Origin of the sequence: Vibrio sp. YT-18 (genome assembly GCF_033337345.1) — a bacterium.
In the GTDB taxonomy this organism is placed as follows: domain Bacteria; phylum Pseudomonadota; class Gammaproteobacteria; order Enterobacterales; family Vibrionaceae; genus Vibrio; species Vibrio alginolyticus.
Window position 1 is genome coordinate 1 of record NZ_JAWOQO010000024.1, and the last position, 57,386, is coordinate 57,386.

The 57,386-nt window shown below is 43.3% G+C and carries 43 protein-coding genes and 2 pseudogenes; 21 read left to right on the forward strand and 24 right to left on the reverse strand.

The features are described 5' to 3' along the window. From R7M72_RS21610 to R7M72_RS21625, 4 genes and pseudogenes are all read left to right on the forward strand, one after another. Positions 1-246: pseudogene (locus R7M72_RS21610) on the forward strand (toxin); the annotation flags it as partial. Next, on the forward strand, positions 246-389 hold the full coding sequence (locus R7M72_RS21615) for a hypothetical protein (RefSeq protein ID WP_080369130.1): 144 nt from the start codon (positions 246-248) through the stop codon (positions 387-389). The pseudogene R7M72_RS21610 and the gene R7M72_RS21615, both read left to right, overlap by 1 nt. 515 nt (positions 390-904) lie before the next feature. Beyond that, the gene (locus R7M72_RS21620; protein ID WP_318056321.1) at positions 905-1,723 is read left to right on the forward strand and encodes a hypothetical protein; all 819 of its coding nucleotides are present in this window, start codon (positions 905-907) and stop codon (positions 1,721-1,723) included. A gap of 11 nt (positions 1,724-1,734) precedes the next feature. After that, the gene (locus R7M72_RS21625; RefSeq protein WP_276393323.1) at positions 1,735-2,184 is read left to right on the forward strand and encodes a hypothetical protein; all 450 of its coding nucleotides are present in this window, start codon (positions 1,735-1,737) and stop codon (positions 2,182-2,184) included. A 33-nt stretch (positions 2,185-2,217) separates the two neighbouring features. Here R7M72_RS21625 and R7M72_RS21630 read toward each other — a convergent pair whose 3' ends face one another. The 4 genes from R7M72_RS21630 to matP form a co-directional block, all read right to left on the reverse strand. Continuing rightward, positions 2,218-2,583 (reverse strand): regulator, encoded by a 366-nt coding sequence (locus tag R7M72_RS21630; RefSeq protein ID WP_276393324.1) that lies wholly within the window; start codon positions 2,581-2,583, stop codon positions 2,218-2,220. A gap of 502 nt (positions 2,584-3,085) precedes the next feature. After that, positions 3,086-3,409 carry a hypothetical protein gene (locus tag R7M72_RS21635; RefSeq protein ID WP_017634287.1) on the reverse strand — a complete coding sequence of 108 codons (324 nt, stop codon included), beginning with the start codon at positions 3,407-3,409 and terminating at the stop codon, positions 3,086-3,088. 114 nt (positions 3,410-3,523) lie between these two features. After that, positions 3,524-3,835 (reverse strand): DUF3634 family protein, encoded by a 312-nt coding sequence (locus tag R7M72_RS21640; protein WP_017634286.1) that lies wholly within the window; start codon positions 3,833-3,835, stop codon positions 3,524-3,526. Positions 3,836-3,850: 15 nt separating this feature from the next. Then, positions 3,851-4,300 (reverse strand): macrodomain Ter protein MatP, encoded by a 450-nt coding sequence (gene matP / locus R7M72_RS21645; RefSeq protein ID WP_005396497.1) that lies wholly within the window; start codon positions 4,298-4,300, stop codon positions 3,851-3,853. Between the two features lie 210 nt (positions 4,301-4,510). On the opposite strand from matP, the gene R7M72_RS21650 reads away from it, so the two are divergent. Beyond that, positions 4,511-6,151: a Lon protease family protein gene (locus tag R7M72_RS21650; RefSeq protein ID WP_193837368.1), complete on the forward strand. Its 1,641-nt coding sequence runs from the start codon at positions 4,511-4,513 to the stop codon at positions 6,149-6,151. Positions 6,152-6,221: 70 nt separating this feature from the next. Then, complete coding sequence (gene fabA / locus R7M72_RS21655; protein ID WP_005390081.1) at positions 6,222-6,740, forward strand: bifunctional 3-hydroxydecanoyl-ACP dehydratase/trans-2-decenoyl-ACP isomerase; 519 nt, start codon at positions 6,222-6,224, stop codon at positions 6,738-6,740. 141 nt (positions 6,741-6,881) lie between these two features. Here fabA and rmf read toward each other — a convergent pair whose 3' ends face one another. The 14 genes from rmf to R7M72_RS21725 all read right to left on the reverse strand — a co-directional run bounded on the left by rmf (position 6,882) and on the right by R7M72_RS21725 (position 28,020). Beyond that, positions 6,882-7,055, reverse strand: coding sequence for a ribosome modulation factor (rmf, locus tag R7M72_RS21660; protein WP_005377453.1), 174 nt, complete (start codon positions 7,053-7,055; stop codon positions 6,882-6,884). A 181-nt stretch (positions 7,056-7,236) separates the two neighbouring features. Beyond that, entirely contained in the window at positions 7,237-8,970 is a 1,734-nt protein-coding gene (locus tag R7M72_RS21665) for a DUF3466 family protein (protein ID WP_054576879.1), read from the reverse strand. 7 nt (positions 8,971-8,977) lie between these two features. Then, entirely contained in the window at positions 8,978-10,897 is a 1,920-nt protein-coding gene (locus tag R7M72_RS21670) for an ABC transporter ATP-binding protein (RefSeq protein WP_005377449.1), read from the reverse strand. Next, on the reverse strand, positions 10,875-11,117 hold the full coding sequence (locus R7M72_RS21675) for a glutaredoxin family protein (RefSeq protein ID WP_017821808.1): 243 nt from the start codon (positions 11,115-11,117) through the stop codon (positions 10,875-10,877). Before R7M72_RS21675 ends, R7M72_RS21670 begins: the two co-directional genes overlap by 23 nt. A 21-nt stretch (positions 11,118-11,138) precedes the next feature. Further along, positions 11,139-13,259, reverse strand: coding sequence for a bifunctional 23S rRNA (guanine(2069)-N(7))-methyltransferase RlmK/23S rRNA (guanine(2445)-N(2))-methyltransferase RlmL (rlmKL, locus tag R7M72_RS21680; RefSeq protein WP_318056322.1), 2,121 nt, complete (start codon positions 13,257-13,259; stop codon positions 11,139-11,141). A gap of 486 nt (positions 13,260-13,745) precedes the next feature. Further along, positions 13,746-14,288, reverse strand: coding sequence for a cell division protein ZapC (locus R7M72_RS21685; protein WP_005377444.1), 543 nt, complete (start codon positions 14,286-14,288; stop codon positions 13,746-13,748). Between the two features lie 168 nt (positions 14,289-14,456). Then, a complete protein-coding gene (gene pyrD / locus R7M72_RS21690; RefSeq protein ID WP_182016349.1) occupies positions 14,457-15,467 on the reverse strand; it encodes a quinone-dependent dihydroorotate dehydrogenase in 1,011 nt (336 codons plus the stop codon). Between the two features lie 311 nt (positions 15,468-15,778). Next, on the reverse strand, positions 15,779-20,620 hold the full coding sequence (locus R7M72_RS21695) for an NAD-glutamate dehydrogenase (protein WP_042522994.1): 4,842 nt from the start codon (positions 20,618-20,620) through the stop codon (positions 15,779-15,781). 201 nt (positions 20,621-20,821) lie between these two features. After that, positions 20,822-21,040, reverse strand: a complete 219-nt coding sequence (locus R7M72_RS21700; protein ID WP_005377440.1) for a DUF2835 domain-containing protein — start codon at positions 21,038-21,040, stop codon at positions 20,822-20,824. A 65-nt stretch (positions 21,041-21,105) separates the two neighbouring features. Then, entirely contained in the window at positions 21,106-23,712 is a 2,607-nt protein-coding gene (gene pepN, locus R7M72_RS21705) for an aminopeptidase N (protein ID WP_053304490.1), read from the reverse strand. 226 nt (positions 23,713-23,938) lie between these two features. Beyond that, positions 23,939-24,604, reverse strand: coding sequence for a hypothetical protein (locus tag R7M72_RS21710; RefSeq protein ID WP_053304489.1), 666 nt, complete (start codon positions 24,602-24,604; stop codon positions 23,939-23,941). Between the two features lie 194 nt (positions 24,605-24,798). Then, the gene (gene prc, locus R7M72_RS21715) at positions 24,799-26,805 is read right to left on the reverse strand and encodes a carboxy terminal-processing peptidase (protein WP_017634279.1); all 2,007 of its coding nucleotides are present in this window, start codon (positions 26,803-26,805) and stop codon (positions 24,799-24,801) included. A 17-nt stretch (positions 26,806-26,822) separates the two neighbouring features. Beyond that, positions 26,823-27,449, reverse strand: coding sequence for an RNA chaperone ProQ (proQ, locus tag R7M72_RS21720; RefSeq protein ID WP_005377435.1), 627 nt, complete (start codon positions 27,447-27,449; stop codon positions 26,823-26,825). 97 nt (positions 27,450-27,546) lie between these two features. After that, positions 27,547-28,020: a GAF domain-containing protein gene (locus R7M72_RS21725; RefSeq protein ID WP_017634278.1), complete on the reverse strand. Its 474-nt coding sequence runs from the start codon at positions 28,018-28,020 to the stop codon at positions 27,547-27,549. Positions 28,021-28,112: 92 nt separating this feature from the next. Here R7M72_RS21725 and R7M72_RS21730 point away from each other — a divergent pair, with 92 nt between their 5' ends. The 4 genes from R7M72_RS21730 (at position 28,113) to rsmF (ending at position 35,412) form a co-directional block, all read left to right on the forward strand. Further along, positions 28,113-29,909 (forward strand): ABC transporter ATP-binding protein, encoded by a 1,797-nt coding sequence (locus tag R7M72_RS21730; RefSeq protein WP_033905326.1) that lies wholly within the window; start codon positions 28,113-28,115, stop codon positions 29,907-29,909. A gap of 24 nt (positions 29,910-29,933) precedes the next feature. Further along, positions 29,934-31,184 carry a paraquat-inducible protein A gene (locus R7M72_RS21735; protein WP_005377429.1) on the forward strand — a complete coding sequence of 417 codons (1,251 nt, stop codon included), beginning with the start codon at positions 29,934-29,936 and terminating at the stop codon, positions 31,182-31,184. Continuing rightward, entirely contained in the window at positions 31,177-33,825 is a 2,649-nt protein-coding gene (locus tag R7M72_RS21740; RefSeq protein WP_017634276.1) for an MlaD family protein, read from the forward strand. The genes R7M72_RS21735 and R7M72_RS21740 overlap by 8 nt, the downstream gene beginning before the upstream one ends. A 150-nt stretch (positions 33,826-33,975) precedes the next feature. Then, complete coding sequence (rsmF, locus tag R7M72_RS21745; protein ID WP_238967060.1) at positions 33,976-35,412, forward strand: 16S rRNA (cytosine(1407)-C(5))-methyltransferase RsmF; 1,437 nt, start codon at positions 33,976-33,978, stop codon at positions 35,410-35,412. A 283-nt stretch (positions 35,413-35,695) separates the two neighbouring features. On the opposite strand, the gene R7M72_RS21750 is transcribed toward rsmF, so the two are convergent. After that, positions 35,696-36,529, reverse strand: coding sequence for a S1 RNA-binding domain-containing protein (locus R7M72_RS21750; protein WP_054576876.1), 834 nt, complete (start codon positions 36,527-36,529; stop codon positions 35,696-35,698). 192 nt (positions 36,530-36,721) lie between these two features. Between R7M72_RS21750 and R7M72_RS21755 the strand changes: the two genes are divergently transcribed. Further along, positions 36,722-38,074 carry a hypothetical protein gene (locus R7M72_RS21755; protein WP_005377421.1) on the forward strand — a complete coding sequence of 451 codons (1,353 nt, stop codon included), beginning with the start codon at positions 36,722-36,724 and terminating at the stop codon, positions 38,072-38,074. 33 nt (positions 38,075-38,107) lie between these two features. On the opposite strand, the gene R7M72_RS21760 is transcribed toward R7M72_RS21755, so the two are convergent. Next, on the reverse strand, positions 38,108-38,605 hold the full coding sequence (locus tag R7M72_RS21760) for a DUF4442 domain-containing protein (RefSeq protein ID WP_005377418.1): 498 nt from the start codon (positions 38,603-38,605) through the stop codon (positions 38,108-38,110). 372 nt (positions 38,606-38,977) lie between these two features. On the opposite strand from R7M72_RS21760, the gene R7M72_RS21765 reads away from it, so the two are divergent. Both R7M72_RS21765 and R7M72_RS21770 read left to right on the forward strand, forming a co-directional pair. After that, entirely contained in the window at positions 38,978-40,036 is a 1,059-nt protein-coding gene (locus R7M72_RS21765; RefSeq protein ID WP_047102331.1) for a 3-deoxy-7-phosphoheptulonate synthase, read from the forward strand. A gap of 21 nt (positions 40,037-40,057) precedes the next feature. Beyond that, positions 40,058-40,540, forward strand: coding sequence for a YajQ family cyclic di-GMP-binding protein (locus tag R7M72_RS21770; protein WP_005377415.1), 483 nt, complete (start codon positions 40,058-40,060; stop codon positions 40,538-40,540). Between the two features lie 102 nt (positions 40,541-40,642). On the opposite strand, the gene R7M72_RS21775 is transcribed toward R7M72_RS21770, so the two are convergent. Next, on the reverse strand, positions 40,643-41,563 hold the full coding sequence (locus R7M72_RS21775; protein ID WP_033905330.1) for a bifunctional precorrin-2 dehydrogenase/sirohydrochlorin ferrochelatase: 921 nt from the start codon (positions 41,561-41,563) through the stop codon (positions 40,643-40,645). 460 nt (positions 41,564-42,023) lie between these two features. Here R7M72_RS21775 and R7M72_RS21780 point away from each other — a divergent pair, with 460 nt between their 5' ends. The 5 genes from R7M72_RS21780 to R7M72_RS21800 all read left to right on the forward strand — a co-directional run bounded on the left by R7M72_RS21780 (position 42,024) and on the right by R7M72_RS21800 (position 47,264). Continuing rightward, positions 42,024-43,052, forward strand: coding sequence for an amino acid ABC transporter substrate-binding protein (locus R7M72_RS21780; protein WP_005377403.1), 1,029 nt, complete (start codon positions 42,024-42,026; stop codon positions 43,050-43,052). A 217-nt stretch (positions 43,053-43,269) separates the two neighbouring features. After that, positions 43,270-44,475 carry an amino acid ABC transporter permease gene (locus R7M72_RS21785; protein WP_005377402.1) on the forward strand — a complete coding sequence of 402 codons (1,206 nt, stop codon included), beginning with the start codon at positions 43,270-43,272 and terminating at the stop codon, positions 44,473-44,475. A 1-nt stretch (position 44,476) separates the two neighbouring features. After that, complete coding sequence (locus R7M72_RS21790; RefSeq protein ID WP_005389988.1) at positions 44,477-45,574, forward strand: amino acid ABC transporter permease; 1,098 nt, start codon at positions 44,477-44,479, stop codon at positions 45,572-45,574. Positions 45,575-45,597: 23 nt separating this feature from the next. Continuing rightward, positions 45,598-46,347, forward strand: a complete 750-nt coding sequence (locus R7M72_RS21795) for an amino acid ABC transporter ATP-binding protein (protein ID WP_017634609.1) — start codon at positions 45,598-45,600, stop codon at positions 46,345-46,347. A gap of 248 nt (positions 46,348-46,595) precedes the next feature. Further along, positions 46,596-47,264 (forward strand): Bax inhibitor-1/YccA family protein, encoded by a 669-nt coding sequence (locus tag R7M72_RS21800; protein WP_017634610.1) that lies wholly within the window; start codon positions 46,596-46,598, stop codon positions 47,262-47,264. A gap of 76 nt (positions 47,265-47,340) precedes the next feature. On the opposite strand, the gene R7M72_RS21805 is transcribed toward R7M72_RS21800, so the two are convergent. Next, positions 47,341-47,715, reverse strand: a complete 375-nt coding sequence (locus R7M72_RS21805; protein WP_005377398.1) for a chromosome partitioning protein ParB — start codon at positions 47,713-47,715, stop codon at positions 47,341-47,343. 408 nt (positions 47,716-48,123) lie between these two features. On the opposite strand from R7M72_RS21805, the gene R7M72_RS21810 reads away from it, so the two are divergent. Next, on the forward strand, positions 48,124-48,453 hold the full coding sequence (locus R7M72_RS21810; protein WP_005377396.1) for a TusE/DsrC/DsvC family sulfur relay protein: 330 nt from the start codon (positions 48,124-48,126) through the stop codon (positions 48,451-48,453). Between the two features lie 2 nt (positions 48,454-48,455). Here R7M72_RS21810 and yccX read toward each other — a convergent pair whose 3' ends face one another. Beyond that, positions 48,456-48,728: an acylphosphatase gene (yccX, locus tag R7M72_RS21815; RefSeq protein ID WP_005377386.1), complete on the reverse strand. Its 273-nt coding sequence runs from the start codon at positions 48,726-48,728 to the stop codon at positions 48,456-48,458. A 90-nt stretch (positions 48,729-48,818) separates the two neighbouring features. Here yccX and R7M72_RS21820 point away from each other — a divergent pair, with 90 nt between their 5' ends. Then, a complete protein-coding gene (locus R7M72_RS21820; protein WP_203346145.1) occupies positions 48,819-50,222 on the forward strand; it encodes a methyl-accepting chemotaxis protein in 1,404 nt (467 codons plus the stop codon). Between the two features lie 160 nt (positions 50,223-50,382). After that, on the forward strand, positions 50,383-51,576 hold the full coding sequence (locus R7M72_RS21825) for a class I SAM-dependent methyltransferase (RefSeq protein WP_025766603.1): 1,194 nt from the start codon (positions 50,383-50,385) through the stop codon (positions 51,574-51,576). A 53-nt stretch (positions 51,577-51,629) separates the two neighbouring features. On the opposite strand, the pseudogene R7M72_RS21830 reads toward R7M72_RS21825, so the two are convergent. After that, positions 51,630-57,344 (reverse strand): annotated as a pseudogene (locus tag R7M72_RS21830) (Calx-beta domain-containing protein); the annotation flags it as partial. Positions 57,345-57,386: the final 42 nt, after the last annotated feature.

Here is a 57,386-nt window from a genome sequence, read left to right on the forward strand (position 1 = left end):
ACCTCGATACACGTCAACGTGCATTTTGAGGTTGTCACACCACGCGGTGTGACTTACCTCGATGACGGATTCCTAAATAAGTTGGGCGTCAAGATGGAATATCTGGACGATTGCCTCGTCCAGCTGTCTCGCGGCGCATCCAATTTCTATGTCACGTGTTCGCCGTATGAGCAATATGCACAACGGCAAGAGCAAGATATTGAACTCAAACCCGTTGGCGGTTTGTTTAGTGGAGACGAAACCTAATGAATGAATACGTAACGCATGGACAGCTCGTTGAAATCATCGAGTTGTTTGATCATCTCTCGATAGTGAATGCAGTCATAGTGGTGCTCGTGTATGACCTTTCCAGATACCTCCTAGGCAAACTGGTCGACTACTTCAATTAAAGGCAAGGTGCCAGCCCCGCAGGGATAAGGAGTTGCGGAGCGACGACGAGGCACCAAGCCGCCCACCTTAGCAAAACCTAGCCTCATCACTTAATCGGCGCGGTTAGCCGCCCAAAGCCACTTGGATGCTGCCGCCCTCCTTCCTGCTAGACCAGCCTCGCAGAGACTATCCACACCAAAGGCGCGTTAACCTACTGGAACGCTGCATACTCACAACATCAAAGCTTTGCGAGTGTCGAGCAATGCTTATTCTTCTTTTATGGGTTATCTCCGACGGACGCGCGGAGCAAGTGAGGACGGGCTAGGACGATTGCGCGACGTGCGGCGGGAGGTCAAACCCCCGAATCTGTATTACGGGGGTAAATTCCCACTCAGTGCTAGCTTTACACTCTGAAGTAGCTGTAATCTCCTAACTAATCTATCAAGCCTACAACTTTCGTTAGTCGTTGTTTTATAAATGCACCGATGTATGCTACAAATGTCATTTCAACTTCTATTGACAGTGGAGAGTTAGTTTGTATAAGTGCTATGATTTAGAGCTTACCGAGTTGGAAGATTTTTTTAAGCATATAGTTAAGCTAATGGATGACAAATATATTCAGTCTTTTAGCCAAGGTTATGATAGGAAGAAAAAGCATATTGAAAAATCTCTACATGACTTCTATTTAGGAGATGGAGTCCTTGATGGCTCTGCTCTAAAAGAAGCTTGGTTTCCGCAAATAGAGAAAACTCATATATTTCTCTCTCATTCTCATAAAGATAAAGATCTTGCTATACAAGTCGCCACAATACTTGAAAATATTTTAGGCCTAAATGTATTTATAGACTCTCTAGTTTGGGGGTATGCTGATGAATTGCTTAACGAAATTGATAACAAATATGCTCTAAATTCTGAGACCAATACTTATTCTTATGAGATAAGAAACCGCACAACAAGCAATATATATTTAATACTACAATCGTCATTAATGACAATGATAGACTCTGCTGAATGTTTATTCTTTTTAAATACTGAAAACACGGTAAAATCACTAGAAAATCAAGATGAAATTGAAACTCGCACAGCTTCTCCTTGGATTATGTCAGAATTGCAATTTAGCTCAATTGCACGCAGAAGGCTAAGCCCTTATGCGAATAGACAGAAAGGTATCCAATTAGTAAATAAAGCTCAGGATGTAGCCTCTGACATGAGTTTCCAGATATCACATAAATTACCGATAGATCACTTAAAGAAACTAAGCCTCCTTGATTGTTTTAAGTGGATGGAATCCTGCGAAAACAACAATAAAAAGGGTTATGAAGCTCTTACAGAACTATATGAAACTTATAATTGATGAGAAAATACATGAATAATTCTGAAATTAAGCATCTTGAGTTCATTCAAAATATCATAACCAGAATGAATTCTAATTCATTTCAAATTAAAAATTGGACTATTACTATATTAACAGCACTCTTGGCTTTATTTGGAAGTAGTAATAATAAGTTTTTCTTGTTTATAGCATTTTTCCCTTGTCTGCTTTTTTGGTTTCTTGACGCTTACTATTTGCAACAGGAAAGAATATTTAGAGGTATCTACAATGATGTTGCCAAGCTATCAGAATCACCAAAAACGCAACGACTTTTTGAGTTAAACACCTCTTTGTATAAAGGTGGCAACTATCATTATTTTAGTTCTTTTTTTTCAATTACTATCCTAAAGATATATCCACTTTTAATTACATTGGTTTTAACTTTGCATTTTGTGGTAGCAGGTAGTTTTCTCCCGCTATATCTGGACGTATTTTCTAAATGATGATAAGGCTCCCTATTAAGGAGCCTTTTTCTGTTACATCAACCCCTTCAATACACGAGCATATTTTAGAATTTTATGAGCGACTTCAATATCATTTGAAGCACCTAGCTCTAGTAAAGCAACCCCAATTAATACTTGCTGTGCAGTGACCAACTGTCCAGTTGGAAGCTCTAACCGGTCATGCCTCATTACGAAGTTTTCCCAATCTTCACAAGAGCTCAGTTCTCTGCCCTTATTCATCCTCATCAAGCGTTTGCACTCTGGCGGAATAGATTTCCCCTTATCCCATTCTTTGACCGTTCTCACAGTTTTCAAACAAAGTTTGGCAGCTTCTTCGACGGTCAAACCACATTCAAATTCACGAAAAATATAGTTTTTAGTCATTTCGTGATACTTCATTGAATTGTCCCTCAAAAGAGAGACATTTTATAGGATACGCATATGCAATCGCATTCAACATAAGCGCCCATAATGCGCACCAAGGGGTGGGGTCTCAAAGCAATAATGTCCGGTTTTAGCTACTTTAAAATGTCCTCCTAAGATTAACAACATTGTTTGCTTTTGAGGCTTTAACCGAGGTTCCTGTGGACTTGCAATCGCTAGTTTGGTTTGTGGTTATGCTTACGAAGCAAATCAAATCTCTTATTGAAAATTGATGCGCGCTTAGTCCTCGACTTACTTTACTGGTGTGTTCTTCCTTAAACACCTGAGAATCAATATATCTATGATGGTGACGGCCAACTCACTGAGTTCGCCATTCAATGTCATAACTACTTTAACGAACTCAAACGCGCTGCTGAGCAAAAAGCCTTTCATGCTCGTCTCGTACAACAGCAAAAATCAGCTAAACGCTCTACACGAACTCAGTTCACTCGCTCTTAATCAAGGCGTTCTGAAACATTTATAAGCCTGTGGTTATATGGAGGCGAATGTACTTTTCGGGGTATTTGTAACGATAGCGTTTTCCTTTCTTCAAGTTGGACTTAACGTACCTACACACTTTTTGGTCACCACTACTCGTTACTCTTTTTATTACTGCGTTTTTACTTTTGTGCTCCATTTCTATCATGACGTCACAATAACCTTGATAGTCATCAAACTTATTGTCTACTTTCTTTTGAAGCTTAGTCTTAATCTTTTTAGCCAACAGGTTCGTTTCTGAATCGTCAGCAAAAACTGAAGTACTTGCAAAGATCAGTATCATTAAAGTTACAACGTATCTCATCGTTTTGGTCCGTTTATGTTGTTGATTGTTCGATGATAAGTAATTTTTCTGTAGATACGAAAATGGGACGCCACATTGCGTCCCATTTAACATGATGAAGTAACTGATATGTAATTAAGCGCGCTTCTTGCCTTTGTTTGCTTTGAAGCCCTGATGCGGAAAAACGTTACGAATCCTCTGTTGAACTTTTTTGGGAACGCTTTTGGAAAAGCTTAAGCGCATTCCTGTCCGTTGGCTATACACCTTCATTTCACCAGTAAACGGGTTATGCTCACTAATATCCTGTAAGTTGTGTTTGAAAGAAGGAGGTAGATGCCCTTTTACGTTACTAATATGGCCATTATCGAACTTTACTTTTAACACCGGCCTATCGACTGCGATCAACCAAAAGATCACGATGGCTGCAATTAAGATTACATATAACATTTGGCACTCCCTATCCTAGCTAGATAGCAATTTACTCAAATCCTCTTTAATTGAGGTAACTTTTTGACTCGCTTTTTCACTTCTCGACGCTTCGGAAAGCAAATATTCAATTGCGTCAGATAACGTACAACCAAGTTCATTCGCTCTACTAGAAAGCTTTTCCCAAACTCGGTAATCTAAATCAATGGATTTCTTCTTTGTATGGACTTGCTCTGCATTGAAGTGACGTTTCCGTTTCGCTCGGATAGCCTGCTTGAGTTTATTATCTAACTCTTCTGACATGTGGTTTTCTATCCAAGCCAAGACAAGTGTAGGCTCGTGTTCAAGGCGTTTTAGTTCTGCGACCGCTGCATCTGCTTCGCTTGTATCAATATGTCGGGTAATCGCTTCACCATCTTTCCATTTTTTGATGAGATACTTCCATTTCCACCCACATTCTAGATTCTCAAGCTGCTGATATTTCATTTGTTCCGACCCATAAACATAACCTAGTGACAGCGTAACCCAGATGGTTTACTTGGGCAAATAAAACTCTTAGAAGTATCGATGTTGATCACTCATTTGTCTAAGTATTGTTCATTGAGAGTTGAATGCCGTGAGCAAACCAAATTGGTGCTAGGGTGTTATAGTCCGTTTCGTTATAATGTCGGCAAGATTGAATTACGATGAATTTTAATGAACCAACTTAATTGGCAAGACGTAACACCTTCACTTGAGCAGTACGAAGCACTTTTAAAGTCTGCACCTTCGTTACCAAAGAAGTCTTTTACTGAGCTCCAACCGAGAATGTCGGCAACGATATCTCGTTTTTCAAAAATTTCTGGATTGACGCGAGTACTACTCATTAACTGCGTAGATAATTCTGTCTATAGAGAGTTCATCAGTAAAGCTCTTCAGAGCCAGTCTAACGCTGCGATTGTTTTGTCGGAATCACTTGATGCCAAACGCTTATTTGACCGTTACAGTGTCGATTTAAGTGGTGATATTGCCTTCCAACCTGGCTTAATTTCACAGGCAGATAGCGGTTACTTAATTGTACCGGCTAATCTAATTTTGGCTAACCTAGGACTTTGGCCAAATATAAAGTCTGCAATTCAACAAAACCTTATCGAGCCACTGAACCTAAGCCCTACTCGTTTACCTACTTCAGTACCGCAAGCTAAAGCTTATGATGTAAAACTGATTGTAACAGGAGAAAGAAGTCAGTTAGCAGAGCTAGAATACATCGATGACGACTTCTGTTCTGGCTTTGCCATGTATACGGAAGTTGAAGAAGATATTCATCTGTCAGAGCAGAATTTGACAGATTACTTTGGTTTAGTGAACTGGATATGTTCTCAATATCAGCTGCCTCACTTAACTGAATGTGGTTTTAGAAGATTGTTGCTAGCCGGTATGAGATTTACTGAAGATCAACATTATCTGCCTTTAGGAGTAATGTGGCACTCTCAACTTCTAACGCTTGCCAGCCAGTTCAGTGATGGTCACGCATTAGATTACAAGTCGTTAGATAAAGCGATTGACGACAAGTATTACCGAGAATCTTACCTTCCTCAGCGTGCCGTGTACGATATTTTAGATGGACAAGTCATCATTGAGACAACTGGGGAACAAGTTGGTCAAATCAATGGCCTAACCGTTATTGATATGGCTGGGCACCCTGTCAGCTATGGTGAGCCTGCACGAATATCTTGTGTAATTCATTTTGGTGATGGCGATGTTTCCGATGTTGAGCGCAAAGCTGAACTTGGAGGCAATCTACATGCAAAAGGCATGATGATTATGCAAGCTTTCTTGAGCTCTGCTCTGAAACTGGATGAACCACTGCCTTACTCTGCCTCCATCGTATTTGAACAGTCTTATAGTGAAGTTGATGGTGACAGCGCATCTCTTGCAGAACTTTGTTGCTTGGTGAGTGCTTTATCTGAATCTCCAATTAATCAACAAGTTGCGGTTACAGGGGCTGTTGATCAGTTTGGTCGAGTGCAAGCCGTCGGTGGCTTGAACGAAAAAATTGAAGGTTTTTATCAGGTTTGTAAACATCAAGGTTTTACAGGAAATCAAGGTGTTGTGATGCCAAAATCAAACCTTAAACACCTTGCATTACATAAAGATGTAATAGAAAGCATTAAAAATGGTGATTTCCATATTTGGTCCGTTTCTACCGTAGATGAAGCTATTCCGATTGTAATGAATAAACCTTTTAGAGGTGAAGACGATAGCATTATTGGCAAAATAGCGGAACGTATTGAAAACTTTGAAAGACATGAGCATCCAGAAGGAATTGTGCAGCGCATCAAAAACTGGTTTGTCTAGTACTGATCGGAGTTGTTTAGCGTACACGTGTTCACTAAGATGCAGCTATCAAAAATTGGAGTAATTGATAATGCAAAACAAACGTGATTCTTATAACCGTGACGATCTACTTGCTTCTAGTCAAGGCGAACTGTTTGGGCCTGGTTACCCTCAGCTTCCTGCGCCAAACATGTTAATGATGGATCGTGTTACTAAAATGTCTGAGACTGAAGGCGATTTTGGTAAAGGTTTGATCTTGGCGGAATTGGATATTACTCCAGATTTGTGGTTCTTTGACTGCCACTTCCCTGGCGACCCTGTAATGCCGGGTTGTCTTGGCCTTGATGCGATGTGGCAACTTGTTGGTTTCTTCCTTGGCTGGGTTGGTGGCAAAGGAAAAGGTCGTGCTCTGGGTGTTGGCGAAGTGAAGTTTACAGGTCAGATCTTGCCAACAGCGAAAAAAGTGACGTACGAAATCCACATGAAACGCGTTGTAAACCGTAAACTTGTGATGGGTTTGGCTGACGGTCGTGTATGTGTAGACGGCAAAGAAATCTACGTAGCAAAAGATTTGAAAGTTGGCTTGTTCCAAGACACTTCAAGCTTCTAATCACGGTTTTAATTGATTTATTAAGGCTCCTATTTAGGAGCCTTTTTGTTATCGAGTGTTAACCTACTTCCCTATGTACCTATAATGTAGAAAAGGCTCCGTAGAGCCCTTTCGAATCCTTCTTTTTTGTATGTGGAGAGTTTATTTGTAGAGACCAGATTGTCTTTCATCTCTGGCATCACGCCAACCACCTAACCAATACGACCGAGCATCAACTTGTTGATATGGGCAAGCCTCTTGAGACCTTCCATTCAATCCAGCTTTGTAGCCTTGAGATTGAGCTCGTTCTAGGCGATCACGCTTTTGTCTCTTCATAGTTAATTCCTCATACAGGTCCATTTACTAACGTACAGCTGTTATTGTGAAACTTTGATGGAGTTTTTATGACTCCACTTATAAGAATCGATCAAAGTAGGCAATTTCTCAAGGCATAAAAAAAGCAGAGACTCAAATGTGTGAGCCTCTGCTTGATTTAAAAATTACTGACGATTTTTAACTATTTTCTACGGAACCCAAACAATCCAAGCATGGTCAAAGCTAACCAACCAAGGCCTGCACCTTGACGCTCTGTCGTCGTTGAGTCAATGCTTCGAGATACGATGTCGTCCTTAGTTGCGTCAGCAATAGGTACTAGTTTGACTGCTACAATTTGCTCTTCAGAGCTACATGTCGCATTGTTTGCTGTTGTACTATAACCACCTGCACATTTCATAGCAGTACCAGAGATCACACCTGCATCATTGATATCAGTTGCGTCGATAATACGGAACTGATTGTTTTGTTCAGAGTAATCACCGCCGTTAGTCAAACTGTCTAGGAACCAAGCTTTTCCATTGAATAATGTTGCAGCACGTTCACTAGTCTCGCCACCTACGCTATATGGATAGATAAAACCGCGCTTACGACGTGGCTTGCCATCGTCTTCACGAGTCGTTTCCGCATCAAGTTGCCCGACGATTTCATTGTAAGAGTTGATACCGCCCATCTTACCGCCCGCACCGCTAAAGAAAATGCCAGTAGTTGGGTAAAAAGCGCTAATAGAATCCTTACGAACATCATCTACGATAAAGAGACGATTCGGAGCAGAGCCCGTTGGCATTAAGTATCCGCCCGAACGTTTTGCTTCACCAATAGCAACAAAATTAGAGTTAACGTCGGTTAATCGTGAGTTTGTATGAACCGTATCATCACCCTCGCGCTGTCTAGCTCCTACAACAACTTTGTTTTTCCAAGTTGCGTTTTCAACGCTACCTTCGGCTTCTAGAGTTCCGACAAAAACAGTCGCATTCAGGTAGTTATCATCACTGTAAGTGTTGTAACCTACGCCATAGACCGTAGTTCCATCAGTGACAAGGTCACGCATGCTCCCTTGAGCTAACCTTTCTCCATCTTTAGATGTGCCACTAGGCCAAGCCAATTCACTGACGGTTCCGCTTTGATCCCAAATCGCTGCTTTTGATGTGTGGTGAGATCCATTGGTATTGCTTGCTGTTCGAGAAACACTGCCAACAGTAAAATTGCCGTCTGTGCTCCAAGCATGGCTTTGCACAACACTTGCGTCACCATCGCCAGTAAGAATATTTGGCTCTACTGGTGCAACTACGGTATTTCGTGTTTCTAATGTAGAAGTATTTTCTGTGCTAACTTTACTCTGATTACCGACAGCTGCACCACCCTCGGTAAGCTGGTTGATAACATTGTTATATTCATTTTTATAAGCAGCAGAATCTTCTTCTATGAACGCTAACGCATTAGAAGTAAAGTCTTTACTACGTTCTTTATTCCACGGCGTCCAGTTTACTGAAGCCCATGAGTCACAGGTGGAATAGCGAAGCTGGTTGTAACAGTAACGCTCAAAGTCTTTGAGTTCTTGGATGTAATAAAAGCCAGCGTCTAATCCGAATGGGATTTCTTCACGATAGCTGTTCCCATCCACGGCTTGTGTCGCTGAAATCGGCGTAGTGCGAGTTTCCATTGCAAGTTTAAACTGCTCTGGCGTGCAGTTTGCTGCTGCATCAAAGCAGCCTAAAGCGAAAGGTGAACCTGTTGAAGGATCTGTACCTGCATCGCCCTGTTGAATTGCAACCCCGTAAGCCGTTTGGTAGTCACCGTTTGAACCATGATCCTGAGGTGAAACCTCAACAACTTGATACAATGCCGCCTGTGCGTTCATTGTGGTACCAACCATCATTGCAATGGCGGTCAATTTGAATTTATTACTACAATTCATTGAATTCTTAACTATCCTGTTGCATTGCTTCGAGTTCTTCCCATCTCTCGAATGCGATTTCCAACTCCTGCTCTAGTGCAGCAAGCTGTTCCAATACCGGCTGAGTTTGCTCTACAGGTTTAGCAAAGAACTCTGGATCGTTCACTTGCTCCTGAAGGCTCTCGATATCCGACTCTAATTGTTCAAGTTTAGCTGGTAGAGCCTCTAATTCTCTTTGCAGCTTATACGATAACTTCTTCGAATTGTTCTTAGGTTGCGTAGTTTTGGGAGTTTCCTCAACCACTTTCTCTTTCTTCGTTGGTTTTTCAACCTGACTGCGCGAAGCAAGAACTTGGTCACGCTGCTGTTTAGCATCATGATAACCACCAACGAACTCTTCGATTATACCGTTACCCTCAAAAATCCAGCTGGTTGTTACTGTGTTGTCTACGAACTCACGGTCGTGACTCACTAACAATAATGTACCCTGATAATTGGCAAGCATTTCTTCTAAAAGTTCCAACGTTTCGATATCCAAATCGTTAGTTGGTTCATCAAGAATAAGTAAGTTGTTTGGTTTCAACAAGATACGGGCTAGCAATAATCGGTTTTTCTCACCACCGGAAAGTGCCTTAACCGGGGTTCTGGCGCGCTTAGGTGCAAATAAGAAGTCTTGGAGATAACTCAGCGCATGACGCTGACGTCCCCCAACCATTACTTCTTGTTTCCCATCCGCTAAGTTATCGATCACTGTCTTTTCTGGATCCAAAATCTCTCGGTACTGATCAAAGTACGCGACTTCTAATTTTGTTCCGCAGTGTAAACGACCAGACTGCGCTTCCAATTGCCCTAGTAGCAATTTAAGTACCGTACTCTTACCGCAGCCATTTGGTCCGATAAGTGCAATACGGTCACCACGCATGATGTTAAAGCTAAAGTCGTCGACAATTGTCTTGCCTTCGTAAGCAAAAGATACATTTTCTGCTTCAAATACAATCTTACCTGAACGAGAAGCATCATCGATGTTTAGGTTAACTTTACCTTGAACTTCACGACGGTCACGACGCTCTTCACGAAGTTTTTTAAGGGCTCGAACACGGCCTTCATTACGAGTACGACGTGCTTTAATGCCTTGACGAATCCACACTTCTTCCTGAGCTAGTTTCTTATCGAACTCAGCATTTTGCATTTCTTCGACGCGAAGCATTTCTTCTTTGTCATTCAAATACTGTTCGTAATTACCAGGGAAAGAAGCTAATTGACCGCGATCTAAGTCAACGATGCGTGTCGCCATCGACTTGATGAATGCACGGTCGTGAGAAATAAAGATGATCGAGCCTTTGAAGTCTTTTAAGAAGTTCTCTAACCATTCGATCGTTGTCACATCGAGATGGTTTGTTGGCTCATCAAGAAGCAATACATCAGGATCACAAACCAGCGCACGAGCTAAAGCAGCTTTACGTTGCCAGCCACCGGATAGATCGGTCAGTTTGGTTTCTGGGCTTAGTTTTAAAGCGCCAAGTACGTTCTTAACACGGTCATCAAAGCGCCAAGCGTTAGAATGATCAAGTTGCTCTTGAACTTTCGCCAAACGGTTAATGTTCTTCTCACTTGGGTCTTGAGCAACAAGATCGAGAAGATCGTGATAGATCTTCAATTGTTCGCCGATTTCAGCCAAACCGCCAGATACGTATTCGTAAACCGTACCCTCTTGATTGCGCGGTGGATCTTGTTCAAGCCGAGAAACTACTACGTCTTGAGTTATTTGAATCTTGCCATCATCCAACAAAATGTCGCCGGCAAGCACTTTCATTAACGTGGACTTACCTGCTCCGTTACGACCAACTAAACAAACGCGTTCGTTTTCTTGAAGAGCGAACTCCGCTTTGTCTAGCAATGGGTGGTCACCAAATGCAAGTTGTGCGTTATGAATGGTAAGTAATGCCATTATTATCCAACCAATGTGTGAGTTGTTCTAAGTCAAACGGCCAGTTCAACTCAGAATCTTGATATTTTAATACGGGTATTGTGACGCCGTAACGAGAAAATAGTACATCATCGAACGCAATATCGATGATATCTGTTTGCTCGGCCAAACCGACTTGGTCTACTAGAGCAAATGCCATCTCACAAAGATGGCATCCCTCCGTGCTATACAATATCAGCACGTATTAATCCTTTTGTTTATACTACGCGTGCGTTACTAGCCAACAGTTATGAATCTGTTTATTACGCGCAAAATCTAATGGTAACGTTTGAGAAGAAATATTCTGAGCCTTCAAACCCAATTCAGCGAGTGATTCTTCATCCATCTTGAAATGACGTTTGTTATTTGAAAATACGATTGTGCCTTCACTTCTCAGTAAACGTTTGAGGTTCTTCATTAGCTTAATGTGGTCACGTTGTACATCGAATGATGTTTCCATACGCTTAGAGTTAGAGAACGTAGGTGGGTCAATAAAGATCAAGTCGTACTCACCTTTTGCGTTTTCTAGCCATTGCAAACAGTCCGCTTGTTCATATTTATGTTGGCGCCCTACACAGCCATTAAGCTGCATATTGTCTTTCGCCCAATTCAAGTAGGTGTTTGACATATCGACAGTTGTAGTGGAACGCGCACCACCAACTGCAGCGTGCACTGTTGCACTACCAGTGTAAGCAAACAAGTTAAGGAAATCTTTACCCTGTGCCATTTCGCCAAGACGACGACGAGTGATCTTATGATCCAAGAACATGCCTGTGTCTAGGTAGTCATGAAGGTTCACGATCAGCTTCACACCGTACTCGTTTACTTCGAGCGTCTCTGATACCTGACCTAATTTTTGGTACTGGCTTCGACCTTTCTGCTTCTCACGAACTTTCAGTACAACTTTGTTCGCTTCGACACCGGTCACCTGAATCGTCGCACGGATAATGTCCGTTAGACGACGCTTGGCTTTTTCTTCAGGGATGTTCTTAGGTGCTGCGTACTCTTGAATCACAATTTGATCGCCGTACACGTCGATCGCTACGTTGTATTCTGGAAGGTCTGCATCGTAGATACGATAGCAGTCTAGTTTCTCTTTACGAGCCCACTTGCCAATCTTGCCAATGTTTTTCTTCAAACGGTTTGAGAAGTCTGGTGCGATTTGAACGTTAGTATCTGCACCTTTAACTTCATCAGCGCTGCGCTCGGCAATGCTGTAGTTCTTTTGGTGACACGGTAACGCACCGTTGTTCAATTTAAACTGTTTATCAGCGCGCATGCGAAGGCAACTCAAGAGCTCGTCTGAGCTAGAGAAGATAGATGCTTTACATCCGCCAAACTCAGATTTTAGCTGTCCACCGAATGCGGTATAGAGCGCAATCAGCCCCGGCTCAGTTCCTAGACGCTCACCGTAAGGTGGGTTTGAAACGATAACACCGTGTTCAAATCCTGCGGGACGAGTAATAGTTGCAGCATCACCTTGCGCAAACTCAATCAACTCTTCAACACCTGCTCTGCGGGCGTTTTCTTGAGCGACTTTTAATACTTTGGGGTCGTTATCGAATCCAAAAAACTTAGCGTCAACTTTCTTGACACCTCGTCTAGCTTGAACATTAGCCTCTGATTTAATCTCAGCCCAGGTCTCCGGTTCAAAGTCTTCCAAAACTTCGAAGCCCCATTGTTTGCGCTTAACGCCAGGTGCCATGTTGGCTGCCATCATTGCTGCTTCAATAAGCAAAGTACCAGAACCACACATTGGATCGAGTAATGGTTGATGCCCATCCCAGCCACAACGCATGATAATCGCAGAAGCAAGCGTTTCACGTAATGGCGCACGACCCGATTCTGGTCGATAACCACGCTGATGAAGACCACTACCTACCATGTCTACCCCAAGCAACGCTTTATCTTTATGCAAACGAACGTGAATACGAATATCTGGGCGTTCTTTGCTGATATTAGGACGTGGCAAGCCTTTGTTCTCAAAGCAATCTACGATGCCATCTTTGACCTTCATAGCCCCGTATTGGCTATTTCTAATCTCACGGTTTGTGCCGTTAAAGTCCACAACAAAGCGTTTAGAGCTATGAAATTGGTTAACCCAGTTAATAGTGGAAGTGGATAGATACAAGTCCATGTCGTTGTTACACGTGAACTCAGATAAAACACGTACAAATCGAGACGCTAAACGGCTCCACAAACAACAGCGATAAACCTGTTCGTTTGTCGCTTTAAATTTTACGCCTGCCTGTACTGGTTTCGCATTTTCAATGCCTAGTTTAGTCAGTTCTTCAACAAGCAAATTTTCCATGCCATTTGAAGTTACCGCGAGATATTGATTCATAGTGTTCTTTCGCTGATAAAAAATGGCTTCAATTATACCTGACTTTACGATCAATGCCTCGTTTTTAAAGGTATTTTGCCACCCGTTAGTTCAAATCATCACCACTCAAATGATCTAAAACTTTCAACATCTTTAGTTTGAATGTTTTTCATTCATGAACGTATTTTGTTTCCTTTAGAAGAAGTGAATACTTATTTACGCTCATTTTGGTATATACCAGCGAGGATTGATTGATGTAAATTACTTACAAATACCCTTTATAGGGGAATAAATAGGGTTGTTTTAGGCGCTAGGTTGCCTAATTAAAGGAGTAATCAAATTGAAATAAGTAAAATAAAAGTGACCAGCTTCATGTTTGCATGCATAGAAAACAAACAGTTTCATGGTATTTCGGATTGGAGTGTCAGAGGAAAGGACAAAAAAAATCGACCCAATAAGGTCGATTAAGGCAAACAAAGGAACGAAATAAAGAAAAATTAAACCGCTTTAACCCACCATTGCCATAGGGGTCATTGCAAAGAGGTGGTTTGCACAAGCCATGCGATCATGCATTACTTTAATCGGCTGCCCAAATTGAAGCGCCTTATTGCCATCAAGAACAAAGGCTTCTTGGTTAACATAAGCACATAAGCTCGATGTTTCGCCTGGTTCTAGAACGATGAACATACCATCAGAATATTGATTTGTGAGAAAGACCATGTCCCCTTCTTGAGGTTCATAATCAGAGGACTGTGCATCGAAGAACCAGCTCTTAGGCTGTACAGGTTTATGAAAACGCTTTGCAGCAACACAATACAGTGTTAATTCAGCTTGGCGATATTCACTGATATCGAGACAGCGAATGCGCTCATTAAACGTTTGAAATGCGCTGGCGTCATCAACGGTAAATTCACTGTTTGAGAAGGCACAGTTAACCAACAATTTTCGGGATAGATTGGTTTGGAAAATCATTTCCTCCCCCAGATCCAGCATTAAGCAAGCTTTTTGCTCGTCAAAATACCAATTCCATTTGTCGCTGGGTTTAAGCATTATTCCGTTCTCTCTTGACTAGTTAAATCAGTGGTAAAGAGGTAAGACGCTTAATTACCTACTCGTGATTTTTAAATTCTACAAACGAACGGATAAAAAAAAAGAGGAAACAAAGTCCTCTTTTTTATGTAACAGGTACTGATTTTTCAGTAGTTTTTGATGTATATGTTAAAGATTTTTAACAATATCACGTACGAGACCTGGGCCCTGGTAAATAAAGCCAGTGTAGACTTGAACAAGTTTAGCACCTGCCATGATCTTTTCTTTGGCTGCAACATAGGAATCTACACCACCAACACCGATAATTGGAAGTTTGTCTCCAAGCTCTTCATGAAGCTTACGTACGACCTCCGTAGAGCGTGATTGCACAGGGCGACCACTCAAGCCACCTGCCTCATTGGCGTGTTTCATCCCTTCTACGATCGTGCGATCCAAAGTTGTGTTAGTCGCGATCACACCATCTATATTGTTTTTCAATAAAGAATCGCAAATTTGGCAGATTTCATCGTCACTTAAATCTGGCGCAATCTTTAATGCTAACGGGACGTACTTGTTGTACTTCTCTGATAACTCCGCTTGTTTCGCCTTTAATTCGGAAAGCAGTTCATCAAGGGCTTCACCATATTGAAGTGAACGAAGGCCTGGAGTGTTTGGCGATGAGATGTTTACTGCAATATAGCCAGCATACTCATACACTTTTTCCATACAAATCAGGTAGTCCTCTGCCCCTTTCTCAATTGGCGTATCTTTATTTTTACCGATATTAATTCCGAGAACACAATTGAATTTTGCTCGTTTAACATTCTCGATCAAATTATCAACGCCTAGGTTATTAAAGCCCATGCGGTTGATGATCCCTTCTGCTTCCACTAAACGGAATAGGCGTGGTTTATCATTACCTGGTTGTGGTCGTGGCGTTACAGTGCCGACTTCGACAAAGCCAAAGCCCATGGCATCAAATGCTTCAATACATTCGCCGTTTTTATCTAAACCAGCCGCAAGACCAACAGGGTTACGGAATGTTAGACCCATACACTCAACTGGACGAGTTGGTAACTGTTGGCGGTAAAAGAGATCAAGTGGTGTGCCGTTAAAGCGTTGGAAGTTCTTGATTGCAAGATCATGTGCCTTCTCGGCATCGAGTTGGAAAAAGCCAGTTCTGGCTAGACGGTAAAGCATTGTGCCTCCGAAAGAAAAAAGCCCCGTATAAACGGGACAATATTATTTACCGTTTTTCATCGTAATTCAATGAAAATGAACGTAATAAGTAAAAACCTATATCTTTATAAGATTTTCAAATATAAAACAAACAATTACAATCAAGTTTCTGCGATAAAAATCGTAACTAACCGCTTAAAAGCAATCGATTTCACTCTGTTTTAATTTCAACTCAATGTGACAATGTAACTATTTTCGTTCCAAATGTGAATAATAGATAATAAAAAGCCCCGTTAAATAACGAGGCTTTTACTTATGACTTGATTATTCCACTACTCTTTCGATGAGCAGTTGAGGTTTAAAAGTACTAGCTCTCGAAGTGCTACAGAGAACTTAGCAAATTCGTGTACTGAGCCAACTTTGAACTCGTTTAAGATACTCTCCCAGCGGTGCAACGATTGCTCGTTAGTTTCAATCCAATCTTCTAACGCAGCCATCACGTCAAGCTCTTCGGTTGAGCAGCCACAAGTCAGTACCTGAGCGGTAAGTTGACGTTGTTGCCAGTCCAGATCTTCACGGAATGCCGCTCTTGCAAGTGCTTGCCAGTTGTTATCAACGGCTTGGCTATTAATTTGCTTCAAGAACCAATGCAACGATAAACGGTCACCCAAGTTAAAGTAGAGTTTCGATGCTTGCTCAACCGTTTTACCTGTTTCACTTGCTACTGATGAAATATCCAGTGCAGATTGTAAGCTTGATAATCGGGCAACTTGGTGAGCGAGTTTCTCTTCAACCCCTTTCTCTATCCAACCTTGAGCCAACTCATTGTGTTCTTCAACTTCAGACTCAACTAACATAGTGTCTAGGGTTTCAGTGATAACATTGACATCTTGCTTGTAGATAGCAATCAACTCACCGACCGTGCATTTGCCGCTACGGTTACGAAGCAACCAGCGTGCAATTCGACGCAGTGCTCGGCGCACGTAAAACATAATTTCGTATTGAGCTTGCGCTGTCGCAACGTTATCAAGTTTGCGAGTTTGCTTGAGGATTTCTTCTAAATCAAAGATTTCTCTAGCCGCACTGTAAGCGTTGGCAATATCGACAACACTTGCACCAGTTTCTTCTTGCAAACGAGTAACGAAGTTACAGCCCATTTCATTAACCATCTGGTTAGCCAATGCTGTAGCGATAATTTCAGCTCGCAGTGGGTGATTAACCATTTGATCTTTATAGTTACGTCGTAACGCACTTGGGAAATATTCAACAAGTTGTTTTGCATGGAATTCATCATTTGCGATTTCATCCGTAACAAGTTGCTGTTTAAGTACCATTTTACCGTAGGCAACTAACACTGATAGCTCAGGGCGAGTCAGACCTAGTCCCTGTTTTTCACGCTCGATTAGCGTTTCATCATCAGGAATGTATTCGAGAGCACGGTCCAAGTACCCTGCTTTCTCCATAGTGTGGATGAATCGAATTTGCTCCTTAACAATGCCAACACCTTGCTGTTCAGTAACAGAGATCGACTCCGACTGACGGTAAGCATCATCCAAGACAATTTCACCCACTTCGTCTTCCATAGACTCTAGAATTTGGTTACGTTGCTTAACCGTAAGATCGCCATTTGAAACCAGTCCATTGAGGAAGATCTTGATGTTGACTTCATTATCCGAACAGTCAACGCCACCTACGTTATCAACGAAGTCCGTGTTCACTCGACCGCCAGTTAGTGCGTATTCGATACGACCAAGCTGAGTCATACCCAAGTTACCACCTTCGCCAACCACTTTGGCTCTTAAGTCACGGCCGTCAATGCGCAGCATGTCGTTAGCACGGTCACCAACATCTGTATGAGTTTCTGTCGATGATTTAACGTAAGTGCCGATACCACCGTTCCAAAGAAGATCGACTTTCATTTTCAAGATCATCTTTATCAGATCGTTAGGCGCTAAAGATGCTTTCTTCGTACCTAACATTTTCTGAATTTCTGGCGTCAACTGGATCGATTTTGATCGACGAGAGAAGATGCCACCACCTTGAGAGATCAAGTCTTTGTTGTAATCTTCCCAGCTTGATCTTGGCAAATTAAACAAGCGGTTACGCTCTTCCCAGCTGCTGGCTGAATCTGGATTTGGATCAATAAAGATGTGCATGTGGTTAAACGCAGCTTGCAATCGAATATGCTTCGATAACAGCATACCGTTACCGAACACGTCACCTGCCATATCACCTACACCGATTGCAGTAAAATCAGTGGTCTGACAGTTGATGCCCATTTCACGGAAGTGACGTTTAACAGATTCCCAACCACCTTTTGCGGTGATTCCCATTGCTTTGTGATCGTAACCGTTTGAACCACCTGAAGCGAATGCGTCACCTAGCCAGAAGTTGTATTCTGCAGAAACAGAGTTTGCCAAATCTGAGAAGGTTGCTGTGCCTTTATCGGCAGCCACTACTAGATATGGGTCATCTTCATCGTGACGAACAACGTTTTGTGGTGGTACCACCTCTCCTTCAATGATGTTATCTGACACATCAAGCAGTGCACGGATAAAGCGTTTGTAACAACGCTGACCTTCCGCAAAAATTTCATCACGACTGGTGAGAGATGGCTGGCGTTTACAAACGAAGCCGCCTTTTGCACCCACTGGTACAATTACAGTGTTCTTAACCTGTTGCGCTTTCACTAAGCCAAGAATCTCCGTACGGAAGTCTTCTTGACGATCTGACCAACGCAAACCACCACGAGCCACTTTTCCACCACGAAGGTGAACACCTTCAATATCTGGTGCGTAAACAAAGATCTCGAATGCAGGTACAGGCTGCGGAATCTCAGGAATATCGCTTGGCTTCATTTTCAAAGATAACCAAGGCTTAGGCTGCTTATTCTCGTCTACTTGGTAGTAGTTGGTACGAAGCGTCGCCATGATCATTTCGATATAACGACGAATAATACGATCATCATCCAAGCTCTCTACACGATCCAACTGCTCTGTTAGCTTTTTAATTAGATCGTTTTGGCCTTTCTCGCTGCCTTTGTGTTTCGGATCAAATCGCTTGGTGAACAGCTTGACTAGACCTGTCGCTAAGTCTGGGTAGTGGCTTAGCGTGTCTTCGATGTACTGCTGACTGAATGGGAAGCCGACTTGGCGCATGTATCGTGCGTAAGCGCGAAGAATGGAAATCTCACGGCCAGATAAAGACGCACCTAATAACAATCGGTTGAAACCATCACTTTCAAGATTACCCGCCCAAATGGCAGCAAATGCTTGTTGGAAACGATCACGAGCTTCACGAAGGTCAACGGTTTTCTCGCTCTTATGCAGCATAGAGAAGTCAAGGATCCAGAAGGTCTGACCGTTGTTTTTCTCGATCTCATATGGCGATTCGCCAATCACACGCAAACCAAGGTTTTCCAACATCGGCATTACGTCAGAAAGGTGAATTGGTTCATCGCGATGATATAACTTTAAGCGGACAGCTTTGGAATCTGCTCCCTCTTCTTGAGGTCGGTAGAACAACATACCAAGTTTATTATCATCACTTAACGCTTCTAAGCGCTCGATATCTGCAACCGCAGAACCTGGCATCATGTCCTCTTTGTATGAGCGAGGGAACGCACTCATATATTCTTTTGAAAGAGGAAGGCCTTTACTTTCACCAAAGTTAGCAATGATGGATTCTTTTAGTCTGTCATCCCAAGAGGTAGAAACTTCCATTAGATTTTGCTCGATCTTTTTCACGTCTACGTCAATGTTGTTATTGTCTACACGAACAATGTAATGTGTTCTCGCTAGTGGGCTTTCTGAGAAGTACGTTGTAAATTCAACCTCTTGCTCGCAACCAAAGTACTGCTTAAGAATGCGTTGAGTTTGACGACGCAATTCTGTGTTGTAACGATCTTTAGTGACATAAACCATGCAACTGAAGAAACGACCAAATGGGTCTTTACGAACAAACAAACGCAGCAAGTCACGATCTTGCATTTGTACAACACCCATTCCCACCTCAAGCAGCTCTTCTTCATTAGCTTGAAGCAACTCGTCGCGTGGGTAGTTTTCTAAGATATTGTGCAATGCTTTGTATGAGTATGATCCGTGGCGGTATCCACTTGCTTCAAGGATACGGTCAACTTTTTCACGGATCAGAGGAATACTTTGTACCGCTTGGTTGTAAACGGCGGAGGTATATAAACCAGTAAAGCGATGCTCACCTATTACTTTACCGTTTTCATCAAACTTTTTAATACCGATGTAATCAGTATAAGCCGGACGGTGGATACGAGATGCTTTGTTACCTTTGGTGATGATCAGAGCGTATGGTTTTTTCGCTTCTAATCGCGCTGAATCTGATAATTCAGAGAGCTTGACGCTACGCACGCGCTTGTCATCAGCAAACAGACCTAGTCCTTTTTCTTTAGCAGGAACAAGTTCGGTATCACCATTGACCTCTTTTAAGTCATAATCTTTATAACCCATAAAGGTAAAGTTATGATCTTCTAGCCAACGAAGAAATGCGATCGTTTCATCCATACGATCAGTTTGGATAGAAACACGATCTTTATTTTTCTCAAGTTCATCAGTAACAAACTTAAGCTTATCAACCATCTGCTTCCAGTCATCAACGACTAAGCGAGTATCAGATAGAATTCTTAACAGCTCTTCTTTAAGCGCTTGCATCTCGTCTTTACTAGTAAGGCGGTCTACCTCTATGTGGAAAAGTGATTGAAGAACACCACCCTCACCGTTTACGTCTGTAACTTGGCCTTTTTTATCACGCTGAATCTGTGTTGGGTTATTCAACATTAGGTGACAAACAAGATCCAAACGTGCTAAAGCCATTTTGACTGAGTCCACTAAGAATGGACTATCTGGAACAACAATTTCTACGATTGTGTGTGTGGATTGCCAGCCTTGACGACTTACGGTCGGGTTAAATACTCGAACCGAAATCTCTTCTGGTTTTTTTTCATTGATATGGTGCCAAAGGCTAACGACAGCACCATAAAGGTCGGATTCGTTTCGCTGAATTAGATCATCATCAGCAATGTTACTGAATAAGTGTTGAGCAAGTTTAGTTACAAGCGTTTGGTGAGAAAGCTCGAGTTTGTCTTGAATCAGTTGGTAAACCTTTTCAAGCAGAACCGGCACTACATTTTCACGCGCGGTCATATTCACACTCCACATTAGAATTGTTGTTTTGTAGGGGGACTTAGTAGCTAGGTTGTTACCTTAGAAACTAAGCATAGGTAATGCATGTGCCCATTGTAAAAGCATAATTACAAATGTTTAACAACTAATCGTAGTGGTAAGAGGTGAAATGTCCGATTCTGTGACTAAGATTCCTATTTAACTCTCTGCAAATACAATACATCACAGAGTTTCTAACTTAAGAAACTTATTATTTTGGTCAGTTGTTAGTCTAAACTGGCCTCTAACGCCCAATTGACTAAGAAATGGTCTAAATCTCGCGGCGGGTAACTGCAAACGCAAACCGTTGTGTGTGACAACTTGAACAACACTTGCCGCACCAGAATAATGAGATAAAAACGTTTGATATGAAATGTTGAGATTGAAGTAGTAATAGTTCATGAAGTGAAAACTAAGTGACATAAACAAATAAGGTGGCCTTAATGACCACCCTATTGTGTTGTTTACTATTCGTCTAGTGCTTTAGTCACTTTTTCGAATAGATCTTTAGCAAGATTATCCATTGCTTTGAGCTTTTCAAGCTCTGCACGAATCATTGCTTGGCGAGCTTCATCGTATTTACGGAACTTAAGCAAAGGATCAATCATTCGAGAAGCTACTTGTGGGTTCGAATCATTTAGTTGGCGAAGAATTTCACCGGCAAACTGGTAACCTACACCGGATTTATCATGGAAACGTACAGGGTTCGCACTTAAGAACGAGCCAATTAAGCTGCGCGTACGGTTCGGATTTTTCAAACTAAATGCTTCGTGGTTCATGGTTGCTTTTACTTTTTCAAGAGCATCCTCTGCAGGATTGCTACCTTGCAGTGCAAACCACTTATCCATAACCAAACCATCGTGCTTCCATTTATCGCTGTAATCAGCCATAAGTGCTTCACGACACTCGAGCTGAGCGTTATTTGCAGCACTCATCGCAGCAATCGTATCTGTCATGTTATTTGCAGATGCGTACTGCGCGTTGACTAAATCATTACCTTTTTCCGTATGTGCAAGGTACTGAAGGCAACGGTTACGTAAAGCACGCTTGCCAATAGCAGCATGGTCGATCGTATACTCTGTTTGCTTAAGCGTGTGATAAGTCGCACTTAGCTCATCTTCTAACTCTTTGGAAAGTGACACTGTAATGCTGTTTAGCACTTTGTCTACGGCATCGATATCAATTTGCTGGTACCAACCAGTAATCTCATTGATTGAAGGCATAGAGAAAACTTGAGCAATGAAAGCTGGCTCAAGCGTTTCATCCAACAGCACACCGCGGAAAGCATCTATCACACCTTCAGAAAGCGATACTTCTTGTCCCGCTTGAACGTTTTTCACATTCTGACGAATGTATTTAGCCAATAGCATTTGGCTAGCGTCCCATCGAGCAAAATCGTTCGTTGCGTGCTTCATCAAGAAGACTAACTCGTCATCGCTGTAATCGTATTCTAATTTGACTGGTGCCGAGAATTCACGCAACAAAGATGGCACTGGCTGTTCTTCGACATTTTCAAATACGAACGTTTGCTTATCTTGTTTAATATCCAGCACGTTATGAACAGATTCACCGTTACTCATCAATGGGATAACTTGACCTTTCGAATCATACAACTCGATATCGAACGGGATATGCAGCGCTTGTTTTTCTGCTTGGTCTTGCGTCGGCTCCGTAAATTGCTCTACCGTTAGTGCGTAAGTTTTTGCATCAGCGTTGTATTCGCTATTTACGCGCAGCGTTGGTGTACCCGATTGGCTGTACCACAGACGGAACTGTTTTAAATCAACACCGGTGGCATCTTCCATTGCAGAAACAAAGTCTTCACACGTCGCGGCGGTACCATCGTGACGTTCAAAATAAAGTTTCATTCCTCTTTGGAAGCCCTCTTCGCCAAGGAGTGTATGGTACATACGAATAACTTCGCTGCCCTTTTCATACACCGTTAGCGTGTAGAAGTTATTCATCTCAATGACTTTGTCAGGACGAATCGGGTGAGACATTGGGCTTGCATCTTCCGCAAATTGAGGACCACGAATAATACGTACGTTATCAATACGGTTATCAGCACGAGAGCCTAAGTCAGAAGAGAATTCTTGGTCACGGAATACGGTTAAGCCTTCTTTTAGACTTAGTTGGAACCAGTCACGACAAGTGACACGGTTTCCAGTCCAATTGTGGAAGTACTCATGACCGATCACAGCTTCGATGCCTAAATAATCACGATCTGTCGCAGTTTGATCGTTCGCCAGCACATATTTTGAGTTAAAAATGTTCAAGCCTTTGTTTTCCATTGCACCCATGTTGAAGAAATCAACAGCAACGATCATGTAAATATCCAGATCGTATTCCAGGCCAAAGCGTTCCTCATCCCACTTCATCGAGTTGATCAAAGATGTCATCGCATGGCCTGCACGATCTAGGTTACCTTTATCAACAAAGATTTCTAAATCAACACTGCGACCTGACATCGTTGTATATTTGTCACGCAATACATCAAAGTCGCCTGCAACAAGGGCGAACAAGTAAGCTGGTTTTGGATGCGGATCCTGCCATTGAACCCAATGACGACCGTTCTCTGCATCACCTTCTGCAATTCGGTTACCATTGCTCAGCAAATATGGGTAAGCCGCTTTATCTGCGATCACTTTTGTTGTGTATTTTGCTAGAACATCCGGACGGTCTAGATAGTACGTGATACGGCGGAAGCCCTCAGCCTCACACTGAGTACAAAATGCGCCGCCTGATTTGTACAAACCTTCGAGTGCTGTATTCGCTTCAGGATCAATTTTGGTGACGATTTCAAGTTCAAACTCGGATGGAAGATCGGTCAGTACCAGCGATGACTCCTTCACCTCGTGATGAGCCCAATCCTCACCATTTACTTTTACAGCGCGTAGCTCAAGCCCTTCGCCATCGAGTTCTAGCGTTGTTGTATCGCCTTTTTGAGCAACTTTTGATACCGCCGTAACGATTGTGTCATTGTCATATAGATCAAAAGTAAGATCGATATCAGTAATCGCATGAGATGGCTCTTTATAATCTTTACGATATTTGGCCAGGGGAGCTTGAGACATGAGCATAAATCCTTGTATGTCGAACAACAAAAATACCAGACTGCATGATCAAAAATGCATTTCTGGTATCACTATATAAGCTATTTGTAGGGGTTGTGGTATCAGAATACAAGTCTTTCCATCAAAAAACGGAGCTTTTAGTGCTCTAGCTCCGTTTTTTGATTAACATTTAAACAACATTAATGACTTACCGTACGCACGCGTAATTTGGCGCATGTTAAAGGCATCATGGCGTAACTCTATTGAGTACGGCGTACATATCACCATTGGAATCTTCGATCGTTAGCTCATTCTTGTTGAGCTTATACGTGGTTCCATGCTCGCCATTTTCATACAGCAGAACCAAAAACTCATCTTCTGTGTAAAACACACCTTGTTTGATGGACTCATCCCCTTCTTCGTTCGAAACCCTAAACATGAACACGAAATCAGGTTGAAGTATCAAATCCATCTGATTAATGTTGTTGGCCACAAGACCGTCGCCAGATACGTGAGAGCTAGACCACATACCTGCAAGTGAATTGGATAATCCCTTAGTGAATGTTACACCATTAAGATCAAGCGTATTATGGTTGTTGCGATAGGCATAAATTTGAGGCTCGTCGGTGTTTAAACCAAGAACGATTGTGTCTTCATTTGCGTTATACAGCCCTTCCCAATGGTCAACGGAATAGTCTTTCTTTTGAATATCAATAGAAAAGCTGTAGTCAGAACCTAATGAGAGTTTGATCGCACGAAAGTTTTCAGCCGACTCTTCGGGGTTTGGGTTCATCAAATACCAGTCTCCGATGAGAAACGGCGTGTCAAAGTGACTTAATTCATCTTCTCTGGTGTTTTCTCCACCAAACACACTAAAGCAGCAAAAGCTAAGTAAAATAAAGAACCACTTCATATCGGCATCCTTATCGTTTTCTTTTAGCTTAGCCAGTAGTCCTCACTTTCGCGAAATTTTAGATGTAGATCACGTAAATTATTGGGGGAAAATAAGCGAATATCTTGCTCGATATCGAGACAGCGGAAGACAAAAAGGCATAAAAAAAGAGTGAATCTGAAAGACTCACTCTTTTTATTCTAAATTGCCAGTTATTATGACTGATTTTCCTGCTTAAGTAGATCGACCATAATCGCGACAGACTCATCTAAATAAACATCAGGAGCCTCGTAGTCTTTTGGTATGTCATCCAATGTTTTAAATGCTTTTTTACCCAAAGCAACTTGACGTTCATTTATGCGTTGTAATCGAAGGGCTTCCGCTTTATCCGATTCAGCCTTACGAACTTTTTCGTTCAAAGACAAAGTATTATCGTCTTTTTCTTTACGATATTTCTCGATGTCTTCATTGATAAAGCGGAACTCCATTTCATCAGAAATACGCTTGTTATGAAGAGCAGTAAGTTTTTCAACTAAGGCGTCGTTACTTGGAAACGTTTGATATTGTGCTTTATCAATCTGATCCCAAGGTAAAGCATTGTCTTCAACACTTTCACCTGTTTCAGAAGCCTCAATTGGCGTTGGGTACGAAATATCTGGTGCAACACCACGATTTTGCGTACTTCCACCGTCAATACGATAAAACTTCTGAATCGTGTACTGAACATAACCTAGCTCTTTATCGAAAAGATCGTAAATATGATTCAGTGAACGATGTTGCTGAACTGTACCTTTACCGAAAGAGTTTTCACCTAAGATGATTGCACGATTATAATCTTGCATTGCCGCTGCAAAAATTTCAGATGCTGAAGCACTGTAGCGGTTAATCAACACCGTCAATGGGCCATCATAACTCACTTTTCCATCGGTATCGGCATTCACCTTGATGCGGCCATAGCTGTCACGAACTTGAACTACAGGACCTTCTTTAATGAATAAACCTGTCAATGCCGTTGCTTCTGTTAGCGCACCACCGCCATTGTTGCGTAGATCAACGATTACGCCGTCAACGTTTTTGGTTTTCAACTCAGCTAGTAATTTATCGGTGTCTTTCGATAAGCCGACGTAGAAACTTGGTACTTCTAAAATACCAATCTTCTTACCGTCTTTTTCGATGATTTCTGACTTAACTGCACGATCTTCTAAGCGAACTTTGTCACGAACAATTGTGACAATGTAACTCTTCGCATCGTTACCTTCTGGCAAGATCTGTAGATTAACCTTTGTGCCTTTAGGGCCTTTGATTAACTGAACAACATCATCCAGACGCCAACCGATCACGTCGACAATTTCTTCACCGTCTTGTCCAACACCAGTGATTCGGTCCCCTTCACCAAGTTGCTTACTCTTTGAGGCCGGACCGCCAACAACAAGTGAACGAATTACTGTGTAATCGTCTGTCATTTGCAAAACGGCGCCGATGCCTTCTAGAGAAAGGTTCATTTCCGATTGGAATTGCTCGGCATTACGTGGAGAAAGGTAGCTTGTATGAGGGTCAACCTGTCGCGCGAAGGCATTCATATACAACTGAAATGCGTCTTCATTGTTGGTCTGTGTGATGCGCTTCATCGCGTTGTTATAACGCTTCTCTAAAACTTCTTTAATCTCTGGCCACTCTTTGCCAGTCAGTTTCAGATTTAACGCGTCATATTTCACACGCTTGCGCCACAACTCGTTGAGCTCTGCTTCGTCTTTTGGCCATGCGGCCTCAGAGCGGTCTAACTCTATCTCGTCATCGGTATCAAACTTGATCTCTTCATCGAGTAGAGTTAACGCATAAGCAAAACGATCGAAACGCTTCTGCATTGAGAGGTTGTAAACATCAAAAGCAATTTGGTTGTTGCCCGATTTAAGCTGATCATCAAGCTCGACTGACCAATTTTTAAATGAATCGATGTCTGCTTGAGTGAAAATATTTCTATTGTAATCAAGCAACTCTACATAGCGTTCAAAGATCGCTTTAGAGAAATCATCATTGAGGCTGAAGTGCTTATAATGAGAGCGGGTAAATCGCGAGGTGACTCGTTTGCTAGCTGTTTCATGCTGAACTTCAGGAGAAAGAACCGGCAGGTCATCTTTATGTAGTTTGGCTTCAAGAGCCTGAGCTGATGCTGCTAGCCATAAGCTAGCAGCAATCAGGGTCACTTTTGAACGGCAATTCATGCGTAGGAGTATCTCCTTTATGCGCGCAAGTGCTCCGCTTTCACAACCATTTGTAGGCCGTTAGCAAGTTGAACACGTACATCATCCTTATTGATTTCAACAATGGTCGCTGCCATGTTTCCTTTGCCCATGTTCACGTTAACTGCGTTACCTACTGTGATTTCATCAGCATTTAGAGCGCGCGTTTCTACAGGCTTAGTTGGTTTTTGTACTTTTGGTTTATTAGTACGACGAGGCTGTTGAGGCTTTTTAGCCGCAGGTTTCGCTTTCGCCTTACCCTCTTCACGAGCTTTTTGTGCTTGTTCTTTACGACGAGCCTGAACTTTCGCCTTGCTTTCTGCAAGTGTCGCTTTCGCGTGTTCAACGTGCTCTTCTTCTAGCTCACCACAAGGGTTGCCATCTAGGTCTACACGTACTGCACCTGGTTTTACACCGTGTAGGTAACGCCATGATGAAGTGTACTGTCTTAACGCTGCACGAAGCTGTGTTTTGCTTACTTTTTCGTCTTCATTTAGACGTTCCGCAAGATCTTGAAAAATACCAATTTTCAGAGGTTTTGCTTCACCTTCTAAAGTAAAGCACTTAGGGAAACATTCAGCAATATATGCAATAACTTCTTTGCTGTTTTTTAACTTTTCAGTCATGAGGGGTCCTGATTTGAGCGGATTTCCGCGAGCATTAAGAAAAAATATTCTCGTATTATAGTGACATGCCAAGGAAAAACCACACTCGAAGGCTAATTTATGCGTCGTTCGCGTGTGAATTAAGCAGCTTTTCTACTTCAACCATGAAATGAGTGAGACCTTCTTCGTCTGTTTCATTAAATCGGCCAATACTTGGACTATCAATATCAAGTACACCAACCACCTTTCCATTAATAGAAAATGGAATCACAATTTCTGAATTGCTCGCTGCATCGCACGCAATATGCCCCTCAAATTCGTGAACGTCGTATACTCTTTGTATAGTATTAGTTTGTGCAGCAGTACCGCAGACGCCTCGACCCATTGGGATACGAACACAAGCTGGTTTTCCTTGGAACGGACCAAGAATAAGCTCTTCACCCTTTGTTAGGTAAAAGCCTGCCCAGTTAAGATCGTCAAGTTCCATGAAAAGCAATGAGCTCAAGTTTGCTAGGTTCGCAATAAAGTCTGGTTCAGACTCAATTAGAGCAACAGCTTGTTTGGTTAGTCTTTGGTATTGTTCTAAGTTCATATTAACTTCCTACTTACTATAAAAGCTTCCATTCTCAATGTATGGCGCTAAAATGCAGCCCTACTTTATAATAGGACTTATTCTCAATTACAATGCTTCTGAAAAATGACACTATTAGCCGTTCTTGGTTGATAACACAAGTAAAAAAGCACAAGTCCAAGCTGATCATAGCGAACTTGATAGCGGTGCTTGCAACCTTGATTAGTGTTCCAATTCCCCTCCTCATGCCTTTGATGGTTGATGAGGTCTTATTGGACCAACCTGCAAAAGGCTTAGATGCCATGAATGCCATTCTCCCTGAAGCGTGGCACACTCCGACAGGCTATATTTTCTTCACCCTGTTCTTGGTTGTTCTTATGCGAGCTGCGAGCCAAGGATTAAATATCCTTCAAAGCCGACAATTTACGCTTGTTTCAAAAACCATCACGTTTGAGATGCGCAGTAAAATGATCGACAAACTCGGCCGTATCAGCATCCGACAATACGAAACCAAAGGTAGCGGAGGAATCAACGCACACCTTATCACTGACATTGAGACCATTGATAAATTTATTGGTTCTACGTTAGCAAAATTCGTTATCAGTTTTCTGACTGTTATTGGTACTGCTATCGTTCTACTTTGGCTCGATTGGCGACTTGGTCTGTTTATCCTGTTAGTTAACCCTATTGTCATTTACTTCTCACGTAAACTAGGCAGTATGGTTAAACATCTGAAACGGAAGGAAAATCATTCTTTTGAAATTTTCCAAAACCGTTTAGTTGAAACATTAGATGGAATCTACCAACTACGCGCGGCCAATAAAGAACGAGAATTTCTCCAGCAACTCAAAGACAGTGCGAACCAAGTTCGCGTTGATGCAGACAAGTATGCTTGGCAATCTGAAGCTGCTGGTCGCGTATCTTTCCTTCTCTTTTTGATCGGCTTTGAATTATTCAGAGCTGTAGCAATGTTAATGGTCATGTTCAGTGACCTTACTATTGGCCAAATATTTGCCGTTTTTGGTTACCTATGGTTCATGCTGTCTCCTGTTCAAGAGTTGCTTGGGATTCAGTTTTCTTGGTATAGCGCTAAAGCGGCATTAAAACGCATCAACGACTTATTAGAGTTAGAAGAAGAGCAGAGACCGGTTTCTAAGGTAAATCCTTTCAAAGAAGGTAGAGAAGTTGATGTTAAAGTAGAAAACATTAATTTCTCTTACAATAATGAAAACAAAGTCCTAGATAATCTTTCTTTACATATGCCGGCAGGAAAGAAAGTGGCGTTAGTTGGTGCAAGCGGCGGTGGTAAGTCAACCTTGATACAATTACTTATTGGGGTTTACCGTCAAAACTCCGGTAGCATTCGCTTTAATGATGAATTAACAGAAGATATTGGTTTTGAAGTAATTCGCGACAAAATTGCCGTGGTATTACAGCAACCTATACTATTTAACGACACCTTGAGGCATAATCTAACGCTTGGTGGGGATTTTGACGAAATGTCACTTTGGCGTGCGCTTGAAGTGGCTCAGCTGCAAGATGTTATTTCTCAACTGAACCACGGCTTGGATACTCAAGTTGGTCGTAATGGCATTCGTTTGTCAGGAGGTCAACGACAACGGCTGGCCATTGCTAGAATGGTGCTGAGTAATCCTCAATTTGTTATTTTAGACGAAGCCACGTCTGCGCTAGATACCGCTACTGAAGCGGCTTTACACAAAGCACTGACCGAGTTCTTGCGTGGTAGAACAACATTAATCGTTGCGCACCGACTGTCCGCTGTTAAACAAGCCGATTTGATCTACGTGCTTGAAGATGGGAAAGTGACGCAAACAGGTACTCATGGTGAGTTAGTTGAGCAAGAAGGCTTATATCAAACCTTATATGGGGGCATACAGTCCCACGCTTAAATCGTTCAAGCTAGAGAGGTCGTTATGACCTCTCTGTCTAAGCACGCCATGCAACCCAATAACGTACGTTTGTGCCAAGGTTGTGAATTGCCTGTCGACATCGTCGACTTACCCCATGGCAAAAATGCACACTGCCCTCGTTGTGGTACACAATTATATCGCGGAGGTAGCCCTAGCCTCTCTGGTAATCTAGCCGTCGCGATAACCTGCATCCTACTATTTATTCCATCGCACTTTTTTAACTTTATTAGCATCCGACTCTTTGGTGTGATGATTCCGGCAACCCTACCTTCAGGGATGATCACATTGATGGAAGAAGGATTTGTTCTTCTTTCATTGCTCATTCTATTTTGTAGCTCTCTTGCGCCACTGACGGTTTGTGTTTCAGTGGTAACGGCACATATTTCTTTACATCAACGATGGTTCCGTGGGCTTCGTATCTCACTGTGGCTAATTCAACATTTGAAGCATTGGGTTATGTTGGATGTGTTCTTAGTTAGCATCGCCATTTCCTGTTTTAAACTCCAAGATTATTCCGACATTTTCGTCGGTCCAGGGTTAATTGGTCTGGTTCTTTTGCAGATATTTACCGTTTTGTTAGTTTCAAGAATCAGCGTCCGTCGTTATTGGGAAGCTTGGAAGCCAGAAAGTTTATATGCTTTTGAGCATAAAGATGTGCATTGCCATGAATGCCACTTGTCCCAACCTGAAGGTGACCATTGCCAGCGTTGTCATCACGAGTTATATCATCGCAAGCCAAACTCCATTCAGAAAACATGGGCTTACCTCATCGCAGCAACGGTCGCCATCTTCCCTGCTAACCTGATCCCTATTTCCATCTTGCTTACCAATGGTAAGCGTTTGGAGGACACTATTTTTTCAGGCGTGGCTGGTTTGGTAAAAAGCGGCATGTATGGAATCGCTGCGATCATTTTTGTTGCCAGTATCGTTGTCCCGGTGATTAAAATACTTGGGCTCGCCTACATCATGCTTTGCATCCAATTCAAACGTTCGGTGTTTAAGAGACAACGAATGATGGTTTACTTTGTTGTTAAATGGATCGGTAAATGGTCTGTGATGGATTTGTTTGTTATTTCTATCATGATGACTTTAGTCGATCGTGGTCAGATACTGGATTTCACACCAGGATATGGCGCCGTAGCATTTGGTGTTGTCGTAGTGTTGACCATGCTTGCAGCAGAAAGTATTGATCCAAGGCTAATCTGGGACCAAACAAGCCCAAAACAATCAGAAAAAGAGTCAATGAATGAGTGATCAGAACAGTTCTCAAACGTCATACGTACCAGATGTAAAGCGGAGTAAAGGCATATCTCCTCTTTGGCTGTTGCCAATTTTGACCATGGTCTTAGCTGGCTGGCTTGTAGTGAAGTCGATACACGATGCAGGACAACGAGTGCAAATCTATTTTTCTGATGCCGCTGGTCTTGTCGCCGGCCGAACCACTATCCGTTACCAAGGATTAGAAGTCGGCATGGTAAGAGACATTAACCTCACCGAAGATCTCGGCAGTATTTATGTCGATGCTGATATCTATCCTGAAGCTGCAAAGTTACTGAACGATAAAACACGCTTTTGGTTAGTAAAACCAACAGCTAGCCTAACGGGAGTTTCCGGACTGGATGCGCTCGTCTCAGGTAACTACATCTCGATTCAACCCGGAGATGGTCAAGAGTTTGAGACAACATTCCATGCGTTAGACTCTGCCCCAACAGATTTACGTGTTTCTCAAGGTTTGAATATTAAGCTCAAAAGCCGTGATTTAGGTGGTGTATCGGTTGGCTCTCAAATTGTTTATAAGAAAATCCCAATCGGTGAAGTGTACAGTTACCAGCTAGATGAAGATGCAAAATCTATCACTATTCAAGCCAACATTCAGGATCAATACCGACATATCATTAACAACCGCAGTCGATTCTGGAACGTCAGTGGAATTGGTGCCAGCATCGGTTTTGAAGGTGTCGATGTAAGACTAGAAAGCATGAGTGCCCTCCTAGGTGGCGCCATCGCCGTCGACTCTCCGGATGATGGTGAGCCTGTAGAAGAGAACACCGAGTTCCGTTTGTATAAAGATTTGAAAACTGCTGGTCGAGGCATCGCGGTTAAAATCGTCCTACCTGATGACAGCAAGATAAGCGGAGAAGGCGCTCCAATTATGTATCGCGGAATCGAAATTGGCCAAGTTACGGACTTGAGCCTTTCCGAAGGTCGAGAAGTGATATTGGCGTCAGCGGCAATTCAACCCGCTTTTAGTGACATGCTGACGACAGGTACTCGATTTGTTTTAGAAGAAGCAAAAGTGTCCCTTTCTGGTGTTGAAAACATTGCTAATTTAGTGCGAGGAAACTTCTTAACGATCGTGCCGGGCGCGGGTGAACGCTCTCGCCGCTTTACTGCCATTCGTAAAAACGTGTTTAACCAACAGCAAGAAAAGTCCATCGCGATTCGGTTGGTGTCCGACAATTCGTTTGGCCTAGATAGCGGTGCCAATGTACTTTATAAAGGCATCGTTGTTGGTTCAATCATCAAAGTGGGCCTAGTTAAGGAAGATAAAAAATCACAACACGAAGTATTTATGGATGTATTGATTGACCATGAATACAAACATCTGATCAAATCAAACAATCGTTTTTATGTAACCGGCAGTGCATCAGCAGAGTTAACTGAATCCGGGCTCAGCGTTACCGTTCCTCCAGCAAAGCAGTTGTTAACCGGGTCAATTAGTTTTGTGAGCGAAGGCAAGCAGGATATTCAAAAAGAGTATCAACTGTTCCAAAATGAATCATTGGCTGAATTGGCGCAGTACAATCAAAGTGGCTCTAGGGCGCTAACACTATTTGCTTCTGAATTGCCGCCGATTTCCAAAGGCAGTCCTCTACTCTATCGTAATCTTCCAGTTGGTAACGTCTCCGATTTCCAACTAGTTGATGGCGGAGTACTAATTAAGGCTACTATCGAAAACCGCTTCGCTTATCTTGTAACGCCACAAACCGTTTTTTGGAATCGTTCAGGGATTGAGATAGATGCATCATTAGCTGGCGTCAGTGTGAAAGCACACCCTTTGAAGTCGTTAATCGAAGGTGGCATCGCTTTTGACTCCGTGCCAGGCGTTGAAAACAAAATCGGAGAAAACTGGAAGCTGTATTCTGATCAAAAAACCGCTCGCAAGTTTGGGCGCGTCATTGCTTTAGAAACCGACGGTTCGCAAGAGATTGCTAAAGGAATGCCGATTGAATATCAAGGTGTTAAAGTTGGTGAAATCACTCTGGTTGTACCGAATTTTCGTCGTAACATGGTTGAAGTCACTGCAAGAATCCTACCTGAATACGTAGAAAACATTGCGGTTGAAGGCTCACATTTTTGGCTAACTGAACCAGAAATTGGTTTAGGTGGCGTTAAAAACCTCGGGGCGTTGGTGTCGAAATCCATCAGTGTTGAACCAGGTAAAGGTAAAGCTAAATTTGATTTTCAATTAGAAAATAGTTCAGAACGCGTGCATGGAATCATGTTTACGTTACAAAGTGAACAAAGAGGCTCAGTACAAGTCGGTACCCCTATTCTTTACCGCCAGATGGAAGTTGGCCAAGTGACCGACGTAAGCCTAGGAGAATTTGCTGATCGCATCGTCACGACTATCAAAATACAGCCTGAATATGCTTACCTCGTTCGTCAAAACAGTGTGTTCTGGAATGTTTCAGGAGTAGATGTTTCCATCGGGCTTACCGGCGCTAACATCAAAGCGGGAACCTTTGATAGTTTAGTTCGCGGAGGAATTGCGTTTTCAACGCCAGAGCAATCGACTATTCCACCAGCGGCAAAGAGTGGGCAATCTTTCTTTTTGTATCCACAAGCTGAAGAGGGTTGGACTCAATGGCGTACAGCGATTCCTAAGCCGTAGAATAAAGCTCAATTCACGTACAATTGAAGTTTGATCACTTTAAAAGAGCAGCAATCGCTGCTCTTTTTTATTGCTCGGCCCTTGTCACTATTCGTTTCTGCTTCGCTTTCGTATATTATTTGCCACAAATTCTGCAAACGAGATCCCACATTGCATCCTAATGTTTATATCCCAGACGCGTTTCTGGAAAAAATCCAAACTATCCTTCCTGCTCACCTCAACATGGAAGACTTTATCGCGTCGTGCCAAAAGCCACTGCGCAAAAGTATTCGAGTTAATACGTTGAAGATCAGTGTTGAAGCGTTTCTAGAACGAGCAGAAACAAAAGGCTGGAAGCTTTCTCCTGTGCCTTGGTGTGACACGGGGTTTTGGATTGAAGCGGATGAGTCAGTTGTACCATTAGGCAACACAGCAGAACACATGTCTGGCTTATTCTACATTCAAGAAGCCAGTTCGATGATGCCGGTATCTGCTCTGTTTATGAATGATGAATCTTACGATGCCGTGTTAGATACCGCAGCCGCTCCAGGCTCAAAAACCACTCAAATTGCAGCTTTAATGAACAACGAAGGTGTACTTGTGGCCAATGAATACGCCGCAAGTCGTGTAAAAGTACTGCACGCTAATGTGGAACGTTGTGGGGTACGTAACGCCGCACTAAGTAACTTCGATGGACGCGTTTTTGGCGGTTGGCTACCAGAACAATTTGATGCGGTTTTGCTCGACGCGCCTTGCTCTGGAGAAGGCACCGTTCGCAAAGACGAAGATGCGATGAAAAACTGGACGCAAGCTTCCGTACTCGACATCGCTGACACACAGAAAGATCTTATTGAAAGCGCCTTCCATGCATTAAAGCCCGGTGGTGTGATGGTTTACTCAACATGTACGCTCAGTACAGAAGAAAACCAACAAGTTTGTCAACACTTGAAAGAAACCTTTGGGGATGCTGTAGAGTTTGAAAGCCTTGAGAACTTGTTTGAAAACGCAGAGGCAGCTCTAACTGAAGAAGGCTTTTTGCATATTTTCCCGCAGGTCTACGACTGTGAAGGGTTCTTTGTTGCAAGAATTCGCAAACAGGCTGCTGTTGAGGCGCCAGAAGTCAAAAAGCGCATGGGGAAATTCCCCTTTGCTAAAACTTCAAAAAAAGAATCGACAGAAATTGCTCAACAACTCCAAAGCGCGTTAGGTATTAAACTTCCAAATGACAGTTCTGTATGGCTTCGCGATAAAGATGTCTGGTTATTCCCTAATGCTTTAGAAGCGATGATCGGCGAATTACGCTTCTCCCGTATGGGTATAAAGATCGCGGAAGCCCATAAAAATGGCTACCGTTGGCAACACCAAGTCGCGACTGCCCTGGCGACAGGTTCTGAAAGCAACGCCATTGAACTCAGTATTGAAGAAGCGCGCGAATGGTACATGGGGCGTGATGTTCGCCCACAAACCATTCCTGAGGGAATGAAAACAGGTAAAGGCGAAGTGCTTGTCACCTATCAAGGCGCAGTTATTGGCCTTGGCAAGTGGGTAAGCAACCGAATAAAGAATGGTCTCCCTCGCGAATTAGTACGAGATAAGAACTTATTTTAAAAGACGTAACGAACCATAAATAAATGAAAAGCCATCGTATTTGCGATGGCTTTTTAATTCGTAAGTATGAAAGCAAGTGGGCTCGCTAGCGATCCGGACACGCTGTACTAAACTAGTTGTATCAAAGTAATGCTTTGATGTGGCATTTCTCTCTATGTTCACCAACAAAATTATTGTTGGACAAGTTTAGCGCAGGCTCTGCGGAGCCGTTTCCCCTAGGCCCAAAAAAAGGAAAAGTTTGGGCCGTTTTTTTGGCTGTAGATCCGCTATACGTGAGTTTGGACTACGCTAGACGAATACCGTCTTTCTCAATGACAATTTTACCCTGCTTGTATAAGCCACCGATGGTCTTTTTATAAGTCCCTTTACTTGTGCGGAAAGCATCAAAAATCGCTTCAGGAGACGACTTGTCATTCAAAGGCAAAAATCCGCCTTTCTTCTCTAGCAGGTCAAGGATCTTACTAGAAAGATCGTCCATTTTCGCCACACCGACTTTTTGTAGAGCAAGGTCGATTTTGCCATCTTCACGAATGTGCTTAATAAAGCCTTTCAGCTTTTTACCGATGTAAAGCTTACCAAAAACATCCGATGGGAAAATCATGCCCCAATGCTTACCGTTAACGATAGCTTTATAACCAAGTTGACTACGCTCTGCGATGATCAAATCAACTTGCTCGTTAACTTCATAATTCGCTGGAGTTTTATCTAACCATTTATTGAACTTAGTCGTACCAACAATGCGACCTGACGCTTTGTCGGTATAAACATACACTAAAATGGTTTGTCCGGCAGAGAAGCGAGTGCGTTGCTCACTAAAAGGAATCAGTAAGTCCTTTTCTTTGATGCCCCAATTTACAAAAGCACCTGTCGCATTCACACCCTCAATCTTCATTAAACCCCACTCACCCACTTGGGCAATTGGCCTTTCAATGGTCGCAGCAAGTTGGCTTTCTGAATCGAAGTACAGAAATACGTCTACATACTCACCAATTTCAGTACCCTCTGGTACATACTTACTAGGTAGTAGAACAGAACCGTAATCATCGCCATCCAGAAATACGCCAAAATCAGCCTTTTTAATGACTTCTAAGCTGTTAATTTGACCAATTTTAATCATTGATTTTGTCTCTTTTTAAATTTACGTGGAATTATACCTAAACTAACAAGAAAATCAGAGAGAAAAGCATAGTGCTCTGTTATGCTGTTGTCGTTCAGCTATATGCCCCAGTCACTCTTTTAGCACTCTTATACTTACCTGCTCAACGGAACGCATAAGTTAAGAATGCTTTAGCAAAGTCAGGAGCTTTCTTTGGTCACCGTCGATAAACAAGACTCAATAACATTAAAAATCAGTCATGCACTCGCAAAGAGCAAAAGTGTCGACCTAGATATTTACTTTTTTATACCTGGTGAGCTTGGTTTAAACGCCGATATCATCAGTGAATCCGAATTTTATTACACCTCAATCACACAGCAACGATCTTATTACAGTACTGAAATCCTTCTTCCGCTAGTACACAGTCGACTTGCCAAACGTGGACGCCTGTCGAATCAGCAATACCGAGTAAGTTTGAGTTTGTTCGCTTACCAATACGTTATCGCGCTAGACAAAGCGGTAGCAAGTTTAAACAAGCATGAGAACAACTCCGTAACGGAAGATGAAGTGGACGAAGTTATCGAGCTCACGCTTGAGATCTTAAAGCGCTTGCGGCGTTCTATTCCTTATGAAGAGAACTTAAAACGCTACTACGTTAACATCGATAACTATCTGTCTTGGTATACCGAGCAAAAGTTCCTGTCACTGGTGGCCCATCTACCACGTGAAGGCGACTATGGCACGATCAAAAAGCGTCTGATCACGCTATGTGAGAAAGAGCAAGCCCATCGTAAACTCAACAAATACAACTCATCAAGAGTCGTTGAAGACGTTACTCGCCTATCTAACAAAATGCGCTTGCTAAGGCGATTGATTGAACACCCTATCGTGCTTCGTGAAGAAACCATATCGATGGGTAACAACATTAAGCGCGCTATCAAAGGTATTGCAACCGGTTTAGTGATGGTTGTCGTGACCTCGACCGTGATTCTCGCTCGCGATTATCTGGGGGAAATTTCTGCCTCATTCATTATCGCGATGTCTTTTATTTACGCTTTACGAGAAATCTTTAAAGATGATTTACGCGATGCCATGTGGCGATGGATCCGTAAAGGCAAACCAAAATGGCGTAAGAAGTACGTTGATCCAACGACGAAAAAAGTGGTTGGCAAAAAATTGGAGTGGCTCGATTATCGTACCTTAAGTAGCTTGCCGGATAAGATTCAAAGAATACGTAAAAAACGCGTCGTTCAACGTGAAGAGCAGATTCTTCATTATCACGAGAAAACCGAAATGGCGACCTCTCTTTTCTTGAGTGGTTACGAACAAACGAGAGAAACATTGAACATCAGTTTGCGCCCTATCATCCGCTTGATGGATAAAAGCTCAAACCGAGTTTACCGTTTAAATGAAGGTCAAGTAACCAAAGAGTCAGTAGAGAAACGTCATTTGCTCAATGTGATTGTCAAAGAGGACAACCACACCGATGAGCCTGTTTATTACCGCTGGAAAGTGGTCTTAAATCGCTCCAAAATCGTCTCTATCGAGAAGATTGAACTCAATTAAGCCAACGCCTTTAAACAAACGAGCCACAAACCACTAGGCAGCCTCTTTTCTTTGTTGGGCTGCTTTTTTTATCGAAAGAGTAAGCGAAAATTCAGCCATTGGCTCGTCACCATGTAAGTTAGGACACAGCGCGACAATTTTTACGTCACGATTTACTCGTTCACCCGTTGCCAAGGTGTGCTCGAGCATCTCATCAATGACATGACCATCGTTACAAACAAAGTGCACATCGGCTTCCGGGCGCTTTAAAAACTCGGCTTTCACACCTTTAAATGCTAGCGAGATCGCTTCTCCCTTTTCTTGCGCTTTACTCATAGCAAGAAAACCACCAGCAACATCAGCGCCAACGGCTAAAGCGCCGAAATACATGCTATTCAGGTGGTTCTTCGTTCTTCTGCGCAATGGGATACGAACCTCAACATGCTTGCTATCTATCGCAATGATTTTAGGGTGGCAAAGCCAAATCAGCGGCACTTTCGAAAAGCCAAACAGATTTAGATACAAATTCGCACGACGTAGAGCTGATAACATTTTGGTCTCCTTACCAATCTAGTCAGACCAGTTAATCAACGAAAGAAATAGATGTCAAAGAAATGTTAACAAAAGCTCGATCTCACGAGTTATTTAACCCTCATGAAGTGACGGCGTCACCCGTGAGGTATGAAGTTTATCGCAGTTACTTAGATTACCTTACAGCGAGATAGATAAAATGGTTATAAATTCAAATGTATATATATTGATTTAATGATCAAGTTTTGTCATTTATACATAAGTCATTTAAATGAATACCTACACCTTTGTATACAATTCGGTATTTCCTGGCGAAGATTCCCGTGAAACGGTTTATTCCTGCCTGTAATTCCGTTATCTTTACCCCTTCGCAATAGAGAATAAAGCTATAACATGCCTATAAAAACAGATGAATTGAGAACCCAGCCTTTGGGTCCAATGCCTACCCCAGCAGAGCTAGGTAGTGTACATCCTATTACGGATGACGTTGCAGACCGTATCGCTCAATCTCGTCGTCAGATTGAAAACATTTTATCGGGTGAAGACGATCGCCTTCTTGCGATTGTAGGTCCGTGTTCTGTTCACGACACTGAAGCTGCCATTGATTACGCCACTCGCCTGAGTGAAATCCAAGACAAGTACAAAGACGAACTGTTTATCGTGATGCGTACTTACTTTGAAAAGCCTCGTACAGTAGTTGGTTGGAAAGGTTTGATTACGGACCCTAACCTAGATGGTTCTTACGCACTTGAAGCTGGTCTTCATAAAGCTCGTAAACTACTACTGGATATCAACAAGCTTGGTCTTGCGACTGCTACTGAGTTTCTTGATATGATCACTGGCCAATACATCGCGGATTTGATCACTTGGGGCGCGATTGGTGCTCGCACAACGGAATCACAAATTCACCGTGAAATGGCGTCGGCACTATCTTGCCCAGTTGGTTTCAAAAATGGCACAAATGGCAACGTAAAAATTGCAATTGATGCAATTCGCGCATCGAAAGCATCGCATTACTTCTACTCGCCAGATAAGAACGGTCGAATGACGGTTTACCGCACAAGTGGCAACCCTTACGGTCATATTATTCTGCGCGGTGGAGAAAAAGGCCCTAACTTTGATGAAGCATCAGTCAAACAAGCATGTGATGCTTTAGCTGAGTTTGGATTGCCACAACGTTTGGTTGTGGATTTCAGCCATTCAAACTGTCAGAAGCAACACAGAAAACAAATCGACGTAGCTCAGGACATTTGTAACCAAATTAAGTCAGGCAGCACTCGTATTGCGGGTATCATGGCTGAAAGCTTTATTCTTGAAGGCAATCAGCCAATGACTGACATCAATAACCTAACGTATGGTCAGTCTATTACAGATCCATGCCTAGGTTGGGAAGACACTGCTACAATGCTAGATATGCTGGCAAGCGCTGTTAAGTCCCGAAAGTCCCTATAACAAAATAATCAAGGAATCTTCATGCCATCGTTTGATATTGTTTCTGAAATCGATACGGTTGAACTACGTAACGCCGTTGATAACGCTAACCGTGAATTGTCTACTCGTTTCGATTTCCGCAACGTAAATGCGAGCTTTGAGCTAGTAGAAGAAAACGTAAAAATGTCTGCGGAAGGTGACTTCCAACTTAAGCAAATGCGCGACATTTTACGCGGCCACTTAGCGAAGCGTAACATTGACGCGAACGCAATGGATGCACAAGACCCAGACGTTACTGGTAAAAACTGGCACCAAACTCTGCTTTTCCGCCAAGGTATTGATACTCCAACGGCGAAAAAAGTAGTGAAACTTATCAAAGACGCAAAGTTAAAAGTACAAGCTTCTATTCAAGGCGACAAAGTACGTGTTACTGGTAAGAAACGCGACGACCTGCAAGCGACAATGGCAGCGATTCGTGAAGCAGAGATGGGTATCCCATTCCAGTTTAACAACTTCCGTGATTAATCAATCTGAGAAGTAAGTAAAAACGCCAGCGCATAATCCGCTGGCGTTTTTTATTGGCTTTTGTGTAACGAACTACGTATCCACTTTTAGCATTTGGCATTGCTAGATAACCAAGTCCTGCCCTTGCAGCAATACGAATTCGCTCGTTCCTTGTGGTATGAACACGCAAATTCGAAGCTTTTCAGCTTTAGCCTTGGCCAGCATATCCGAAAGCTCAGCAGCGCTCGAGAAAGCTTCTCTTTCTGCATCTCTGCGTATTAGTTCTAACACATTCGCTTCACATCGAGTTGAGTACAGAGCCAGCTCCGCTTGTTGCATATAGCGTACGGCTTTTATTGGCAACATCTCAACATCTTTCCCAACATGTATCCAAGTACAACTTCCCTTTTCATCTAAAGGTGTTGCCATGGTCGCTTGGTAAATTGCTTCTAACTCACGATTATCTCGCGCGTTTTCCACCTCGGGATTCGAGAAAAATTGCTCCCAAAACTTGCGGCGTAAATCGACGCTAGGCAGTGCCTCTTTAATTGAGTTTCGCTTTGAGTTAGCAAAATCCGCCATCAACCCCATGTTTTGTGGCAGTATCGATTCAAGCTTTTCACGGATGTTTCGAATTAAAACTGGCGAAGCTCCACCACTAGAGATAGCGATTTGGATGCGGCCACGATTAATCATTGACGGCGTGATGAAATCACAATAAGGCTTATCATCCACAACGTTAACCAAGATGCCTAGCTCTTTGGCATCTTTGTACACTTGGTGATTTAGCTCAGGATTGTCTGTCGTCGCCCACACTTGAACAAAGTTTTTAGTGACAATGTCACTCGAATAGAAACGTTGTACCCAGCGCAGTTGATGCTCAGAAGCAAGCTTAGACAGAAAATCAACCAACGTCGGAGAAACGATAGTCACATCCGCCCCAGCCTTTAGCAACGCTTCCACCTTTCGGCTTGCCACCTCACCGCCACCCACGACGAGAACGGGTTTATTAATTAAATCTAAGAACAGAGGAAAATATCGCATTTCAATCCATGATTACTCTAATTAGCTGTTGTAGACCATGCTACCAAAAATGGGGCAAGCTCATCACCCTGTTTCGGTATCACAAATAATTTTTGTTTGAATTTTTACTGAACTTCACCTTGCTCAGCTAATGACAGTTTTAATAACAACTTTTTATTCTTTTGTATTGTTCACTCTTCTATTGATTGTTCTGATGCACCAAATTGTCCATGAATTGCACTATTTACAAACAATTAACATTTCGTCATTCTAAATCTCAAGGCACTTTGTAAGTTCTCTCAAAACTTCATTTAAATTATATATTTGAGAATTAACAGATCCTTTCCTACGCTTATAACTGGTTGATCTATCGAATGCCGTTTCTTCGAAAATCAATCACGTAGGACGATAACTCTAACGAATTGGACACGTTATTTCAGGTCACTCCTGATTAAACATGGATCATACAGGAAGGATACAAATGGCAAATAAACTCACAGTTCTTGCTTCCGTCGTAGCGGCTTCTACTGCGATGATGGCAACATCAGCTCAAGCAGCAGACACTACTCTGGACAAAGTCACAAAACAAGGTTTTCTTACTTGTGGCGTAAGTACCGGTCTACCTGGTTTCTCTAACCCTAACTCAAAAGGCGAATGGGAAGGTATCGACGTAGAATATTGCCAAGCACTGGCTGCAGCCGTTCTTGGGGATAAAACGAAAGTTAAATATGTACCCCTAACCGCAAAAGAACGTTTCACTGCGCTTCAATCTGGTGAGATTGATGTGCTTTCCCGTAACACGACCTGGACTCTCCACCGTGACACTGCACTGGGCCTAAACTTCGTAGGTGTGAACTACTACGACGGTCAAGGTTTTATGGTGAAGAAGGAACTTGGTATCTCAAGTGCTAAAGAGCTTGATGGTGCGTCGGTATGTGTTCAATCAGGTACAACAACCGAGCTAAACCTTGCAGATTATTTCCGCAACCAAGGCATGGCGTACAAACCTGTGGTATTCGACACAGCGGCGCAAACTTCGAAAGGTTTTGATGCGGGACGCTGTGACGTATTAACAACTGACCAATCTGGCCTTTATGCACTGCGTTTGAATTTGAAAGATCCGTCCTCTGCGGCCGTTCTTCCAGAAATCATCTCTAAAGAGCCACTAGGTCCAGTCGTTCGTCAAGGCGATGATCAATGGTTTAACATCGCTAAGTGGACATTGTCTGCGATGATTAACGCTGAAGAATACGGTATTAGTTCGAAGAATGCGGATGAAATGCTGAAGTCAACAGATCCAAACATCAAACGTATCCTTGGTGTTGATGGCCCTAAAGGCAAAGGGTTGGGTATCCGCGACGATTGGGGCTACCAGGTTATCAAACAAGTTGGTAACTATGGTGAAAGCTTCGAACGTACAGTCGGTACTGGTTCGCCGTTAGAAATCTCTCGTGGCGTTAATGCACTATGGAATGCAGGCGGCTTTATGTACGCGCCACCAATCCGATAGAAAGAGTTAATCAGGGCGGTTCATGCCGCCCTTTTTCTTGATTATATCTCACTGTATGAGTAAGGATCGCTCATTGGATGGCGAAAAGCGCTCGCTTGGTGGAACGGCTTTAAAGGTTCGTACGTCACCAGACATGGAGCGTTATTCTTTAGCCAGCAAGGACGAAACTTCTTTATACAGGCCGATATCTATAACTAAGGTTTGAGGTTATCGCTGTATGAAACCGACACAAGATGCATCGCCAAGTACGATGTCCAAACCAAGCGGAAGCAAGAGCCTGATTTATAATCCTGCCTTTCGTTCTGCTATTTTCCAGATCATTGCCATTGCTGCACTGGTATTTTTCTTTTACACGATTGTAAACAACGCTCTCAATAACTTAGATGCTCGTGGTATTGCAACGGGCTTCGGTTTTCTGAATCAAGAAGCCGGGTTTGGTATTGGGTTAACACTAATTGAATACGATGAAACGTACTCTTACGGTAGAACATTTATCATCGGCCTTCTTAATACGGCGTTAGTCTCCGTATTAGGTATTATTCTGGCTACTGTGATTGGCTTTACCATGGGGGTTGCCCGCCTTTCTTCTAACTGGTTAGTTAGTCGTTTAGCGGCAGTTTATATCGAAACTTTCCGAAATATCCCCCTTCTTCTGCAAATATTCTTCTGGTATTTCGCTGTTCTTCAAGCATTACCCTCACCACGCCAAAGCTTAAGTCTTGGTGAAGCTATTTTCCTGAACGTTCGTGGCTTATATTTCCCTGCACCGACTATGGAACCCGGCAGTAGCTACGTTATTGCCGCGTTAATCTTCGGGGTAATCGCAAGCTTATTAATTAATGTATGGGCGAATAATAAGCAACGTCTCACTGGGCAACAAACCCCAATGGGAAGAATAGTTTTGGGTTTAGTTGTTGGCCTTCCATTGGTTGTGTACTTCCTTGCTGGTATGCCAATTTCACTGAATTATCCTGAACTAAAAGGGTTTAACTTCCGAGGTGGTATTAGCATTATTCCTGAATTGGCTGCGCTACTTTTGGCATTGAGTGTTTATACAGCTTCTTTCATTGCTGAGATTGTTCGCTCTGGTATTAATGCGGTTAGTCATGGTCAAACCGAAGCAGCGATGTCGCTAGGCTTACCACGCTCGAAAACTTTAAAGCTTGTTGTCATTCCTCAAGCGTTACGAATTATTATTCCACCTTTAACCAGTCAATATCTCAACCTCACCAAAAACTCATCGTTAGCGATGGCGATTGGTTACCCAGATCTTGTCTCTGTGTTTGCTGGTACTACCCTGAACCAAACGGGACAAGCGATTGAGATCATTGCGATGACGATGGGCGTGTACTTGACATTAAGTCTGATTACGTCTGCATTAATGAACTTGTATAACCGTAAAGTCGCGCTGGTGGAGAGATAATATGAGTACTCATCAATTTCAACCGGATCTCCCGCCACCCGCCAATACTGTAGGCTTCGTTGGTTGGATGCGGAAAAATCTATTTAATGGCCCTATCAATTCCATTGTTACTGTCATTCTTGCGTATATTGTCGTAACTGCAATATGGTATATCGTGGATTGGGCGTTTATTAACGCAGACTGGATTGGCTCAACGCGTGACGACTGTAGCCGAGATGGTGCTTGCTGGGTATTTATCAGCGTGCGCTGGGAGCAGTTCATGTATGGTTTTTATCCAGAGTCCGAACTATGGCGCCCTCGCCTGTTCTATATCACATTAGCCATATTTACTGTTTTACTCGCGTATGAGAAGACACCGAAACGGATGTGGATTTGGCTTTTCTTCGTAAACATCTACCCATTCATCATCGCTGGACTTTTATACGGTGGTGTCTTTGGACTAGAAGTGGTAGATACACACAAGTGGGGTGGACTACTCGTTACGCTCATTATTGCGCTAGTTGGTATCGTAGTTTCATTGCCAATTGGTGTGGTGCTTGCGCTTGGTAGACGTTCAGAGATGCCGATCATTCGCAGCATTTGTACCGTCTACATTGAAGTTTGGCGTGGCGTTCCTCTGATTACGGTTTTGTTCATGGCTTCGGTTATGCTTCCATTGTTTATGTCTGAAGGCTCAGAGACAGATAAACTGATTCGCGCCCTTATAGGTGTGGTTATGTTTGCCTCCGCTTACATGGCAGAAGTGGTACGCGGTGGTCTACAAGCCATTCCGAAAGGTCAATATGAAGCCGCTGATGCGCTTGGGTTAAGTTACTGGAAAAAGACTGGGCTGATTATCTTGCCACAGGCGCTAAAGATTACTATTCCTTCTATCGTGAACACCTTCATCGGTTTGTTTAAAGACACCAGTTTGGTACTCATCATTGGCATGTTTGACGTACTCGGTATAGGACAAGCAGCAAATACCGACCCTGAATGGTTAGGTTTTGCTACAGAAAGTTATGTATTTGTCGCGTTAGTGTTTTGGGTATTTTGTTTTGGCATGTCGCGCTATTCGATATGGCTTGAAAACAAACTTCATACCGGTCACAAACGATAACTCATCAAGATCAAGGACGTATTATGACGCAACAACAAGACTACATGATCCAATTGAAGGACATGAATAAATGGTATGGTGAGTTTCACGTACTAAAAAATATTAACCTCGACGTTAAGCGCGGCGAGAAAATCGTTATCTGTGGTCCATCAGGGTCGGGAAAATCAACGATGATTCGCTGTATTAACCGTCTTGAAGAGCACCAAACAGGCAGCATTTACGTCTCTGGTACGGAATTAACTGAAGACTTAAAGAACATTGAAGCAGTACGCCGAGAAGTGGGCATGTGCTTTCAACACTTTAATCTCTTCCCTCATTTAACCGTACTGGAAAACTGTACGCTCGCGCCTATCTGGGTGAAGAAGATGCCAAAAGATGAGGCAGAAGCAGTTGCGATGAAATATCTGGAACGTGTAAAAATTCCAGACCAAGCGGAGAAGTATCCCGGTCAGTTGTCTGGTGGTCAGCAACAACGCGTGGCGATTGCTCGCTCTTTGTGTATGAACCCTAAAGTCATGCTTTTTGATGAGCCAACATCTGCACTCGACCCGGAAATGGTTCGCGAAGTACTGGATGTAATGGTCGAACTCGCCGAGGAAGGCATGACTATGCTTTGTGTGACACATGAAATGGGCTTTGCTAAAGAGGTTGCCGATCGCGTGATATTCATGGACGCAGGAGAGATCATCGAAGAAAACAACCCGGTCGATTTCTTTGAGAATCCTCAATCGGATAGGACCCAAAACTTCCTAGCGCAAATCTTACACCACTAAGATTTAGCCGAATCGACATAAAAAAGCACTGGTTTCTATGAAGCCAGTGCTTTTGTTACTAAATTCAAAAATCTGTGTGAGAATCAACATAGCTATGCTAGGCAGTAATATTGTGTTACAAGTTGCCAAATACATAACATCTTATTTCCATTATCATTTTATCTAGGATATGCATGAAAAGGGCTTGATTTTTTGAACTTTCAGCCCCATAAATGTACCAATAGTAAACTCCCTTATTGAGGATAATTATGAACAGTCCAATGTTTACTCGTTCAACAAGTGTTCCTAATACACTAGAAACTAACAAAGTACTGAAAAACACTTACTTCCTACTGTCGATGACACTGATGACCAGTGCTATCGCAGCAGTCGCGACTATGGCAATGCAAATTTCACCAATCATGGCAATTGTGATGCAGGTTGCAGCGATTGGTATTTTGTTCTTTGTTATGCCAAAGGCAATCAACTCATCATCTGGTATCGTTTGGACATTCGTTTTCACGACTCTAATGGGTGGTGCTTTAGGTCCAATGCTTAACTACTACGCATCAATTCCAAACGGTCCTACTATCATTGCTCAAGCTCTAGGTTTGACTGGTATGGTGTTCCTTGGCCTATCGGCTTACACCATTTCAAGCAAGAAAGATTTCTCTTTCATGCGCAACTTCCTGATGGCAGGTTTGATCATTGTGATCGTTGCAGCGCTGATTAACATCTTCGTTGGTTCAACAATGGCTCACCTAGTAATCAGCAGTGTTTCTGCACTCGTGTTCTCTGGTTTCATCCTATTCGATACAAGTCGTATCGTTCGTGGTGAAGAGACAAACTACATCAGTGCAACAATTTCGATGTACCTAAACATCCTTAACTTGTTCACTAGTCTGCTAAGCATTCTAGGCATCATGAACGACGATTAATCGTTTCTCGTTAAGTAGAATAAAAAAGCCCGAAGGTAATTCCTTCGGGCTTTTTCTTTGTGTGCAATTCAGTGTATTACGCCTGCTCTACTGACAACTCTATAACTTCGTCAGCTTCTGGATTTTCTCTAAAGCGTCTCACTTTGATCGTTTCCTCTCCTAACATGATTTGCTTGGCGATTCGGTGCATACCGTCAAAAACACGATAGTCACTGGTTAAGATTACCGGATACGACAAATCAGCATTGTTGATTCGTTGGCAATGTTTTGCAATTTCACGGCAGGTTGGCTGTGGCCCTTCATGACTAAACCAAGTCACTTCATTTGGGCCTTTGATATCATCAATCGAAATTTCTTCTACAGGTAAGGATTCTGCAAGTTGCCAAATACGCTCGATGGACCAAGTGGATTTTACATTGTCATTAATCTCAATGTAACGTTGTTTCGACATGACTAACTCCTTGTCATCATTGTTGTTTCTAACCTGAATACAGGCTTTCATTAATCCAATGAGAATATCGGTCTATGAAAACAAACACAACGTTGTCAGCTATTCATTCACCCATAAAATCCCATAATCAGACAAGTAGCCAAGAAAAAACCAAAACAAAAATGAATAAGCCTGGATATCCATGCAATTTCGTTGGTACTCACCCCGTAAAATTTCTAATAAACTGAATAGTTTCCTATTTATTTGAATAAAAGAGCATTTATATCAAAGTGCCTAGCTCAGTCAAAAACACTCACCATTTTGTACGCTTTTGCTTCGCTCGGCACTACTTCGAGATTCTTTTGTTGAGAACATTCTCGGCTGTCGCTAATCTATAAACATCCATGTTTACTTAACGGATAAAACGTTATGTTCGTTTACAACGGCAAAGAAATTGAAACGGATGCTCAAGGCTACTTATTGGATCATACTCAATGGGAAGAAGGTATGATTGAGCTTTTAGCAAAAGAAGAAGACATCGAGCTTACGGATGCTCATTTGGAAGTTGTGCATTTTGTGCGAGACTTTTATGAAGAGTTTAATACCTCCCCTGCAGTGCGTATGCTTGTGAAAGCGATGGAAAAAGCGCACGGCCCGGAAAAAGGTAACAGTAAGTATCTATTCAAGCTGTTTAAAAAGGGACCAGCCAAACAAGCAACCAAATTAGCCGGCCTACCAAAGCCAGCTAAATGCTTGTAGATTCATAAAATTTTAAAACCGCGTAACGGCTTATACGACGCAGGCTCCTGCATCACTTGCTCTACTGTTGCCGTTCGCGGTCCTTCTTGTAACCATTCCGAAAACGCAACTATTTGCGCGTCTGTTCCACACGCCATCACTTCAACATCACCATTGTTTAGGTTCTTCGCATAACCTGTTAACCCTAGCTTCAATCCTTGATGGGAAGTATGGTAACGAAAGCCTACGCCTTGAACGTGACCTTTTACTATAAATCTCTCACACTTTACGTTCATCTTTGTACCGCTTCTTTTTACTGAGTGATATATTCTTTTCGTCTATTCACCCCACTAAGGATAGTGGGTTTTTGCACGGTTATTATAATTATGAAAGAAATTCCATTCCGCTGGATTGATAAGTATCTCATTCACTTAAAGATTCAAGAAAAGTTCTATTTGCTCTTCGTTCTCCCTCTTCTTGCTTTAGTCATTCTCACTCTCGTCCTTAATAGCGCGGCTAATACACTGATCTCAAGTATGTACCAAGAAGAGCTCATGCTTATGAAAGGTCTGATAGAGGCAGGCAACCTTTCTCAATCTCAAGTAGCAAGCCTCATAGCGGGTTCAGAAACCGTTTCTATTGGCTCAGGGCCGCAATCCGTGTCAGTTTTAAATGGTGCGTACAGCTTGGTTGCAAACCATGAACTTTCTTTATGGACTGCCCTATCAACGACTCAAGTGAGCATCATCTGTGTGAGCTTGTTTATTCTCGCTCTTGGCGTTTACTACATCATGACGTTTATTGGCGGCGCGATGTTCACGATGAACAAAGCATTAAACACCCTTGCGGGTGGCGACTTAACTGCGAGAATGAACTTCTTCCCTGTTCGCGACGAGTTTAGTGAAATTGCTATTACGATAGACAAAGTTGCAGAACGAGAGCAACAAATGGTGCTGTCGATTCAAGAGTCTGTGGCGTTAATGCAACAAATTAGCTCAGACCTGAATCAATCGATTCATCACAGTTCAGATATTTCAGCGACTCAGCAGGAACACCTCAACTCTCTTGCGAGTGCAACTGAACAGATGGCATCAACGATTCGAGAAGTCGCGACACTAGCTCACGATTCAAGCACGCAAACCGATGATGCGCGAAACGTGGCTCAGTCTGGACAAGTGAAAGTTGAGAATACGCTTCAGTCGATTTCGAACCTTTCTAATGAGATTCAATCTGCGTCTCAAGCCGTTGCCGAGTTAGATGCCAATGCAGCACAAATTGATGAAGTCGTGACAACCATCAATGGGATCTCCGAGCAAACCAACCTACTTGCTCTGAACGCGGCTATTGAAGCTGCACGTGCTGGAGAACAAGGTCGTGGATTTGCGGTCGTTGCGGATGAGGTTCGCGCTCTTGCGGGACGCACTCAGCAAGCGACAGTGGAAATCCAAACGATGATTGAATCGTTACAGCGTAACAGTCAGTCACTTACTAAGCTGATGGAAGTGACAGTTAATAACGCAAATGAGGGACAAAACCTCATGACGGAAGTGAATCACGAAATCGGCTCTTTGGCAGATAAAAATCAAACTATCTCCGACAGTAGCATTCAAATTGCAACAGCAGCTGAAGAGCAAGGTGTAGTCGCGGACAATATCGCCTCAAGCGTTGAAGAAATTCGAGTTCAAGCAGATAACGTGTGCAATATGATAAGCACGACTTCACAAAACGTTGATCAACTGCGTAAGCAAAGCGACACAATGGAAGCACTACTTACTGGACTTAAAGCATAGCAACGGAATTTATTACAGCAAATTCAATAAAAGGGTCACTTTAGTGACCTTTTTTGTATTTAAAAGTCACTACAATGTACTGGATTGCCGAGGGATATTGCTTTTACCATTTACATCCCGGACAATACGCCCCTTTCAAAATTCAACAAGAGCTAATGAAATGACAGCTGCTATCTATTTGGTTAAAGGTCGTGAGAAATCGGTCAAGCGCAAGCACCCTTGGATCTTCTCTCGAGGCATCAACAAAGTTGAGGGCGAACCTGCTCTTGGCGAAACGGTTGATGTATTCACTCACGACGGTAAATGGCTAGCTAAGGCGGCATATTCGCCAGCTTCACAAATTCGTGCTCGTATTTGGAGTTTTGATAAAGAAGAAATCGACACCGCGTTTTTCGTTAAACGACTTAAAGACGCACAACTTCTTCGTGAAGACATTATCGAACGTGATGGCCTTACGGGTTATCGCCTTATCGCAGCAGAGTCTGACGGCTTACCAGGCGTTACGATCGACCGTTACCAAAATTTCTTTGTGTGCCAACTTCTCAGTGCTGGCGCAGAACACAATAAGCAGGCTATTGTTGACGCTCTGGTTGAGTGCTTCCCTGATTGTAATGTGTACGAGCGCTCTGACGTGGCCGTTCGTAAAAAAGAAGGTTTAAAAGAGAGCACGGGCGTCTTGCACGGCGAAGAGCCACCTAAATCAGTCGTCATCGAAGAAAATGGCGTAAAGATTAGTGTAGATATCGTTGGCGGACACAAAACAGGTTTCTACCTAGATCAACGTGATAGTCGCCAGCAAGCGATGAAATATATGAAAGGCAAAGAAGTTCTTAACTGCTTCTCTTACACAGGTGGCTTCGGACTTTACGCTCTAAAAGGTGATGCAAAGCGTGTGATTAACGCTGACGTGTCGCAACCTGCTTTAGATACCGCAAAATTCAACGCAGAGCTAAACGAGTTTGATATTTCGAAGAAGCGTGCCGTGTTCCTAAATGCAGACGTGTTTAAGCTGCTTCGTGAGTATCGTGATCAAGGAACTCAGTTCGATGTTGTGATCATGGACCCACCGAAGTTCGCAGAGAGCAAAGCACAACTAAACGGCGCATGTCGTGGTTACAAAGACATCAACATGCTAGCAATGCAAATTCTAAAACCGGGCGGCACGCTACTAACCTACTCGTGCTCTGGCTTGATGGATCAAGTTCTGTTCCAGAAAATCATCGCTGATGCAGCCGTAGATGCTAACCGCCAAGTAAAGTTTGTGGAGCGTTTTGAACAAGCCGCTGACCACCCAACCGATACCGCATATCCAGAAGGTTTCTACTTAAAAGGTTTTGCATGTAAAGTGCTTTAGGCTACGAATAAGTAAGACAAAGCAGAAGAAAAGGGCCTACTGGCCCTTTTTCATTATGGCTCTAAGTTAACCTTAGTTAGTGCGGATAACACATCTCTCTCAAAGTCCGCATTTCCCACGATTAAATCACTAAACTCTGTCGCCCCGTTTTCTATTACGATAGTTTGAATTGAGTTTCCATCGTTATGGGTTATTTCTAGAGATAAGTCATCGCCATCAATGTTCAAGTCAATACTATTGAGAAGTTCTTCTATCGTATTGTGCCCTGCATCTTCAACGACTTCACTCAGATCTAAGGTGTCCAAATCTCTCTCAAAACCTCTAATTAGATCTGTTCCTGTATCCAAGGAGTCGTTGACCCATTTAAAGACATCTGCCTCGTTATCATTACCGATCAAGATGTCATGACTTACGTCCACTTCAGCTTCAATAATATTTGCAGAGCCATTACTTGAAGCATTTACTCCTCCGTTTTCATCAATAACGAATTGCAGGGTGTTCTCACTTTGATCACCATCGTTATCCGTCAATACATAATCGAAGTCTAACGTTTCAACTGTATCACCCACCGCACCATAAAATGCATACGCACCGTCGTTTAAGTCGATTTCCAGAGTATGTTTGCTGTCGATATAGATAGTAAGCTGCATCGTTGTGTCGTCAAATGCATGCGAAATACCATCGTTATTGTCAGTTACTATTAGGTCTGAACCATCAAACGAATAAGTGACACCGTCATGTTCTATTTCGCTAATATAACCACCATCTGCACCAATACCTGTATCTGGAGAAGTGGTATACATCAAGTTCCCCCCAACAGGTTGAATCACTGACTGCAACATAACCGGAGGTAATTGAGTTACGTCAGGAACCACAACACCATCAAGGTCTTGATTCAAAAAGCCATCATATGCTACGCGATCTAATTGCTCCGGCATAAGATTAACGCCCATACCATACGCTAGGGCTGTTATCTGATTATCAGGATCGGTTAGGTGATCAATCCAACTCTGCTCGCGAGCGTCGTTTATAAATGATGACGCAGGGTTTGGCTGACCATCTGACAAGAAGTAACTAACATTCGACGCACTGGTTAACTTACCTACATCATCCCATGACTGTTTTGCTTCATTTAGCGCGTTGTTATAGTTAGTCGCGCCACCCGCAGTTAGCGTCTCAATATACGCTTTGGCCTCCTCGACCGTCAGCCACGTCGCAGCACCTATAGCGTAAGTGGATGCTGTACTGCTATAAGTAATAATTTGAACTCGCGTTTGACCGATAGACTCATATTGATTCAATAACTGAGTTGCCGAATCTTTCATTATCTGCAAGCGATTATCCGTTCGCATAGAACCCGAGACATCCATTATGAGCTGAACGTTGGCACTTTCTTTAGTTTCTGCAACTACATCGTGAATAATAGATGCAGAATCTGGTGAGTCATCTTCCACAATAACGTTGACCGTTGTGGAGTTAGTAAGACCACGAGCATTCGAGACAAGCACAGGCACCTCAATATTTAAGGTGTCTTCTCCAGATGGGTTGGAGTGATCAATCGGACCAAGAAGCTCCGTAGATACCACTCCAGTATCATTGACTGATATTTTGATAACCTCTTCACCGTTCGCTGAACCGATAAGCATTTGGTCGTTATTTGATAACGTCCACGTTACAGAGATACCGTTACTAGTAAGAGCTGTAGATGGTTCACTGAGCGTAACAGAATCAACGGTTTGACCCAGCGTCAATTGTTCTACATCAGTACTCGAGTCAGTTGTGTCATCAAAGCCGTTTAGAGCAGAGTCATCAGCAATGGCGTTGCTTAAGCCTTCCTCAGAAACGTTTAGTGTTACACCTTCTACAATTGGTGGGGCGTAAGGGTTGACAGAAAAGTACCCCGTTTTACTGTCGCCATCATTATCAGTAATAGTGTAGTTAAAATCGATATCCCCATCGCCATAAGGTGAGGTCAAAGGCAAGTATTGGAAGAACTCCCATTTTCCAGTGCTAGGTGTAAGTTGAACTTCGAATGCAAGCTCTCCATCAGCCTCTGCAATCAGTCTATTAGAGTTTTGTGGATCGACGTATATCAACACGTCTTTACCATCTAGAGTCTCTAAACCAGCCTCACCTCCATTTAAGACTATAGAACCAGGGCCATCAGCTCCATATACAGCACCGAGGTTCCCATCCGCACTAGCAATTGGCACGCCAGAGTACGCACCTGTAAAGGTTATTGATTTAACGGTAAAGTCACTGTTGTCTTCAGTATCCGGGCCATTGCCATTACTGGTCGCCTCGAGGATGATTTTATCAAAGCCTCCCTGTTGAACATTGAAATTTGCCGCGTAATCACCACTGCTTGCGTCAGAGCTGAACGATTGCTGAGCAATTAATACACCATCTCTATAAAAAGATGCGATTCCTTTCTCAAGTTCACCACCAAACATTTTCTCAAATTCTATTTCTGCTCCGTAAGCAACTTTATTGCCTAAGTCTATGATTAACTGCTCTGATACACCCTCATTACCCGCGAATCGATAATCGACTTCGTTTTCTAATTGGAAGCCGTTGTTACCAGAACTTTTAACGCCAATCCCTTCTGATGATTGATTGATTTCAGCTGTTCCCAGCATCACAGATTCGTCAGACACAAAACCGTTTGCAGTCACAACAACGTCCCCAAATGTTCGACTGGTTGCATCTGCCTCACTTCCTGCAAAATCTATGCGCCCTGTCAGAACGTTAGGTGCACCAGTAAGCGACACATCGACGGGTTGAACAACAACAGGCACGTATGGGCAATCATCTTCAACGGCCACATTTAAGCTTTGAGATGTTGTTGTTTGTCCATCACTTACAGAAATCTGTAAATCAAAGTTGATGATGTCTTCCACATCATTAACAGGATGATCAAGTGGCTCAAACAGAGTAATAGTATAGTCCCAAGAGCCTTGACCTGAAGCTGAAGGCTCGCTCAGCACAACAGTAGCAACAACGCTCAGGTGAGCAGTTTTCGCAGTCAGCGTTTGAGTACTGTTGTCCCACGTCCACGATATAGGCTCCCCTCCTGATGTTAGGTTGTTAGGGCCTGCCAATACCACTGAAACATTCGCCGTGTCTGGATCGGCAACTATGAATGTTCCTGAGAAACTTGCGGAGTTAGTGGTGTCTGAAGGTGCTCCTGTATTATCAGGGATACCATTAGCTAAACCTTCTTCCGAAACAACTGCATTCACAACATTTGAAATAGAAGGAGGAGCATCATTATCAATAATCGTTGCCGTACCGGTATCGCTGCCTTGCACTGCACCAATGCCGGTTACTGTCACGCTGAAATCTTCAGGGCCTTCATAAACAGCGTCATCAATGGAAGCAATACGCACATCAAACTCAGTTTGCCCCGCTGGCACCGTTACTACACCATCGTTTGGCACTGTCACCCAACCACTTCCCGTGTTGTATTCTAGGGTGCCCAAATCTCCAACTTCGGTGTCACCCAAGTTGAGGCCTAGCTCGATTTGAACTGTAGACTCGGAGGCATTCGATAGCGTCACTTTGAAGTTGGCTGTCTCACCCTCATTAATGGTGCCAGCATCTGAAATAGTCACGCTTGGACGGTCATCATCCGGATCGGGACCCGGGCCACTGCCGTCATCCACTATCGTTGCCGTCCCCGTATCGCTGCCTTGCACTGCGCCAATGCCAGTCACCGTCACACTGAAATCTTCAGGGCCTTCATAAACAGCATCATCAATGGCAGCGATGCGCACATCAAACTCAGTTTGCCCTGCTGGCACCGTTACCACGCCATCGTTTGGCACTGCAACCCAACCGGAGCCTGTGTTGTATTCTAAGGTGCCTAAGTCTCCAACTTCGGTGTCACCTAAGTTCAGGCCTAGCTCGACTTGAACAGTGGACTCAGAGGCATTCGACAACGTCACTTTGAAGTTGGCTGTATCCCCCTCATTGATGGTGCCAGCGTCTGAAATAGTCACGCTTGGACGGTCATCATCCGGATCGGGACCCGGGCCACTGCCGTCATCCACTATCGTTGCCGTCCCCGTATCGCTGCCTTGTACTGCGCCAATGCCGGTTACCGTGACACTGAAATCTTCTGGACCTTCATAAACGGCGTCATCAATGGAAGCAATACGCACATCAAACTCAGTTTGCCCTGCTGGCACGGTCACCACACCATCGTTTGGCACTGCAACCCAACCGGAGCCTGTGTTGTATTCTAAGGTGCCTAAGTCTCCAACTTCGGTGTCACCTAAGTTCAGGCCTAGCTCGACTTGAACAGTGGACTCGGAGGCATTCGACAGCGTCACTTTGAAGTTCGCTGTCTCACCCTCATTGATGGTGCCAGCATCTGAAATAGTCACGCTTGGACGGTCATCATCCGGATCAGGGCCCGGACCACTGCCGTCATCCACAATCGTTGCCGTACCGGTATCGCTGCCTTGCACTGCGCCAATGCCAGTCACCGTGACACTGAAATCTTCTGGACCTTCATAAACGGCGTCATCAATGGAAGCAATACGCACATCAAACTCAGTTTGCCCTGCTGGCACGGTCACCACACCATCGTTTGGCACTGCAACCCAACCGGAGCCTGTGTTGTATTCTAAGGTGCCTAAGTCTCCAACTTCGGTATCGCCAAGATTAAGACCCAATTCCACTTGCGTTTCCGCTTCAGACGCGTTCGACAGCGTCACTTTGAAGTTCGCTGTGTCACCCTCATTGATGGTGCCAGCGTCTGAAATAGTCACGCTTGGACGATCATCATCCGGATCGGGGCCTGGACCCGTGCCGTCATCCACAATCGTTGCCGTTCCCGTATCGCTACCTTGCACCGCCCCAATGCCAGTCACCGTCACGCTGAAATCTTCAGGGCCTTCATAAACAGCGTCATCAATAGAAGCGATACGCACATCAAACTCAGTTTGCCCTGCTGGCACCGTTACTACGCCATCGTTTGGCACTGCAACCCAACCGGAGCCTGTGTTGTATTCTAAGGTACCTAAGTCTCCAACTTCGGTATCGCCAAGATTAAGACCCAGCTCCACTTGCGTTTCCGCTTCAGACGCGTTCGACAGCGTCACTTTGAAGTTCGCTGTGTCACCCTCATTGATGGTGCCAGCGTCTGAAATAGTCACGCTTGGACGATCATCATCCGGATCGGGGCCTGGACCCGTGCCGTCATCCACAATCGTTGCCGTTCCCGTATCGCTACCTTGCACCGCCCCAATGCCAGTCACCGTCACGCTGAAATCTTCAGGGCCTTCATAAACGGCGTCATCAGTGGAAGCGATGCGCACATCAAACTCGGTTTGCCCTGCTGGCACCGTCACCACGCCATCGTTTGGCACTGCAACCCAACCACTTCCCGTGTTGTATTCTAAGGTGCCTAAGTCACCGGCTTCCGTATCTCCCAAGTTCAGGCCTAGCTCGACTTGTACTGTAGACTCAGAGGCGTTCGACAACGTCACTTTGAAGTTGGCTGTATCCCCCTCATTGATGGTGCCAGCATCTGAAATACTCACATTCGGGCGGTCATCATCCGGATCGGGGCCTGGCCCCGTGCCGTCATCCACAATCGTTGCCGTTCCCGTATCGCTACCTTGCACCGCCCCAATGCCAGTCACCGTCACGCTGAAATCTTCAGGGCCTTCATAAACGGCGTCATCAGTGGAAGCGATGCGCACATCAAACTCGGTTTGCCCTGCTGGCACCGTCACCACGCCATCGTTTGGCACTGTCACCCAGCCACTTCCGGTGTTGTATTCTAAGGTACCTAAGTCTCC

Bases quoted from the DNA above. Each gene is read 5' to 3' on its own strand.
- rlmKL (WP_318056322.1), bottom strand. From the start codon at position 13,259: ATGAATCAATATCTCGCGGTAACTTCAAATGGCATGGAAAATTTGCTT.
- R7M72_RS21775 (WP_033905330.1), bottom strand. From the start codon at position 41,563: ATGCGATATTTTCCTCTGTTCTTAGATTTAATTAATAAACCCGTTCTC.
- R7M72_RS21795 (WP_017634609.1), top strand. From the start codon at position 45,598: ATGACGCAACAACAAGACTACATGATCCAATTGAAGGACATGAATAAA.
- yccX (WP_005377386.1), bottom strand. From the start codon at position 48,728: ATGAACGTAAAGTGTGAGAGATTTATAGTAAAAGGTCACGTTCAAGGC.
- R7M72_RS21740 (WP_017634276.1), top strand. From the start codon at position 31,177: ATGAGTGATCAGAACAGTTCTCAAACGTCATACGTACCAGATGTAAAG.
- R7M72_RS21805 (WP_005377398.1), bottom strand. From the start codon at position 47,715: ATGTCGAAACAACGTTACATTGAGATTAATGACAATGTAAAATCCACT.
- pepN (WP_053304490.1), bottom strand. From the start codon at position 23,712: ATGTCTCAAGCTCCCCTGGCCAAATATCGTAAAGATTATAAAGAGCCA.
- R7M72_RS21730 (WP_033905326.1), top strand. From the start codon at position 28,113: ATGCTTCTGAAAAATGACACTATTAGCCGTTCTTGGTTGATAACACAA.
- R7M72_RS21625 (WP_276393323.1), top strand. From the start codon at position 1,735: ATGAATAATTCTGAAATTAAGCATCTTGAGTTCATTCAAAATATCATA.
- R7M72_RS21665 (WP_054576879.1), bottom strand. From the start codon at position 8,970: ATGAATTGTAGTAATAAATTCAAATTGACCGCCATTGCAATGATGGTT.
- R7M72_RS21760 (WP_005377418.1), bottom strand. From the start codon at position 38,605: ATGTTATCAGCTCTACGTCGTGCGAATTTGTATCTAAATCTGTTTGGC.
- R7M72_RS21650 (WP_193837368.1), top strand. From the start codon at position 4,511: ATGAACCAACTTAATTGGCAAGACGTAACACCTTCACTTGAGCAGTAC.
- R7M72_RS21685 (WP_005377444.1), bottom strand. From the start codon at position 14,288: ATGCTTAAACCCAGCGACAAATGGAATTGGTATTTTGACGAGCAAAAA.
- proQ (WP_005377435.1), bottom strand. From the start codon at position 27,449: ATGACTGAAAAGTTAAAAAACAGCAAAGAAGTTATTGCATATATTGCT.
- pyrD (WP_182016349.1), bottom strand. From the start codon at position 15,467: ATGCTTTACCGTCTAGCCAGAACTGGCTTTTTCCAACTCGATGCCGAG.
- fabA (WP_005390081.1), top strand. From the start codon at position 6,222: ATGCAAAACAAACGTGATTCTTATAACCGTGACGATCTACTTGCTTCT.
- R7M72_RS21700 (WP_005377440.1), bottom strand. From the start codon at position 21,040: ATGAACTATTACTACTTCAATCTCAACATTTCATATCAAACGTTTTTA.
- R7M72_RS21825 (WP_025766603.1), top strand. From the start codon at position 50,383: ATGACAGCTGCTATCTATTTGGTTAAAGGTCGTGAGAAATCGGTCAAG.
- R7M72_RS21810 (WP_005377396.1), top strand. From the start codon at position 48,124: ATGTTCGTTTACAACGGCAAAGAAATTGAAACGGATGCTCAAGGCTAC.
- R7M72_RS21750 (WP_054576876.1), bottom strand. From the start codon at position 36,529: ATGATTAAAATTGGTCAAATTAACAGCTTAGAAGTCATTAAAAAGGCT.
- prc (WP_017634279.1), bottom strand. From the start codon at position 26,805: ATGAATTGCCGTTCAAAAGTGACCCTGATTGCTGCTAGCTTATGGCTA.
- R7M72_RS21635 (WP_017634287.1), bottom strand. From the start codon at position 3,409: ATGAGATACGTTGTAACTTTAATGATACTGATCTTTGCAAGTACTTCA.
- R7M72_RS21800 (WP_017634610.1), top strand. From the start codon at position 46,596: ATGAACAGTCCAATGTTTACTCGTTCAACAAGTGTTCCTAATACACTA.
- R7M72_RS21735 (WP_005377429.1), top strand. From the start codon at position 29,934: ATGACCTCTCTGTCTAAGCACGCCATGCAACCCAATAACGTACGTTTG.
- R7M72_RS21770 (WP_005377415.1), top strand. From the start codon at position 40,058: ATGCCATCGTTTGATATTGTTTCTGAAATCGATACGGTTGAACTACGT.
- R7M72_RS21780 (WP_005377403.1), top strand. From the start codon at position 42,024: ATGGCAAATAAACTCACAGTTCTTGCTTCCGTCGTAGCGGCTTCTACT.
- R7M72_RS21790 (WP_005389988.1), top strand. From the start codon at position 44,477: ATGAGTACTCATCAATTTCAACCGGATCTCCCGCCACCCGCCAATACT.
- R7M72_RS21765 (WP_047102331.1), top strand. From the start codon at position 38,978: ATGCCTATAAAAACAGATGAATTGAGAACCCAGCCTTTGGGTCCAATG.
- R7M72_RS21695 (WP_042522994.1), bottom strand. From the start codon at position 20,620: ATGACCGCGCGTGAAAATGTAGTGCCGGTTCTGCTTGAAAAGGTTTAC.
- R7M72_RS21785 (WP_005377402.1), top strand. From the start codon at position 43,270: ATGAAACCGACACAAGATGCATCGCCAAGTACGATGTCCAAACCAAGC.
- R7M72_RS21820 (WP_203346145.1), top strand. From the start codon at position 48,819: ATGAAAGAAATTCCATTCCGCTGGATTGATAAGTATCTCATTCACTTA.
- R7M72_RS21630 (WP_276393324.1), bottom strand. From the start codon at position 2,583: ATGAAGTATCACGAAATGACTAAAAACTATATTTTTCGTGAATTTGAA.
- R7M72_RS21725 (WP_017634278.1), bottom strand. From the start codon at position 28,020: ATGAACTTAGAACAATACCAAAGACTAACCAAACAAGCTGTTGCTCTA.
- matP (WP_005396497.1), bottom strand. From the start codon at position 4,300: ATGAAATATCAGCAGCTTGAGAATCTAGAATGTGGGTGGAAATGGAAG.
- R7M72_RS21640 (WP_017634286.1), bottom strand. From the start codon at position 3,835: ATGTTATATGTAATCTTAATTGCAGCCATCGTGATCTTTTGGTTGATC.
- R7M72_RS21710 (WP_053304489.1), bottom strand. From the start codon at position 24,604: ATGAAGTGGTTCTTTATTTTACTTAGCTTTTGCTGCTTTAGTGTGTTT.
- R7M72_RS21670 (WP_005377449.1), bottom strand. From the start codon at position 10,897: ATGGCATTACTTACCATTCATAACGCACAACTTGCATTTGGTGACCAC.
- rmf (WP_005377453.1), bottom strand. From the start codon at position 7,055: ATGAAGAGACAAAAGCGTGATCGCCTAGAACGAGCTCAATCTCAAGGC.
- R7M72_RS21615 (WP_080369130.1), top strand. From the start codon at position 246: ATGAATGAATACGTAACGCATGGACAGCTCGTTGAAATCATCGAGTTG.